This window comes from Immundisolibacter sp. (genome assembly GCF_014359565.1).
Taxonomy (GTDB): Bacteria; Pseudomonadota; Gammaproteobacteria; order Immundisolibacterales; family Immundisolibacteraceae; genus Immundisolibacter.
This window is the reverse complement of record NZ_JACIZD010000004.1, coordinates 113,255-170,133: the sequence shown is the minus strand read 5'-3', so window position 1 is coordinate 170,133 and position 56,879 is coordinate 113,255. Positions and strand designations below refer to the sequence as shown.

Here is a 56,879-nt window from a genome sequence, read left to right as displayed (position 1 = left end):
CTACGGCGCCGGCGGCAACGGCACCGACGGCGCGACCGTGCCAGCGACCCCGAACGTCAAGCGCGTCGGCCAGAACGTGGTGGACCAGCTGTTGGCGGACGACGATGTCACCAACGGCGCGAGTGAAGTCTTCATGTTCGATTTCGATGGCCCGACGGGCAACGGCGTGTGGGGCGCCGGAAGCCTGGGCGCGAACCTCGAGGCCGGTTTTGCAGGCGGTGATTCCGGTGCGCCGGTGTTCGTGCAGCGCGACGGCACCTGGCTGCTGGCGGGCATAGGTGCCTTCAACGGCAGCACCGGTGGCAGCAATGTCGCCTTCGGCGCCGCCGGTGGCGGCACCGTGATCGCGCCCTACCAGGACTGGATACAGTTGCAGATCAGCGCCGTGCCGGAAGGCGACACCTGGGCGCTGCTGTTGGCCGGGCTGGCGTGCGCCGGATTCGCCACATCGGGCCGCCGGCGGATCAGCGTCTGACACGGCCGGGGCAAGCCCGGCGCCTGCTCCTGCGGGTACCTGGCGCCGCAGCGCGCCATGGCGCAAGCATCGGCCTGACCGCTCGACCGGCAGGAGCCTGAAAGCCTGATCTGATTGCGGGACCCACTCGGTCATGGGCACCCGTGGCCGGTACGGCAGGGGCTAATTCCGGATAATGCCGGCCCTGCCGCCGCTTCCCTGTGTCCCCATGAACCGCAGCAACCGCCGTGTGCGCCCTCCGGTCGCGCAGCCCCTGCCTGAGCCGATGCTGATCGAGCGCATGGCCGATGGCGGCCAGGGCGTCGCCCACATCGACGGCAAGCTGTGCTTTGTCGAAGGTGCGCTGGCGGGCGAGACCGTACGGGCAGCGCTGGTACACCGGCACAGCAACTACGACGAGGCCACGGTCACCGAAGTGTTGGAGGCCTCGCCGCAGCGGGTGACCCCGGCCTGTGCGGCCTATGCGCGCTGCGGCGGCTGCATGCTGCAGCACCAGGACCACGCCGCGCAGGTGCAGGACAAACAGGCGCAACTGGCGGAAAAGCTGACGCGCATCGGCGGCGTGCAGTCGGCGCGCTGGCTGGACCCGATCGTCGGGCCGGCCTGGCATTACCGGCGCCGCGCGCGTCTGGGCGTGCGGCGGGTGTCCAGGCGCGGCGGCGTGCTGGTGGGGTTTCGCGAGCGGCGGTCGTCGTTCCTGACCGACATGCACGACTGCCCGGTGCTGCACGCGCGCCTGTCGGCGCTGATCGACCCGCTGCGCACGCTGATCGGTGACCTGTCGGTCGCGGAGCAGGTGCCGCAACTGGAGGTCACGGCCACCGACGATGAGGTGCTGCTGGTCATGCGCCACCTCGCGCCGCTGTCCGACGCCGACCGCACGGCCCTGGCCGCCTTCGCCGCGGTGCAGGGCGTGCGCTGGTTCCTGCAGCCGGCGGGGCCGGACACCGTCCACCCGCTGCCGCCGGGCGGCGATCGTCTGCCCACGTACCGGCTGGACGCCTTCGGTCTGGAACTCGAATTCGGGCCGCTCGATTTCACGCAGGTCAACTTCGCCATCAACCAGCGCCTGGTGCCGGCGGCGGTGGACCTGCTGGCGCCGCAAGCCGGCGAGCGGGTGGCCGATCTTTTCTGCGGCGTCGGCAACTTCAGCCTGGCGCTGGCAACGCGCGGCGCCCGCGTGCTGGGCCTGGAAGGCGAGGCGGCGCTGGTGGCGCGCGCCCGCGCCAATGCCAAACGGGCCGGCCTGGCCGAGAACTGCAGCTTCGAGCAGGCCAATCTCTACGACGACGCCCCGGCCGCGCTGACGCGCATCGGCCGCTGCGATGCCTGGCTGCTGGACCCGCCCCGATCGGGCGCGCAGGCCCTGTGCGGCGCAGTGCCAAAATCGGGCCCGGCGCGCATCGTGTACGTATCCTGCAACCCGGCCACGCTGGCGCGCGACGCCGGCCTGCTGGTCGGCCACGGCTACCGGCTGGCGCGGGCCGGCATCGTCGACATGTTTCCCCACACTGCGCATGTGGAGTCGATCGCCCTGTTTCAGCGGACCTGAGCCATGACCGACCTTGCCCGGCAACACTGCGCGCCCCTGCCGGCCGGCACGCCGCCCCTGGCGCCACCGGACTGGCAGGCGTTGCAGGCGCAGATCGACGCCGCCTGGCAGGTGGTGGACGGCCATCACCTGTGGCGCCTGTACCGCCTGCCCGACTTCGCGAGCGGTCTGGCGCTGGTCAACCGCATCGGCGCGCTGGCCGAGGTGCAGGACCACCACCCCGAGCTGCTGCTGGCCTGGGGCCGGGTCGAAATCACCCTGTGGACGCACTCGGTGGGGGGGCTCAGCTGCAACGATTTCATTCTGGCGGCGCACATCGACCGGCTGGCACCGTGACCGACGCCCTCATCGCCAAGGCAGTGGCACTGCTGCGCGCCGGGCAGGTGGTGGCCCTGCCCACCGAGACCGTCTACGGCCTGGGCGCCGATGCGCTGAACCCGGCCGCCGTGGCGCGCATCTTCGCCCTCAAGGGCCGACCGGCCGAGCATCCGCTGATCGTGCACCTGCCGCCCGACGAGCCGCTCGAAAACTGGGCGGCCAGCGTGCCGGAGGCCGCGCGGGCGCTGGCGCGGGCCTTCTGGCCGGGTCCGCTGACGATGATCCTGGCCCGCGGCGCGCGTGTGCCCAAAGCAGTCACCGGCGGGCAGGACACGGTGGCCCTGCGCGTGCCGGACCACCCCGTGGCGCTGGCCCTGCTGCGGGCCTTCGGCAGCGGCATCGCGGCGCCGTCGGCCAATCGCTTCGGGCACATCAGCCCCACCACCGCCGCGCACGTACGGGCCGAGTTCGGCGATGCCGTGCCGCTGATCCTGGACGGCGGGCCGTGCCGGGTCGGTCTTGAATCGACCATCGTCGATCTGAGCCGCGGCGCGCCGGTGGTGCTGCGGCCCGGCGCCATCGGCGCGGCGGACATCGCCCGCGTGATCGGCAGCGCGGCCATGACCGATGGCGCGACAGCGGCGGGACCTGCCCCGCGTGTCTCGGGTTTGCTGGCCCGGCACTACGCGCCGCGCACGCCAGCCGAACTGGTCGAAAGCGCCGCCCTGCCGGGACGCCTGGCCGAGCTGGCGGCGCTCGGGCAGTCCGTGGGCGTGCTGGCACTCGGGCGCACCGTCGGACAGAACTGCATCGCCCTTCCCGACGATCCGGCTGCCTACGGCCAGGGCCTATATGCCGCGCTGCGCGAACTCGACGGCCGCGGCTTTTCATGCCTGCTGGTCGAGGCCCCGCCACGGGACGAATCCTGGCGAGCGGTCAACGATCGGCTGCAGCGGGCCGTGGCATAGGCCCGGATCGGCAACGCTCGTGCGGGAGCGGCGCCCCTGTGGGAGCGGCGCCCCCGCCGCGAATCTTCCAATCACAGATTCGGCCCGGGGCGGGCCTCCCACAAGCCCGGGCCAGGCATTCGGCCCGGGGCGGGCCGCGTTTCTCAGGCAAGTCCGGCGCCGTCCAGGCGCTCCAGCTTGACCACCTCGCTGACCGGCTTGCGGTAGCCGCGCGGGGTGGCCGGCGGGGTGCCGCGACCCATCACGATCAGCATGGCCGGGATGTAGTTGTCGGTCAGGCCGGCGACTTCGGCCACCTGCTGCGGGTTGAAGCCGATCATGGCGCCGGTGTCGAAGCCGCGGGCCTTGGCGGCATACATCAACGTCATGGCGGCCAGACTGGCGCCGCGGATGGCCTCGTCCCGCGCGAACTGCGCATTGCCGCCATACATCTGGGCGGTCATGCCGATCATGCGCTCGCGTATCGGTTCCGGCGCCTGGGCAAAGACGGTCGGCGCGTCGAGGTGGGCGTCCAGCTTGGCGCACACCACGATGGCGGCACCGCAGTTCTCGACCTGCGCCTGGTCCATGGACGCGGCGCGCAGGCGTTTTTTCTGTTCCGCCTCGCGCACCACCACGAAGGCCCATTGCTGCAGGTTGAAGGCGCTGGGGCTCAGGATCACCTCCTCGAAGATCGCCTGCAGATCGGCGTCGGTGACCGGCTGCGAGAGGTCGTAGTCGCGCACGCTGCGCCGGGCGCGGACCAGTTCGGAAAAGTTCATTGTTCAGCTCCTTGCGAGTGGTTTCGGAAAACGGGACGAGGCTGCGCCGGCGGGCTCAGTCCGCCGGCGGGGAGGGCGGGCGGGCCAGCATATACAGGCCGGCCGAACCGACGTAACCGGCGGCGACCAGGCCATAGATGGCAGCATAGGAATGCGAAACATCGTACACGGCGGACGCGATCACCGGCCCCAGGCCCAGCCCTACCAGCTGGAAGCTGGCCATCAGGCCGGCGATGCGTCCGAACGCGAAGCGGCCGAAGTAGTTGGACAGGATAAGCCCGGTCAGTGAGCCCTCGCCGCGCACCAGAAGGCCCAGCACCGCCGACAGCACCAGTGCGCCGATGGCCGTGTCCACGCCCAGCATCAGCAGGATGCCGCCGGCCGCCAGCAGTTGCGAGACGATGGCCAGGCGCCGCTCGGAAAAGAACTCCGACAAGTAGCCCCAGACCACGTTGGCCAGCGCGCCGGTGAGTGCCAGGACGCTGACCGCGGTCACCGCCTGCACCTGCGACACGCCGCGGCTGGCCAGATACGTGACGTGGTAGAAGACGACCGTGCCGTTGGCGGCGATGGCCGTCACCGCAGCCGCCATCAGCAGGCGCAGCGTCCAGGTGCGCAGCGCCTGTGGCAGGGTCCACGGGTATTCGTTGCCGATTGGTCGCGCGCGGCGCCAGCCGGTGGCAACGCGCGCCGCCACCGGCCCACCGTCCGGCACCAGGCCGAGCGCCTCCGGACTCCTGCGCAGCAGCACCAGTGCCGGTGGCACGACCGCCAGCACGCTCAATGCGGCCATGGCCACGAAGATCTCGCGCCAGTCCCAGCCGTGCCGCTGCGCGTAGGCACCGGCAAAGGCCATGGCCGCCCCGCCCAGCGGCACCGACATGGAGGCGATGCCCAGCGCCCGGCCGCGGTAGTGCAGGAACCAGTGCACGGCGATGGCCCGCTGCGCCGCGCCGCCGAGCGCTCCTTGCGCGGCGCCACGGGCCAGCATGTAGCCCAGATAGAACACCAGCAGACTCGGGCTCCAGCCCATCAAGGCGAAGCCGCCGGCCATCGCCAGCGCCGCCAGGCTCATCAGTGCCCGCGGTCCGTGGCGATCCACCCAGGCGCCGGCCAGCGGCGAGATCAGCCCGCCGACCAGCGTGCCGGCCAGCAGCGCCCCGGAGATGGCGGTGTGCGTCCAGCCGGTGTCCTGCGTGATGGCCAGCAGCACCGAGCCGATGTACATCTGGCTGCTGCCGGCGGAGATGAAGCCGCCCAGCGCGGCCACCGCCAGCACCACCCAGCCGTAGTAAAAGCGCGCGCCCAGGCGGGCCACCAGACGATCGGACACGCTCTCCCCCTGCGCCGGCCGCGGGTCTCAGAAGCCGTCGGCGGTGGCCGACTCGGGCGCCGACAGTTCCGCCTGCGCCTGGTCCAGCAACGCCGCCGGCAGGGACTTGGAGGCCTCCACGCCCAGCGCCTTCAGGTCCTCGGCCCGCTTGACCAGGTTGCCGCGGCCGCTGACCAGCTTGTTGCGGGCCGCATCGAAGGCATTGCGCGTGCTGGCAAGGCGGCTGTCGACGGCGTCCAGGTCCTGCACGAAGCCGACGAACTTGTCGTAAAGATCACCGGCCCGACGGGCGATTTCCTGCGCGTTGCGGCTCTGGTGCTCGAAGCGCCACACGTTCTGGATCATGCGCAGCGTGGTCAGCAGCGTGGTCGGGTTCACCAGGCCGATGTTGCGCTCCAGCGCCTCGCTGAACAGCGCCGGCTCGGCGCGCAGGGCTTCCATGTAGGCCGGCTCGATCGGCACGAACAGCAGCACGAAATCGAGCGAGCGCACGCCCGGCAGCAGTTGATAGTTGCGCTCGCCAAGGCCGCGGATGTGCGCGCGCAGGGAGGCCACGTGCTCGCGCAGTGCCTGGGCGCGGGTCAGATCGTCCGCGGCACTGGCGTAGCGCTCGTAGGCGGTCAGCGATACCTTGGCGTCGATCACCACGTCCTTGCCGTCCGGCAGGTGCACGATGGCGTCCGGCCGCTGGCGGCCGGTCTCGCTGCTGACGCTGACCTGCAGCTCGTACTCGCGGTCTTTCTGTAGGCCAGACTGTTCCAGTACGCGCTCGAGCACCATCTCGCCCCACACGCCCTGGGTGCGGGTCTGGCCCTTGAGGGCGTTGGTCAGATTCACGGCGTCCACGGCAATGGTCTGGTTCAGATCGCGCAGGGTGTGGATTTCCTTCAAAAGCGACACCCGGTCGCGCGATTCCTTGTCGTAGACGTCCTCCACGCGCTTCTGGAAGCCCCCGATCTGCTCGCGCAAAGGATTCAGCAGCGCTTCCAGATTGGTCTTGTTCTGGTCGGTGAAACGGCGGCTTTTGTCTTCCAGGATTTCCTGTGCCAGGTTCTTGAACTGCTCGGTCAACTGCCCGCGCGCTTCCTGCAGCACGGCCAGCTTGTCCTCGCTGCGGCGGCGTTCCTCCGACAGCTCGGTCATGGCGCGTTCCAGACGCACGGCCAGCGCCTGCGCCTGGTCGGACTTTTCGCGCAGCTGCGCCTCCAGCGGAGCAAGCCGGGCGCAGTCGGCCTGCAGCCGGGCGCGCTCCTCGGCCAGCGACTGGCGCTGGGCGCGCAGGCTGTCGAGCTCGGTCGTGAGCTCCGCGGCCTGCCGCTGGTTCGCATTGAGACGGCCGCGCGTCTGGATCAGAAAAATCGCCAGCACGAGGGCCAGCAGCCCGGCCGCCACGGCGACCGCGGCAAGGACGGAAAACGTCATGCCCGGAAACAGTCCAAGAGTCTGGTACAAGGTTTGCACGATAACCGAATCGGAAACCCATCGGATGCTCTGACCGTGGCCGCTGCCGCGCCACGGCATCGTCCCCAAGCGAAGAGTCCGTCATGAACATAGGCATCCCGACCGAGATCAAGGACAACGAAAGCCGCGTGGCCCTCACGCCGATCGGCGCGGCGGCCCTGACCGGCGCCGGCCACGTCGTGCGGTTGCAGCGCGGCGCGGGCGTCGGTTCCGGCTTTGCCGATGCCGAGTACGTCGCCGCCGGGGCGGTGCTGACCGACGCCGCCGGTGCCTGGGACTGCGATCTGGTGGTCAAGGTCAAGGAACCGCTGCCGGCCGAGTACGGCTACCTGCGCGGCCAGATGCTGTTCACCTACCTGCACCTGGCCGGCGTCGATCCGGCCCTGACCGAGGCCCTGCTGGCCAGTCGCACCACCGGCATCGGCTACGAGACCGTGCGCGACGCCGCCGGCCACCTGCCGCTGCTGGCGCCGATGAGCGCCATCGCCGGCAACATGGCAGCGGCCGTCGGTGCCTGGTACCTGGCCAGACCACACGGCGGCATCGGCGTGCAGCTCGGCCGCGTACTGGGCGAGCCGCACGGGCGGGTGTTGGTGGTCGGCGATGGCGTGGTCGGCCAGCACGCCGCGGCCAGCGCGGCGGCACTGGGCGCCGAGGTCATCGTCTACGGCATCGACGCCGATCACGGCGCGGCGCTGTTGAAGCACCTGCCCGCGAACGTGAGCTGGCGGCTGTCGACGCCGGAGGCGATCACCGCCGAACTGGCGCAGGCGGATCTGCTGATCGGCGCCGTGCTGCTGCCCGGCGCCCGCGCGCCGCACGTCGTCAGCGCCGACATGGTCCGCCGCATGCGGCCCGGCACGGTGATCGTGGATGTCAGCATCGATCAGGGCGGCTGCGTGGAAACCGCCCACCCGACCAGCCACTCCGACCCCGTGTACCCGGTGCACGGCGTCATCCACTACTGCGTCACCAACATGCCGGGCGCCTACCCACGCACCGCCACCGTGGCCCTGACGCAGGCGACGCTGCCGTATCTGAAAACACTGGCCGCCGGTGGCCGCGCGGCGCTGCTCAGCGACCCGGCGCTGGGGGCGGGCGTCAACACCCTGGATGGCTATGTCACGTACCGGGCCGCGGCCGAGGCACTGGGTCTTTTGGAACGGCACCGGCCCTTGGCGCAGATTGCGCCCTGACGGGCAAGCGACAGCCGGGGTGGAGCGGTCCAGGTTGATGGGTTGATGGCACCGCGCCGGCTTTGCCCCCGTCGTTGCGAGGAGCGCGCCGCGGGACGCGGCAACCTTGCTTTGGGTTCCGTGTCGCGATGCCTGGCAAGACCACGGCCCCTAGTCGAGTCCCGCTGTTCAGTCCCTATCGTCGTCCCGTACCAGCAGGCAGGCACCGATCACCGCCGCCGGCATCAGCAGCAGATTCACGATCGGCACCGCGCCCAGCAGCAGCACGCTGCCGCCAAAGCCCAGCACCCGCAGCGGCATGGCAGCGGCCGTCTGGCGCACGGCACCAAAATCAAGGCCCCGGTTGCCCAGCGGGTAGTCGAGGTACTCGAGCGCCAGCAGCCACGCCCCCAGCAGCAGCCACAGCGGTCCGGCGACCAGGTTCAGGCCCGGCACCCACAGCAGCAGACCCAGCGGCACGGCCCGCACCAGGAAGTAGCCCAGCTTGCGCAGTTCGCTCAGCATCGCCTGTGCGGCCTCACCCAGCCAGCCGCCGGCCGGCGGCGCGACATCGCCACTCACGCGGCGCGCCAGGATCACATTGAACGGCGCCCCGATCAGGTTCGCCAGCGCCGTGAAGGCATACACGAACACCAGCAGCAGGGCCAGACCGAACAGCGGCCAGGCCAGAAACGCAAGCCAGTCCAGCCAGCCCGGCAGCGCATCCTGCAGCCAGCGCACGGCCGCCGCCACGCGCCCGGCAGCCCACACGCTGCCGGCTCCGAACAGCAGCGCGTTGATGGCCAGCGGCGCCAGCACCAGACTGCGCCAGCGGCGATCGAACAGGCACCGGAATCCCCGCCACAGACAGGCGGGGCCGGACAGGGGATGGTCGAGTATCGGCATGGCTATGGCGGATATTTCGGGTCAGAACATCACATCTTGGCAAACGGTAGCAGTTCGGCCCGAGGGCGGGCCTCCCACACGGTGCCCCCGTTGTGGGAACGGCGCCCTCATTGTGGGAGCGGCGCCCGCGCCGCGAACCAACCAGCACCACGCCGGCCCCGTCTGATTGACATCACAGCCGCCGGCCCCCGGCCCATGCCAACATGCCACGCAGCCCGCAACGTGGTCCAAGCCCCGGGACGGTCGCCCTTGCGCACCGCCGCACCGACCCCATCTTGCAACACACAGTGCCGATCCCGGCGCGTCCGGACACCCCATGTCTCATCCCGAAAATCGCCTGCGCGTTCTGACCTACAACATCCAGGTCGGCATCGACACCGGCCGCTACCGCCAGTATCTGACGCGCGGCTGGCGGCATGTGCTGCCGTTCGGCGGGCGTCAGGAGAACCTCGACCAGATCGCCACCGTGCTGCGCGACCACGACATCGTGGCGCTGCAGGAAATCGATGCCGGTTCCTACCGCGGCGCCTTTCTGAACCAGGCCCAGTACCTGGCCGAGCGGGCCGGCTTTCCAAACTGGCACCTGCAGGTGAACCGCAACTACGGGGCGCTGGCCCGCCACGGCATTGCCGTGCTCAGCCGTCTGCCGCCGACCGGCATCCGCGAATGCCGCCTGCCCGGTTTCCTGCCCGGACGCGGCGCGCTGCTGGTGAGCTTCGGCAGCGAGGCCCGGCCGCTGCACGTGCTGGCGGTGCACCTGTCGCTGGGCCAGCGCTCGCGCCAGCGCCAGCTGCGCTATCTGGCGCGCCTGTCGGCGCACTGCAAGGACTTGATTCTGCTGGGCGACATGAACTGCCCGGCCTGGCAGCTGCAGCGCCACTCCAGTCTGATCAATGCCGGGCTGCACGTGGCCGACACCGAGGGTCACAGTTACCCGTCCTGGCGGCCGCGGCGTAACCTCGACCACGTGCTGCTGTCGCCGAGCCTGAAGGTGCGCCACGCGCGGGTGCTGGACCATCCGATGTCCGACCACCTGCCGGTGGCGGTGGAACTGGACCTGCCGCCGGCGCTGGCCGCCAGTCTGGCCCACGGCCGGGTCGGCACGCTGCCGGCCTGCGCCTGAACACTGCACGGAGGATCGCCATGCCATCGCGTGATCTGGAACGCTGGATGTGGGCCGAGGCCTGCTCGATGCTCGACCAGGCCGAACGCCTGCAGCGACAGTTTTTCGACCCGCCGGGCCGGCGCGGCGCGGCGCGCGCCTGGCAGCCGCCGGTGGACATCTACGCCACCGGCAACGAGCTGGTGATCATGGCCGCGCTGCCCGGCGTCACCGCCGAGCGGCTGGAGGTCGGCATCGACGGCGCCATGCTGGTGATCGCCGGCGAGCGGCGCCTGCCGGACGCCCTGCGCGGCCATCAGGTACAGCGCCTGGAAATTCCGCGCGGGCGCTTCGAGCGGCGCCTGCGCCTGCCGCCGGGCGTCTATCAGATCGACCGCCTGGAACTGAACCACGGCTGCCTGGTGCTGGTGCTGCACCGGGTCGACTCGCTGACCGGAGAATGAACATGAACGCGAACAACCCCGAAGTCACCGCCGCGGCCGTGAGCACGGTCGGCGACGACGTGCTGCTGATCCTGCCGGTGCGCAACCTGGTGCTGTTTCCGGGCGTGGTGATGCCGCTCACGGTCGGCCGCAAGGGCTCGGTGGAAGCCGCGCAGGAAGCCGCGCGCAGCGACCGGCCGCTGGGTCTTTTGCTGCAGAAGGACGCCAGCATCGACGACCCCGGCCCGGACGACCTGTACCGCGTCGGCACCGTGGCCAGCGTGCTGCGCTTCGTGTCCGCCCAGGACGGTGCGCACCACCTGGTGTGCCAGGGCGAGGAGCGGTTCCGGGTGCTGGACTTCATCCCCGGTCACCCGTATCTGCTGGCGCGGGTGGAGCGCCTGCCGGCCGCGCCGGAAACCGGAGTCGACGCCGAGGCGCGCGTACTGAGCCTGCGCCAGCAGGCGCTGCAGGCGCTCGAACTGCTGCCGCAGACGCCGGCCGAGCTGGTGCACGCCATCCAGTCGACGCCGACCGGCTCGGCGCTGGCCGACCTGATCATCAGCTACATGGACCTGAAGCCCGAGGAGAAACAGCAAATCCTCGAACTGATGGACCTGCCGCAGCGCCTGATGCGCGTGTCGGAACTGCTGGCGCGGCGCATCGAGGTGCTGCGGATCTCGCGCGACATCTCCCAGCAGACCCGCGAGAAGCTGGACGAGCGCCAGCGCGAGTTCGTGCTGCGCGAGCAGCTCAAAACCATCCAGAAAGAGCTGGGTGAAGCCGACGATCAGGCGGCCGAGGTGCAGGAAATCGCCGAGGCCATCGCCAAGGCCGGCATGCCGGAAGAGGTCGAACAGCACGCGCGCAAGGAACTCAAGCGCCTGGAGCGCATGCCCGAGGCCTCCGGCGAGTACCCGATGCTGCGCACGTACCTGGACTGGCTGACCGAGCTGCCGTGGAGCGTCGCCAGCACCGACAGCCTGGACATCCCGGCCGCGCGCAAGGTGCTGGACGAGGACCACTGGGGCCTGGACAAGATCAAGCGGCGCATCCTGGAGCACCTGGCCGTGCGCAAGCTCAGCCCCGAGGGCAAGAGCCCGATCCTGTGCTTCGTCGGGCCGCCGGGCGTGGGCAAGACCTCGCTCGGGCAGAGCATCGCCCGTGCCATGGGCCGCAAGTTCCTGCGCGTGTCACTCGGCGGCGTGCACGACGAGGCGGAAATCCGCGGCCACCGGCGCACCTATGTGGGCGCGTTGCCGGGCAACATCATCCAGGCCATCCGCCGGGCCGGCACGCGCAATCCGGTGCTGATGCTCGACGAGATGGACAAGCTCGGGCAGGGCTTTCACGGCGACCCGTCGTCGGCGCTGCTGGAAGTGCTCGACCCGGAGCAGAACAATTCCTTCCGCGACAATTACCTGGCGGTGCCGTTCGATCTTTCGCAGGTGATGTTCATCGCCACCGCGAACGTGCTCGACAACATCCCAGGTCCGCTGCGCGACCGCATGGAGGTGATCGAACTGCCCGGCTACACGCAGGAGGACAAGCTGCAGATCGCCCGTCGCTACCTGATCGACCGGCAACTGAAAGCCTGCGGCCTGAGCGCCGAACAGGTGGAACTGACCGACGCCGCCATCGGCGTGATCATCGACGGCTACACGCGCGAGGCCGGCTGCCGCAACCTGGAGCGCGAAATCGGCGCCGTGCTGCGGCATGTCGCGGTGCGCGTGGCCGAGGGCCAGACGGGCTTGCAGCGCATCGATGCGGACGACGTGCCGGCCATTCTGGGTGCGCGCAAGTTCGACTCGGAACTGGCCATGCGCACTGCCATGCCGGGCGTCGCCACGGGTCTTGCCTGGACCCCGGTCGGCGGCGACATCCTGTTCATCGAGGCCAGCCGCGTGCCGGGCAACGGCAAGCTGATCCTGACCGGCCAGCTGGGCGACGTAATGAAGGAAAGCGTGCAGGCGGCCCTGAGCCTGCTCAAGGCCCGCGCCGACACGCTGGGCCTGGCAGCGGATTCCTTCGACAAGCACGACATCCACGTGCACGTGCCGGCCGGCGCCATCCCCAAGGACGGACCCAGCGCCGGCGTGGCGATGTTCGTGGCCCTGCACTCGCTGCACAGTGGCCGCTGCGTGCGCGCGGATACCGCCATGACCGGCGAAATCAGCCTGCGCGGCCTGGTGCTGCCGGTCGGCGGCATCAAGGAAAAGATCGTCGCCGCGCACCGCGCCGGCATCCGCCGGGTGATGCTGCCGGCGCGCAACAAGAAGGACTACGACGACATCCCGGCCAGCGCCCGCGAACACCTGGAGTTCGTGTGGCTGGAAAACGTCGACCAGGCGCTGGGGGCCGTGTTCGACTGTGCCGAACAGGCCGATGCGCTGGCCGCCGATGGCGGCTGAGGCCGGCGTCAGAAACGCGCGGTGACTGTTGTCAGCGCAGGTCGGCGGGCAGGCGGCCGCGGCCCGGGCGCGCCAGTTCCGGCGGCAGGCGGAAGATGGCTTCTTCGGCCACGCCGACCTGGGTGTCGATGGCGTCCAGGCCCAAGCCTTTCAGGCGTTCGATGACGGCATCCACCAGCCGTTGCGGCGTGGAGGCGCCGGCCGTGATGCCGATGCGCGTGTCCGGCCCGAACCAGGCCGGATCCAGATCGGCGGCATCGCCTAGCAGGTAGGCCGCCTTGCCGGCACGCTCGCCGACCTCGCGCAGGCGGTTCGAGTTGGAACTGTTGTGGGCGCCGACCACCAGCAGCACGTCGATGTCGGCAAGCAGCGCCTTGACGGCGTTCTGGCGGTTTTGCGTGGCGTAGCAGATGTCGTTGGTGTCCGGGCCGCGGGCGGCCGGAAAACGCGCCTTGAGCGCGTCGATCACGTCGCGCGTGTCGTCCATGGACAGCGTGGTCTGCGTCACATAGGCGACCCGCGCCGGGTCGGCCACGACCAGCGTGTCGACCTCGGCCGGTTCGCCCACCACATGCACCCGCCCGCGCACGCTGCCGCGGGTGCCTTCCACTTCCGGATGGCCAGCGTGGCCGACGATGACGACGTCGTAGTCCTGATTCGCATAGCGCTGGGCCTGGCCATGCACCTTGGTGACCAGCGGGCAGGTGGCGTCGATGCTGCGCAGGCCGCGCGCGGCGGCGGCCTCGACCACGCTGTCGGCCACGCCGTGGGCGCTGAAGATGGCGCGCGCGCCGGGCGGGATTTCGTCCACGGTTTCGACGAAGATCGCACCGCGGCTGCGCAGATCATCGACCACGTGCGGGTTGTGGACGATCTCGTGCAGCACGTAGACGGGCGGGCCGTACAGTTCGAGGGCGCGCTCGACGATGTCGATGGCGCGCACCACGCCGGCACAAAAGCCGCGCGGTTCGGCGAGGATGGCTTGCATGGCGGATTTTCGCTGGGGAGTCCCGCTTACCATACCGCACGCAGGCCGCTTGTGGCGCGCCCGGGCCGGGCTGCAACCGTCCCGGCCGCCTGCGGCAAGCAATTCAGAACAAATCCAGGGAGCCGCCCGTGATCAGCCTCGCCCCGGTCCTGCAACAGGCGCTGCTGCCGGTCGGCACCATCATGGGCTTGGGGTATGTGTGGCGGCGCCTGCGCCCGGCGGGTCTGGATGCACCGACGGTGCGGCGGGTGATCGGCGGGCTGGTGATGTATCTGTTCTACCCGGCGCTGGCGTTTCACACCGTGATCCGCGCGCAGGTGAATGCCGACCTGATTCTGGCGCCGGCGCTGACCATGTTCGCCATCGTGCTGGGGATGGGTCTGGCCTGGGCGCTGTTCCGGCAGCGCATGTTCGCCCTGCAGGGGCCGGCGCAGCTGGGCGCGCTGGTCATTGCCAGCGGCCTGCCGAACATCATCTCGCTGGGCATTCCGGTGCTGCAGGCACTGTTCGGGCCGGACGCTGCACGCTACGCGATCTATGCCGACATTCTGGGCATCAACCCGCTGTTCTGGTCGCTGGCGCTGTGGGTGGCGGTGCGCTGCGGCACCCACGGCGAGCACCTGCAAAGGCCGGGGCAGTTCCTGCGCGTGCTGGCCACGCTGCCGCCGATCTGGGCCTTTGTGGTCGGTTTCGCGATGAACCTGCTGGGCGTGCCCGTCGCGCCGGGCATCGACAAGGCTGCCGGCATGCTCGGTTACGCGACCATGCCGTGCATGCTGCTGACGGTCGGCATGTCGCTGTCGTTCGGGCATTTCAGCACCTTCTGGCGGCAGATTGCCGGCGTCGCGCTCATCAAGCTGGCGCTGGTGCCGGTGGCGGTCTATGGCCTGGCCCGGCTGGCGGCCGGAGCGGGCGAAACCACAGTCGCCACCACCTTGCTGATGGGTATGCCGACCATGATGGCGAGCATGATCCTGAGCGAGCGCTTCGGTCTGGATACGGAGCTGTTGGCGGCGGTGATGGTCGGCTCGACGCTGCTGTACTTCGTCACCCTGCCGATCGGCATGGCGCTGTTGCTGTGAAGGCCAATGTGAAGGCCGACGGCTTGCCAGCGGTGGCTAACATTCATTAAGGTTTGCGGCTTCGTTGCGGTGCAGAAAAGCAGCAACAGGATTTGGGGGGCGCGCAGGTGACGCTGGACACGACGATCAGGCAGGTGGCGGTGCTGGGCGCCGGCAACATGGGCGCCGGCATTGCCGCGCAGGTGGCAAACGCCGGTGTGCCGGTGCTGCTGCTGGACCTGACGCGCGAGGCGGCCGAGCGCGGCAAGCAGGATCTGTTCAAGCGCAAGCCGGCGCCGCTGATGAACCGCGCGGCGGCCGACCTGATCCGCACCGGCGGCTTCGACGAGGATCTCGGGTGGCTGTCCGAGGTCGACTGGATCGTCGAGGTGGTGGTCGAGCGCCTACCGATCAAGCAGGCGCTGTTCGAGCGGGTTGAGCGCGTGCGCCGACCCGGCTCGATCGTCAGTTCCAACACCTCCGGCATCCGCCTTTCGGAAATCACCGCCGGCCTGCCGCCAAGCTTCGCGGCCGATTTCCTGATCACCCATTTCTTCAACCCGCCGCGCTACATGGGCCTGCTGGAGCTGGTGGCTGGTCCGGCCACTCGGCCACAGGCGACCGAAGCGCTGCGCGAGTTCTGCACCGTGCAGCTGGGCAAGGAAGTGGTCGATGCCCGCGACACGCCGTCGTTCATCGGCAACCGTATCGGCGTGCTGGCCATGCTGGCCGGGGTGCGCGCGGCGCTGCAGCTGGGCCTGACGGTCGAGCAGGCCGACGCCGTCGCCGGCAAGCCGATCGGCCTGCCGGGCACCGGCGTGTTCGGCCTGATCGACCTGGTGGGCCTGGACGTGCTGGCCGACATCGCGCGCAACATGCAGGGCCAGTTGCCGGCCAGCGATCCGGCCATGGCGCTGCTCGACCTGCCGCCGCTGCTCAAGACCCTGCTGGAGCGCGGCTGGATCGGTCGCAAGGCCGGCGGCGGTTTTTATCGCCTGCACGGACCGGACAAGCAGCGGCAGGTGCTTGACCTGGGCACACTCGATTATCGGCCGCAGCAGAAGGTGGACCTTGCCAGCGCCAGGGCGCGTACGCCGGTCGAGCTGCTCGCGGGCGACGATGCGGGGGCTGCTTTCGCGCGCAGCCTGCTGGGCTACGCCCTGACCTACACGGCCACCGTGGCGCCGGAAATCGCCGGCGACGTGCTCGCCATCGACACCGCCATGCGCGAGGGCTATTCATGGCGCTGGGGGCCGTTCGAGCTGCTGGATCAGATCGGCCTGGCCGGGTTTGTGCAGCGCCTCGAGGTCGACGGCCAGCCGGTGCCGGCGCTGCTGCAAACGGCACTGGCCAGCGGCGATGGACGGTTCTATCGCGAGGAATCCGACGGCCCGCAATACCTCGGCTTCGATGGCGTGTATCGGCCGCTGCCGCGTTCGGCCGACACGCTGGCCGTGGCCGACCTGCGCCGCACCGGCAAGCCGGTGCTGGGCAACGCCTCGGCCAGCCTGTGGGACATGGGCGACGGCGTGGCACTGCTCGAGTTCCACACCAAGATGAACGCGCTCGACGAGCACAGCGTCGAGGCCATGCAGCTGACGCTGGACCGGGTCGGGCAGGATTTTCAGGCGCTGGTCATCGGCAGCGATGCGCCGCATTTTTGCGCCGGCGCGAACCTGAAACGCATGCTGGACGCGGCCCGCGGCGGCGACTGGGCGTTCCTGGACGGCTTCATCGACGGCCTGCAGCGCGCCCTGATGGGCTTCAAGTACGCGCCGTTCCCGGTGGTCGGCGCGCCGCGCGGGCTGGCGCTGGGCGGTGGCTGCGAGGTGCTGCTGCACTGCAACGCGCTGCAGGCGCACGCCGAACTGAACGCCGGGCTGGTGGAACTGCGCGTCGGCCTGCTGCCGGCCGGCGGTGGTACCAAGGAAATGACGCTGCGCTATCTGGACGCCGGTGTCGAGCGCGGCTTCGACCTGCTCGTCGGTGCCGTGGTGTCGCAGTCGGCCGCCGAGGCGCGTGACATGCGCGTGCTGACCGACCGCTGCGCCATCACCATGCACCGCAGGCGCGTGCTGGCCGATGCCAAGGCGCTGGCCCGGCGCATGGTCGGGGCCTATGCGCCGGCCAAGCCGGCGGTGGTGAATTTGCCCGGTCCGGCTGGCCGGGCGGCGCTCGAAGCGCGCATCGCGGCGCAGGTCGAGGCCGGTAAAATGACCGCCCACGACGCGGTGGTGGCCGGCCACATGGCCGCCGTGATGAGCGGCGGGGCAGGGGGGCAGGTGACCGAACACGACCTGCTGCGCCTGGAGCGCGAGCATTTCCTGGAACTGCTGCGCTTGCCCCTGTCCCAGGCGCGCATGGAACACATGCTGGCGACCGGCAAGCCGCTGCGTAATTGAAAAAGCTTGTGCGTGCGGGCGCGGCCATGGCGTTTTTGCAGGAGCGGCTTATGCCCGCGACCCCGGTCCGCTGGTGGACAATCCGGCAATGAAAATGAATAACTGGCTGACCAAGGGGATCAGGCGGCGATGAGCGAGCGCGACGTGATCGAATTCGACGTGCTGGTGGTCGGTGCCGGCCCCTCCGGCCTGGCTACCGCCATCCGCCTCAAGCAGCTCAGCCCCGGCATGAGCGTGTGCCTGATCGACAAGGCCTCGCAGGTCGGCGCGCAGATCTTGTCGGGCGCGGTCATCGAGCCGCAGCCGCTCGACGAGCTGTTGCCCGGCTGGCGCGACACTCCGCCGCCGGTGTGCGTGCCGGTGCGTCACGACGAGTTCGCGTTCCTGACCAAGACCCGCCGCCTGCGCTCGCCGGTGATCCCGCCGCAGATGCGCAATCACGGCAATTTCATCGTCTCGCTGGGGGCGCTGTGTGCCTGGCTGGCGCCGCAAGCGGAGGCCTTGGGCGTCGAGGTGTTTCCGGGTTTTGCCGCCGCCGAGCCGCTGTTCGACGAGGGCGGCCAGCGTGTGATCGGCGTGCGCATCGGCGACATGGGTCTGGACAAGCAGGGTCGACCGAAGGACAGCTTCACCCCCGGCATCGATATCCACGCCAAGACCACCGTGCTGGCCGAGGGTTGCCGCGGCAGCCTTGCCAAGCAGCTGATCCGCCATTTCGGGCTCGACGCCGGCATCGATCCGCAGACCTACGGCATCGGCATGAAGGAGCTGTGGCAATTGCCGGCCGGCCGCGGCGATCCGGGCCTGGTGCAGCACACCATCGGCTGGCCGCTGGATTCGGCCACTTACGGCGGCAGCTTCATCTATCACCTGACTGACGATCGGGTGGCGGTGGGTTTCGTGGTCGGGCTCGATTACAGCGATCCGAACTTCTCGCCCTTCGAGGCCTTCCAGCAGTTCAAGCACCACCCGACCGTCAAGCCGCTGCTGGAAGGCGGCAGCATCATCTCGGCCGGCGCCCGGGCACTGGTGGAAGGCGGGCTGCAGTCGCTGCCGCGCCTTGGCATGCCCGGCGCGCTGCTGGTGGGTGACGCCGCCGGCATGATCAACGTGCCCAAGATCAAGGGCACGCACATGGCGCTGCGCGCCGGCATGCTGGCGGCCGAGCATCTGGTGGCTGAAGCGGGCGACCGCTTCGATGCCGGCTGGCGGGCCTCGCCGTCGGCGGCGGAACTGAGGCGCGTGCGCAACATCCGCCCTGGCTTCCACCACGGCCTGTGGGCCGGCCTGGCCAATGCGGCGCTCGAAACGGTGACCCTCGGTCACACGCCCTGGACGCTGCGCAACCATGCCGACCACAGCGCGCTGCATCCTCTGTCGGCCGGCGCGCCGCCGCCCGATTACGTGGAACGCACGCTCGAGCCGCGCGACCGGCTGGCCTCCGTGTACTTCGCCGCCACCGAGCACGACGAGGACCAGCCGGTGCACCTGCACGTGGCCGACACCAACATCTGCGTCACCCGCTGCCGGCAGGAATACGGCAATCCGTGCACGCGCTTCTGCCCGGCCAATGTGTATGAGATGGTCGAGGAGGAAGGCGCCCTGCGCCTGCAGATCAACGCCGCCAACTGCGTGCACTGCAAGACCTGCGACATCAAGGATCCGTACCAGATCATCACCTGGGTGCCGCCGGAAGGCGGCGCCGGTCCCAATTACGTCAATCTGTAAGACGACCGCCCGGCGGTCATTTCCCGAGGAGAAACCATGAAAGTCCTGGTGGGCGTCAAGCGCGTGGTCGACTACAACGTCCGCATCCGCGTCAAACCCGACGGCAGCGGTGTGCTCACCGACGGCGTCAAGATGAGCATGAATCCGTTCGACGAAATCGCCGTCGAGGAAGCCATCCGCCTGCGCGAGCGCGGCCACGCCACCGAACTGGTCGCCGTCAGCATCGGCCCGCAGGCGGTGCAGGAACAGCTGCGCACGGCGCTGGCCATGGGCATGGACCGCGCCATCCACGTGGAATCGGCCACCGCCCTGCAGCCACTGGAAGCCGCGCAGGTGTTCTGTGCCCTGGCGCAGCAGGAGCAGGCCGACATCGTGCTGCTGGGCAAGCAGGCCATCGACGACGACTCCGGTCAGACCGGGCAGATGACGGCCGCCCTGTGGGGCCGGCCGCAGGCGACCTTCGCATCGGCCATCGAGATCAACGGCGGCACCGCCCGCGTCACGCGGGAGGTGGACGCCGGCCTCGAGGTCATCGAGGTCGACCTGCCGGCCGTGTTCACCACCGACCTGCGCCTGAACGAGCCGCGCTACGTCAAGCTGCCGGAGATGATGAAGGCCAAGAAAAAGCCGCTGGATGTCAAGCCGGTCGCCGAACTGCTGGGTGGCAATGTGCCGCGCCTGGAGCTGGGCGCGGTGCGCCCGCCACCGGCGCGCGGTGCCGGCATCAAGGTAAAGAGCGTTGAAGAACTGGTAACGGAATTGCAGGGGCGGGGGCTGATCTGATGGCCAAGGTATTGCTGGTTGCCGAACACGACGGCACCAAACTGAACGCCGGCACCGCCAAGGTGCTGGCCTGCTGCGCGGACCTGGGCGCCGAAAGCATCGACGTGCTGGTGTCCGGCGCCGACGGCGCCGGGCTGGATGGCGTGTGCGCGCAGGCGGCGGCGCTGGCCGGCGTGAGCCGGGTGCTGAAGAACGCCGATGCCCGCAACGCCGCGCCGCTGGCGGCAATCCTGGCACCGCAAATCGCCGAGCTGGCGGCCGGTTACGGCTACGTGCTCGGGCCATCCACCACCTTCGGCAAGGATCTGCTGCCGCGCGTGGCGGCGCTGCTGGGCGCCCCGGCGGTATCCGACATCATGAAGGTGCTCGGCCCGCGCAGCTTCGAGCGGCCGATCTATGCCGGCAACGCCATCCTGACCGTGAGCGTGCCGGACGGCGCGCCGGTGGTCGGCACCGTGCGCGTGGCCTCCTACAAGGCGGTCGGCGAACAGGCGTCGGCGCCGGTGGAGATCGTCAGCAGCAGCGCCGAGCTGCCGACGCACACCCGCTTCGTCGAGCTGCGTGCCGGCTCCAGGGACCGACCGGACCTGCAATCCGCCAACAAGGTGGTTTCGGGTGGCCGCGGCGTTGGCAGCAGCGAGAACTTCCGGCTGATTTTCGAGCTGGCCGACAAGCTGGGGGCCGCGGCCGGTGCCTCGCGGGCGGCAGTCGACGCCGGCTTCGTGCCCAACGACATGCAGGTCGGCCAGACCGGCAAGGTGGTGGCGCCGGAGCTGTACATCGCGGTCGGCATCTCGGGCGCCATCCAGCACCTGGCCGGCATCAAGGACGCCGGCACCATCGTCGCCATCAACAAGGACGCCGACGCGCCGATCTTCGAGGTGGCCGACATCGGTCTGGTGGCCGACCTGTTCGAGGCGGTGCCGGCGCTGGTCAAAGCGCTGCCTTAAATCCCTCGCGCCGCACCGGCGCGAGGCTGGGCCTCACTCGGCCATGGCGGCGGGGTCAAGCTCGATACGCGCCGGGCGGCGCAGCAGGAACACCAGCGGCGCCGCCAGGGCGGTGGCGATCATCATCACGTGAAAATCGTTGGTGTAGGCAATCATGCTGGCCTGGCGATTGACCTCGGCGTCCAGCAGCGGCAGGTTGTTTTGCAGCATCGCCGGCAGCTCGTGCAGGCGAAACGGCGTCAGGTGTTCGCCGATCTGCGCATGGTTGATCTGGATGTTGCGTGCCAGCAGCGTGGTGACCAGGGAAATACCGACGCTCGACCCAAGGTTGCGTATCAGGTTCATCAGGCTGGCAGCCTCGCCGCGCCGGGACGCCGGCAGGGTGGCAAACGCCAGTGTGCTCAGCGGCACCCAGATCAGGCCCACGCCCACGCCCTGCACGATGCCGGTCATCAGGATGTCGCGCGTCCCGACATCCAGGCTGAAGCCGGACATCTGCCACTGCGCAATCGCGGCGATGACGAAACCCAGGCCGACCAGGAGGCGTGGATCGATGCGATTGATGATGCGGCCGATCAACAGCATGGCGACCATGCTGCCCAGGCCGCGCGGCGCCAGCAGCAGGCCGGATAGCACCACTGGGTAACCGAGCAGGCCTTGCATCAGCGGCGGCAGCAGCGCCAGGGTGGCGAACAGCACGATGCCGACCACGAAGGTCAGCATGCACGCGGCGCTGAAATTGCGGTCCCGCAGCAAGGCCGGGTCGACGAACGGGTGCCGGCGCGTGGTGGCCGTGTGCACGATCAGGAAATACAGGAACAGCCCCGCCAGCACGGATTCGACCACGATCTCGGTGGAGCCGAACCAGTCCTTCTGCTGGCCGCGGTCCAGCATCAGCTGAAAGGCGGCGACGGCGACGCTGAGCATCACGAAACCGGCCCAGTCGAAGGGCTTGTCGGTGCGCGGCGAGCGTCTGGGCAGCTGACCGGCAAGCAGCAGATACGCCAGCACGCCCAGCGGCACGTTGATATAGAACACCCAGCGCCAGTTGTAGTTGTCGGTCAGCCAGCCGCCCAGGGTCGGTCCAAGAATCGGCGCCACTGTCACGCCAAGCCCCCAGATGGCCATGGCCGAGCCGTGCCGCTCGCGCGGGTAGGCGTCCAGCAGCGCCGCCTGTGACAGCGGTGCCAGCGAGGCGCCAAAGCTGCCCTGCAGGATGCGGAACAGCACCATCTGCGGCAAGGTGGCGGCCATGCCGCACAGCACCGAGGCAGTTGTGAAGCCGGCCACCGACGCCAGAAACACCCGGCGGATGCCAAAGCGCGACGCCAGCCAGCCGGTCGGCGCAGTCAGGATAGCCGCCGCGACGATATAGGACGTCAGTACCCAGGTGATCTGGTCGGCCGTGGTCGCCATGCTGCCCTGCATGTGCGGCAGGGCCACGTTGGCGATGGTCGAATCCAGCGACATCATGGCCGTCGCCAGCATGGTGCCAAGCGTGATCAGGCGCCGGCTGCCGGCGTCGACAACGGTCACGGCTCAGCCCGTCAGCCAGCTGGCATAGCGGCCGGTGTCGATGCGCACGTTCACGCTCAGGCCCGCGCGCAGGGGCTCCTCGTGCTCGTGCGGGTCCAGGCTCAGGCGCACTTTCACCCGCTGCACCACCTTTACCCAGTTGCCGCTGGCGTTCTCCGGCGGCAACATAGAAAACTCGCTGCCGGTGGCCGGACTGATGCTTTCGACGGTGGCGTGCCAGACCTGATCCGGATAGCTGTCCACGCGCACCTGCGCCGGCTGGCCGACGTGCACGTAGGTCAGGTCGGTTTCCTTCAAGTTGGCCTCGATCCATGGGTGCTCGACGTCGACCAGGCTGAACAGCGCCTGTCCGACATTGACGACGTCACCCGGGCCGATTTCCTGGACCCGCGCCACCACGCCGTCCATCGGCGCCTTGAGCGTCGTGCGGTCCAGGTTCAGCTGCGCCTGATCCACCTGCGCGCGGGACTGCAGGTACATCGGGATGTGGTCCAGCGGCGTGGCCGGGTCGCCGCTCAGGATCGCCGAGACCTGATGCATGGACTGCACGACCGCATCGGCGCCCTTGCGTGCCGCGGCCAGCTTGTGCTGCGCCTCTTCGTAGGCAGTACGCGACGTGAAGCCGCGCACCACCAGGTCCTGCTGGCGAGTGAACTCGCGCTGGTAGTAATTGATGTCGACCTCGGCCTGCGACAGGTCGGCCCGGCGCTGGCCGTGGGTGGCGCGCAGCGCCTCGATCTGCCGGGCCGTGTTATCCATGCTGGCCGTGGCCTGCGCCAGGGCGATCTGGTACGGCTGCTGGCGCAACTGCACCAGCACCTCGCCGGCCTTCACCGCCTGGTTTTCATGCACCGCAATCTGAACCACCTTGCCCGTCACTTCCGGGCTGATCTTGACCACGGTGGCCTTGATGTAGGCATCGTCAGTGCTCGCGTAGCGCTGGCCGCGCAGATAGAAATATCCGCTGCCGACAGCGACCACGACAGCGCCGAGCGCAAACAGTGGCCGGCGCAGGCGGCGACGCAGATCGGATGGTTCGGGCGTGGCTGGGGGCGGGGTGTCAGCGGTGTCGTTCATGGCGTGGAAAGAGTGTGATGGGGGCGTTGACCGGGGCAAGCCATAAGGCACGTTCGAGCCCGTTATCCGGGACAGGCCCACGGTATTGAAGGTACGTGTTTTATGGAGTACGGCCGCATGCGGTGTTCAGCCCACACGGCGGCAGACCGACCGGTCGGTCAAACTACTGCCTCGCCAGAGTCTCGGCGCAGACACAGCGCAGGTGTGCGCTGACCGGCGGGAGAGGGTAGCGGGACGAGCGTAGTGTAACGGACCAGAAAACGGTGGCGACCCGAACGCGCAGTACGCAGGCTAGGGCGCCTGATCCTGTTCAAGCGCGTGGCCTGCACCCAATCCGCAATCTTGAGCCCCGAACACATCGCCGTTGGCGCAATGTGGTCGCAGCTGTTTCACTGAAGGGAAATGCCCGGCAGATCGAAGCCGTCCAGGATGTTGACCAGCTAGCACAGGCCCACGACCTGCCACTGCAGGCGTCTGCACGGCTGTGCGTCGACCTGCGCCTGCAGCGACCGGGAAGTTTCGGTCATCGTTGTCCTTGGTCTGTCGGCCGCGATCAGCACGCGCGATCAGCACGTCTGCCGATGCTCGACACAGTCGAGAAAAGGCGCCGCGGATCGTGCCGCGTTTCGTTCAGGCTGGTCGCCGTGAAGCCACGCCCATGCGCGCCGAGAACGCCCTTGCGAACGGTCGCGGGCGATACTGGACCCACGACTCCCGCCGGGATGGCCCGACATGAACCTTGCTGCCGAATTCGACCTTGCTCCCGACCTGATCTACCTGAACCACGCCGCGGTCGCGCCGTGGCCGCGCCGCACGGCGGACGCCGTGGCGCGCTTTGCGGCCGAGAATGCCCGCGATGGGGCGCGCCACTACCCGCGCTGGTTGCAGGTCGAGCGGCTGCTGCGCGAGCGCCTGGCGCGGCTGATCGGTGCGCAGGCGCCGGATGTTGCGCTGCTGAAGAACACCTCGGAGGCGATCTCGGTGGTGGCCTTCGGGTTCCCCTGGCAGGCCGGCGACAACCTGGTGCTGGCAGCCGAGGAGTTCCCGTCGAATCGGATTGCCTGGCAGGCGCTGGCGCGGCTTGGCGTGCAGTGCCGGGTGGCACAGCTGACCGGCGCCAGCGATCCCGAGCAGACCTTGCTGGACCTGATCGACAGCCGCACGCGCCTGCTCACGGTGTCGTCCGTGCAGTACGGCAACGGCCTGCGCATGGACCTGGAGCGCCTGGGCGCGGCCTGCCGCAGGCGCGGCGTGGCGCTGTGCGTGGACGCCATCCAGAGCCTGGGTGCGCTGGCCTTCGATGTCGACGCGGTCCAGGCCGACTTCGTGATGGCGGACGGTCACAAGTGGATGCTGGGGCCGGAGGGCCTGGCGCTGCTGTGGGTGCGGCCAGCCTGGCGCGAGCGCCTGACGCTGTACCAGTATGGCTGGCACATGACGCGCCAGGCCGGCGATTTCGACGCAACCGAATGGCAGCCGGCCGACGACGCGCGGCGCTTCGAGTGCGGCAGCCCGAACCTGCTGGGTGCCCACGGGCTGGATGCCAGCCTGTCGCTGCTGGAGGAATACGGCATGCAAGGCGTGCAGGCAGACCTGCTGGAACGCAGCGCGCACCTGATCGAACGCATCAGCGCCGCGCCCGGCCTGGAGCTGCTCAGTGACCCGCGCGCCGAGCGTCGCAGCGGCATCGTCACCTTTCGCCATCGCGGCATCGACAACGCCGCGCTGCACCGCCGCTTGAGTGAAGCGGGCGTGGTGTGCGCGCCGCGCGGCGGCGGGGTGCGCTTCTCGCCGCACTTCCACACGCCGCTGCAGCAACTCGACGCGGCGCTGGCGGTCGTACCAGACTGAGACGGCGCAGGCGGCGGGTAGAATCGCCGGTTCATCGAAACAACGACGGAAACCGCATGGAAGCCTTTCACGGCACGACCATCCTGTCCGTCCGGCGCAACGGCCGGGTGGTGCTCGGCGGCGACGGCCAGGTCACGCTCGGCAACATGGTCATGAAGCGCGGCGCGCGCAAGGTGCGCCGCCTGCACCACGGCAGGGTACTGGCCGGCTTTGCCGGCGCCACGGCGGATGCCTTCACGCTGTTCGAGCTGTTCGACGCCAAGCTCGAAAAACACTCCGGTCAACTCGCCCGCGCGGCGGTGGAGCTGGCCAAGGACTGGCGCACCGACCGGCTGCTGCGGCGGCTGGAGGCCATGCTGGCGGTGGCCGACGCGGAAACCTCGCTCATCATCTCCGGCAACGGTGACGTGCTGGAGCCCGAGGATGGCCTGATGGCCATCGGCTCCGGCGGCGCCTTCGCCCAGTCCGCGGCGCGCGCGCTGCTGGATCACTCGCAGCTCGATGCGCGGCAGATCGTGGAGGCGGCGCTGGGCATCGCCGCCGACATCTGCATCTACACCAACCGTGAATTCACCTTCGAGGAACTGGGCGCCTGACGCCCGTATCGGCCCATGTCCATGACCCCGCGCGAAATCGTCCAGGAACTGGACAAGCACATCATTGGCCAGGACGCCGCCAAGCGTGCCGTGGCCATCGCCCTGCGCAACCGCTGGCGCCGTCAGCAGGTGGCCGAGCCGCTGCGGCACGAGATCACGCCCAAGAACATCCTGATGATCGGCCCGACCGGCGTCGGCAAGACCGAGATCGCGCGCCGCCTGGCGCGCCTGGCCGGGGCGCCGTTCCTGAAAATCGAGGCGACCAAGTTCACCGAGGTCGGCTACGTCGGCCGTGACGTGGAGTCCATCATCCGCGACCTGATGGACGTGGCCGTCAAGCAGACCCGCGAGCAGGAACTGGCCAAGGTGCGCCACCGCGCCCAGGATGCCGCCGAGGAGCGCGTGCTGGACCTGCTGCTGCCCGGTTCGCGCAGCGAGGACAGCTGGTCGACCGCCGACGCCGCCGCCGACACGCGCCAGAAGCTGCGCAAGCGCCTGCGCGAAGGCCAGCTCGACGACAAGCTGGTGGAGGTCGAAGTCAGCCTGCCGCAGGTCGGGGTCGAGATCATGGCCCCGCCGGGCATGGAAGAACTGACCCAGCAGCTGCAGGGCATGTTCCAGAACCTGGGCGGGCGGCGCACGCGCCGGCGTCAGGTGCGGGTGCAGGAGGCGCTGCGCCTGCTGACCGACGAGGAAGCCGCCAAGTTCGTCAACGACGACGACATCAAGCGCAGCGCCATCGCCAATGCCGAGCAGAACGGCATCGTGTTCATCGACGAGATCGACAAGATCACCCAGCGCGGCGGCGGCCAAGGTGGCAGCGGCGGCGAGGTGTCGCGCGAGGGCGTGCAGCGCGACCTGCTGCCGCTGATCGAGGGCAGCACCGTCACCACCAAGTACGGCCAGGTGCGCACGGATCACATCCTGTTCATCGCGTCCGGTGCGTTTCACCTGAGCAAGCCATCGGATCTGATCCCGGAGCTGCAGGGCCGGCTGCCGATCCGCGTCGAGCTCGAATCGCTGCGGGTCGAGGATTTCGTGCGCATTTTGACCGACACCGACGCGGCGCTCACCGAGCAGGCCACGGCGCTGCTGGCCACCGAAGGCGTCACGCTGCAATTCGTGCCGGAGGGTGTGCAGCGGCTGGCGCAGATTGCGTTCGAGGTCAACGAGCGCACCGAGAACATCGGCGCCCGCCGCCTGCATACGGTCATGGAGCGCCTGCTGGAAGACCTGTCCTTTGCGGCGCCCGACCGCAGCGGCCACCAGGTGACGGTGGATGCCGCCTATGTCGACCAGCGCCTCAAGGATCTGGCCGGCGATCAGGACCTGAGCCGCTACATTCTTTAGGGCCCGGGCACGGACATCCAACGCAGGAATCGCGCAGGCGATTGAAACTGCGGGTTTATGTTCAGACCTCGGCCCACATGCGCAGCAGGTTGTGGTAACACCCGGTCAGGCGCACCACGGCCGGGCTGTCGCCGGTGTCGGTGCGCAGGGCCAGGATGGCCATGTCGAGCTCGTACAGCAGGCGGCGGCGTTCGGTCTCCCGCACCATGCTCTCGATCCACATGAAGCACGCCAGGCGGGCGCCGCGGGTGACCGGCTCGACGCGATGCACGCTGGAGGCCGGATACAGCACCAGGTCGCCGGCCGCCAGCTTGACCCGCTGGCTGCCGAAGCTGTCCTCGATCACCAGCTCGCCGCCGTCGTAACTGTCCGGGTCCGAGAGGAACAGCGTGGCCGACAGGTCGCTGCGCACGTGGCGGGCGGTGGCCGGATGAGTACGGATGGCGTTGTCGATGTGACTGCCGAAGGCGTTTCGGGCGCCCTCGTAGCGGTTGAACAGCGGCGGGTAGATGCGCTTGGGCAATGCGGCGGTGAAGAACAGCGCGTTCGTGCTCAATGCCTGCAGCACCAGGGCGCGCGCCTGCGCCGCCGCCGGTGCGTCTTCCGGCAGTTGCTGGTTGTTCTTAACCAGATTCGACTGTGTGCCGGCGGTGACGCCGCCGTCGATCCAGTCGGCGCCGGTCAGCAGGCGGCGGCACTCCGCAAGGGTGCCGGCATCCACGACCTGCGGAATCTGTAGCAGCACGGCGCCTCCCGCGAGCGATTAGGGCGCGCCGGGCCGCCCCTGGCAAGGGCGCTCGGCACGCTCAGGGTCAGAACTTCAACTCGGTTACCAGCTGCACTGCCCGGCCGGTGCCCGGCACCACATGACCGCCGTTTTCATACAGCGACTCGTAGTAACGCTTGTCGAACACGTTCATCAGGTTCAGCTTCACCTCATAGCGGCGCTGTTCGTAGGCCACCATGGCGTCCCAGCGCCGGTAGGCGGGCGCCACGTTGGGCGTGATCGCTGCCGTGCCGCCGCCGATGCCGTAAGCCAGACGCTTCGCCTTGGCTTCGACGCCGCCGCCCACTTTCCAGCCGTGGTCCAGCTTGTAGGTAGTCCACAGATTGTAGGTATAGGTGGGTGCGTTGCGTGGGCGCATGCCCTCGACATTCGGATTGCCGCCCGGGCGGGCGGTGTCGATGCGCGGGTCCATCAGCGCCGTGCCGGCGAATACCTCCCAGCGCGGCGTGATGCGCCCGGCGGCTTCCAGCTCGATGCCATCGGTGTGGCGCTTTTTGGTGAGCAGCGGATTGGCGCCGGCTGTTTCGATATCGGTATTGCGTTCCCAAGTCTTTTCGGTGCGGTAGATAGATGTGCGCAGTGACAGATCGCCCTCGAACAGCTCCCATTTCGCGCCCAGCTCATACGTGCGGCTGCGCTCGGCCGGCCACACGACGCTGGTCGGCGTGAACTGGTAGAGGTCGGCGGTCGGATTGAACGAGTCGCTCCAGGCGGCGTAGTAGTGCTGGAAATCGGTCGGCTGGTGCGACAGACCGGCCCGGTAGCTCCACTCGCCGTACTTCACCTTGGCACCGGTGCTGTAGTCGGCGTCCAGATCGTCCCAGCGGGCACCGCCAAAGACCTTCCAGCCGGGCAGGAATTCGATCATGTCCTGCAGGTATGGCGCCCAGGTGCGGCCCTCGTAGGTGGTGATGCCGTTCTTGACGCGGTTGCCGTAGGTTGCCGGCAGCAGTGGCGAGGCGTTCGGGTTGCCCACCGTGGTGGGGGGTGCGACGGCGCTGGCGATGGCGTTGTAAGACCAGCGGCCGGCCTCCTCGTCGAGCAACTCCAGGCCAAACAGTACCTCGTGCTTGAGCCAACCGGTGTCGAACTTGGTGGTCAGGTCGGTCTGGCTGGTCCAGGTTTTCTCCTCGCCGCCGCGCGCCTGGCGGCCACGGTTCAGGATGGCCGTGCCGTTGGCAATCGATGCTTCCGTTGCACCCGCCGCCAGGCGCGGCACCACGCCCCACAGGTCGCGCGTGTAGTCGGCGTGGCGCAGCACCGTGCGCAAGGTGGTATTGGTCGAATAGCTGTACTTGTAAGTGGCGGTGGTGATGTTCGTGCGGTTGTCTTCGTAGTCGTCCGTAGTGCCGAAAAAACGGTCCTTGGGCACATCGAGCGGCCGCTGCTGGAAGAACGGTACGCCGTAGTCGGGCGTGTTGTGCGTCTTCAGGTACATGTGACTGAGCGTCAGTTCGTGGGCCGTGCCCAGGCCCAGCGCAATGCTCGGTGCGACGCCTTCACGCTCGGAGTTGACGTAGTCGCGGGTGCTGCCGGCGTCGGTTTTCATCACGTTAAGGCGCACCGCCGTGTGATCGGCCAGCACATAGTTCAGATCGGCCGTGCCGCGGCGGTAGGTGTCGGTGCCGCCGGTCAGCGCCACTTCGTTGCGGTTCTGCAGCATCGGCAGTTTGCTGGCCTGGTTGATGACACCGCCGGCCTGACCGCGGCCAAACAGCATGGCCGCCGAGCCGCGCAGCACGTCCACCTGTTCCAGGTTGAAGGTTTCGCGGTTGTACTGGGCCACGTCGCGGACACCGTCCAGGTACAGGTCCCCAAACGAATAGAAGCCGCGCAACATCATGTTGTCGCCGATGCGGCCGCCCTCGCCGGCGTTGAACGTCAGCCCGCTGACGTGGCGCAGGGCTTCCTTCAGCGTGTTGGCGTTGGTCTCCTGCATCAGCTGCTGCGATACGACAGTCAGCGCCTGCGGGACGTCCTTGGCCAGCTGGTCGATCTTGCCGACGCGCGTGGTGCCGCCCTGGTAGCCCTCGGGCGTGTCGTCGAGGCGATCGTCCTGTACGTTCACCTGCGGCAGGGTGGTTTCGTCGGCGGCCAGTGCGCCCAGTGGCGCCAGCAGCATGCCGGTGACCAGGGCGCCCAGCGGCAGGGAAATTCTTGAGGCGGGAGTCGGGGTTGCAGCCGGCGTGGTCCGGTGGGGCTTCGCGCATTGCATGGAGTGCTCCGGGATGGATTCGGACGGTGGAGCTGGCTGGCATGCACGGGCTGGCTGGCTGGATTTGGTGATCGACAGGCGGAACGGGTCAGGTCATGGCGTTTCCCCCTTCGGGGTCGTGACAAAACCGATGCGCTCGAGTCCAGCGCTGGCCGCGGCGGCCATTACCAGCGCCACCTTGCGATAGGCCACGGCGCCGTCGGCGCGCAGGCGCAGTTCCGGCTGCGGGTGGCGTTGCGCGGTGGCGGCCAGGCGTGCGGCGAGTTCCTCTTCAGTCACCGGTTCGGCGTTCCAGAAGGTCTGGCCCTGGGCGTCGATGCTGACCTCGATCGCCTGCGGATCGGCCGGCGCCGGCGCGCTGCTGGCCTGCGGCAGGTCGACGCGCACGGCGTGGGTGAGCAGCGGCGCGGTGACGATGAAGATCACCAGCAGCACCAGCATTACGTCGATCAGCGGGATCATGTTGATCTCCGCCGTCGGCCGTTGCTGGCCCTGGTCGCCGAATCCTCCGAAGGCCATCAGGCGGACTCCTCGATCAATCGGCTCACCGGCGGCGCAGGGTGTGCCGGGGTGGGCTCCCGGCGTGCCGGAGTGGAGCGGATGCCGGTCGACATGAAGGCGAACAGGTCGTGCGCGAAGCCATCGAGCTCGGCAAGCAACAGGCGGTTGCTGCGGGCGACGGCGTTGTAGGCCAGCACGGCAGGAATGGCGACGGCAAGACCCAAGGCGGTCATGATCAGCGCCTCGCCAACCGGGCCGGCTACCTTGTCGAGGCTGGCCTGGCCGCTCATGCCAATCGCGAGCAGGGCGTGGTAAATGCCCCACACGGTGCCGAACAGGCCAACGAATGGCGCTGCCGAGGCCACCGAAGCCAGCAGCGTCTGGCCGTACTCGAGGCGGGCGGTGTCCTGCTCGATGGCGCGGCGCAAGGCGCGCGTCAGGAACTCATCGGGCGGCACGGATTCGATCAACCGCTGGCCGGTGCGTGCGGCGTACTGCTGCGCCGCCGCCAGTCCCTGGGCGGTCAAGTTCGAGAACGGCTCGTCGGCACCCCGCGCCCGTACGAAATCACCCAGTTCCTCCAGCCCCTGGGCCTGCTGGAATACGGCCATGAACTGCCGGCGCTGACGCGCCATGCGCCAGCTGGACAGGGTCTTGGTGGCGATCAGGTACCAGGTGGCCAGCGACATCGCCAGCAGGATCACCAGCAAGAACCGGCCGACGCCGTCGACGTGCGACAGAAAGTGGGCAATGCCAAGCGTCTGCTCCATCAGGAATTCCTCAGATTGAATGAAATAGGCACCAGAACCCAGGCGCCCACCGCCTCGCTCCCGCGCCGGGCAGGGACGAAGCGCCAGCGCCGCACGGCCGTCTGGGCGGCGGTGTCAAGTCGCTGTGAGCCGCTTGATTGGCGCAACTCGACCTGGGTCGGTGTTCCGTTGGGATCGACATAGACCCGCATCAGGACGCGTCCCTGTTCACCCAGACGACGCGAAAGGGGCGGATAGGGCGGCGCCGGATTGTTCAGATACGCGGCGTCGAAGCGCGGTTGGGTCACTTCCACGGGCGCCGTCGTGGCAGCGGGTGCCGCGACCGCCGGGGCGTCCGAAATGCTGGCGGATACGACTGTCGGGGCCGGTGCCGAGGGGACGGATTGGGTCGGCGCCGGGGCTAAGGGCATCGGTTTCGCCGCCACCGGCCTGGGTGCCGGGCGGCGCTGCGGTCGCGGCTGTGGGCTGGGAATCGGTGGCGCCTTCGCCGCTTGTGCCGCTGCCGGCTGCGGGGCTGGGGATTGCGGCGCCGGGCGTGGTTCCGGTTGAGGTTCAGCGATCAGACTCATCTGGATGATCTGCGGCGGCGTCAGCGGCAGGGTCGGAACCTGACGCAGCAGCAGGAAGGCCGCGAGTGCGTGCAGGACAACCGCGCAGCCGGCGCCGGCGATGCCCTCGTGCACAGGCTGCGCACGGCCTACCCGATCGGTCATGGGCATGGCTCAGGCCGTCAGAATGAGCTTGTTGGCGGCCGTCAGGCGCAGGCTGTACTCGCGCGTGCCATGCACGATCACCACATGGCGCATCCCGACAAACAATTGCTCGCTGGTGTAGCGGGGCGGTGCGCCTTCCGCCTCGTCGGTCGGTCCTTTGCGCGGCGGTGCGTTGCTGTCAGTCATGGTCGTGAGTGCCGGACAGGGGTGAAAACTGACGTTCTTGGTAATGTTAATGCGAGTCAGTCGCAATAATATATCAGCATTGCGTCAAGAACCAATCGTTAAGGTGGGTCTGGGCGAGCCTGGCGAGCGGGTCCTATCCTCACCGGCTCGGCGCACGCCGCTTCATCCTTTCGCGGCGGCTCACTGCGCTTGAGCGATGCCGTCCTTAATCGAGGGCTGGTTGTCCGCAAAGATTTCCAAGATGAAGGTTGGCGACAGCAAGCCCTCGAGCCTGCTCGTCGACATCGCCCGTGCCGTCCGCCATCGTCCTTGCGAAGCGCCTGGCCGATCTCGCAGGCTTTTCTCGTCCGTGTCGGTTCGCGGTCGTTCGGCGGCTGTAACGTCGCGAAGCGGGGTGGTAAACAATCGATCGGCCGGGGTTTTGGTGGGTGCCCCCGTCGATTGCCGTGCTTGGCCACGGCCGGGCAGTGCCGGTAGAATGCCGGCCTTACCAGCACCTGTGTCGACGGGCGGCGGCAACGCCCTCCGTCGCTTTTGCTGCGCCCGATCCCAAGCCGCGGAGCCCGTCTTGCCCGAGCCAGCCCTTCTCGCCCTCGCCGACGGCACGCTGCTGCACGGCGCCGCCATCGGCGCCAGCGGTCACAGTGTCGGCGAGGTGGTGTTCAACACCGCCCTGACCGGCTATCAGGAAATCCTCACCGATCCGTCGTACTGCCGGCAGATCGTGACGCTCACCTATCCGCACATCGGCAATGTCGGCTGCAACCCGGACGACGCGGAGTCGCCGCAGGTGTACGCCGCCGGGCTGGTGATCCGCGATCTGCCGCGCGCCTACAGCAGCTGGCGCGGGCGCGAATCCCTGGACACCTACCTGCGTGCGCGCAATGTGGTGGCCATTGCCGGCCTTGACACGCGCGCCCTGACTGGCCGCCTGCGCCGTGGCGGGGCGCAGGCCGGTTGCATCGTTGCCGGAGCGGACATCGACGCCGATTTCGCGGTGGCGCAAGCCCGCGCGTTCGGCGGCCTGGCTGGCGCGGATCTGGCCAAGGTCGTCAGCAGCGAAAGCCGCTATGAATGGACCGGCGGCGCGTGGACGCTGGATGGCTTTGCGGCGCCGCCCGCGCCGCGCTTTCGGGTGGTGGCTTACGACTTCGGCATCAAGCGCAACATCCTGCGCTGTCTGGTGCAGGCCGGCTGCGCAGTGACCGTGGTGCCGGCTACCACACCGGCAGCACAGGTGCTGGCGCTGAATCCGGACGGCGTGTTCCTGTCGAATGGACCGGGCGATCCGGAGCCCTGCGATTACGCCATCGCCGCCATCCGGGAGTTTCTGGACCGCGGCATCCCGCTGTTTGGCATCTGTCTTGGCCACCAGCTGCTGGCTCTGGCGGCCGGTGCGCGCACGGTCAAGATGAAATTCGGCCACCACGGCGCCAACCACCCAGTGCTGGAAACGGCCACCGGCCGGGTGCTGATCACCAGCCAGAACCACGGCTTCGCGGTCGACGAGGCAAGCCTGCCGGCCTGTCTGTCGGCCACCCATCGGTCGCTGTTCGACGGCTCGCTGCAGGGCATTGCCCACTCCGGCCAGCCGGCCATCGGTTTCCAGGGCCACCCGGAAGCCAGCCCCGGGCCGCACGACGCCGCCCATCTGTTCAACCGCTTCGCCGACCTGATGGCGGCCCACCGCGGCGCCTGAGGAATCCCGTGCCCAAACGTACCGACATCCAGACCATCCTGATCATCGGCGCCGGGCCGATCGTGATCGGCCAGGCCTGCGAGTTCGACTACTCCGGCGCGCAGGCCTGCAAGGCGCTGCGCGAGGAAGGCTACCGGGTGGTGCTGGTCAACTCGAACCCGGCCACCATCATGACCGACCCGGACATGGCGGATGCCATCTACATCGAGCCGGTCACCTGGCAGGTGGTGGAGAAGATCATCGAGCGCGAGCGCCCGCAGGCGCTGCTGCCGACCATGGGCGGCCAGACGGCCCTGAACTGTGCGCTCGACCTGGCCCGTGAGGGCGTGCTCGAAAAATTCGGCGTGCAGATGATCGGCGCCACTCGCGACGCCATCGACAAGGCCGAGGACCGCGAGCGCTTTCGCGAGGCCATGCGCCGCATCGGCCTGGGCACGCCGCGCTCGGCGCTGGCCCACAGCATGGAAGAAGCCATTCAGGTGCAGGCACAGATCGGCTTTCCGACCATTATCCGGCCGTCGTTCACGATGGGCGGCAGCGGTGGCGGCGTGGCCTGGAACCGCGAGGAATTCGTCGCCATCTGCGAGCGTGGCCTGGATCTGTCGCCGACCGGCGAGCTGCTGATCGAGGAGTCGATCATCGGCTGGAAAGAGTTCGAGATGGAGGTGGTGCGCGACCGCAACGACAACTGCATCATCGTCTGCTCGATCGAGAATTTCGACGCCATGGGCGTGCACACCGGTGACTCGATCACCGTCGCGCCGGCGCAGACTCTGACCGACCGCGAATACCAGCTCATGCGCGACGCCTCGATCGCCGTGCTGCGCGAGATCGGTGTCGAGACCGGGGGCTCGAACGTGCAGTTCGCCGTCAACCCGAAGGATGGCAAGCTGGTGGTGATCGAGATGAACCCGCGCGTGTCGCGCTCGTCGGCGCTGGCCTCCAAGGCGACCGGCTTTCCGATCGCCAAGGTGGCCGCCAAGCTGGCGGTCGGCTACACGCTCGACGAACTCAAGAACGACATCACCGGCGGCGCCACGCCGGCCTCGTTCGAGCCGACCATCGATTACGTGGTCACCAAGGTGCCGCGGTTCAACTTCGAGAAGTTTCCGCAGGCCGATGCCACGCTGACCACGCAGATGAAGTCCGTGGGCGAGGTCATGGCCATCGGCCGGACCTTTCAGGAGTCGCTGCAAAAGGCGCTGCGCGGACTGGAAACCGGCATCGACGGCCTGACACCGCTGCTGGACTGCGCAGCGCCGGACGCCATGGACCGGCTGCGCCAGCGCCTGCGCGTGCCCGGCGCCGACCGCATCCGCTACATCGGCGACGCGTTCCGCTGCGGACTGACGCTGGACGAAGTTCAGACCCTGACCGGCATCGACCCGTGGTTTCTGGATCAACTGGCCGAGCTGGTGCAGACCGAGGCGGTCATCGCCGACGCGAGTCTTGCGGCCACGGCGGCCGTCACGCTGCGCGCCTGGAAGCGCATGGGTTTTGCCGACAGTCGCCTCGCGAGCCTGCTCGGGGCCAGCGAGGATGCCGTGCGCCAGCGCCGCCGGCAGCTGGGCGTGCTGCCGGTCTACAAGCGGGTCGATTCCTGCGCCGCCGAGTTCCCGGCCGCCACCGCGTATCTGTATTCCACCTACGAGCAGGAGTGCGAGGCGCAGCCGACCGATCGGCGCAAGGTGATGATTCTGGGCGGCGGCCCGAACCGCATCGGCCAGGGCATCGAGTTCGACTACTGCTGCGTGCACGCGGCGCTGGCGCTGCGCGAGGCCGGTTACGAGACCATCATGGTCAACTGCAACCCGGAGACGGTGTCCACCGACTACGACACCGCCGACCGGCTGTATTTCGAGCCCCTCACGCTGGAGGACGTGCTCGAAGTCGTGCGCGTCGAGCAGCCGGTCGGGGTCATCGTGCAGTTTGGCGGCCAGACGCCGCTGAAGCTCGCCCGGGCGCTGCTGGCCGCCGGTGCGCCGATCATCGGCACCACGCCGGACGCCATCGACCGCGCCGAGGACCGCGAACGCTTCCAGCAGGTGGTCGACAAGCTTGGCCTGCTGCAGCCGGACAACCGCATGGCCGCCAGCCTGGAACAGGCACTCGCCGCCGCCGGGCAGATCGGCTACCCACTGGTGATGCGCCCGTCCTACGTGCTGGGCGGGCGGGCGATGGAAATCGTCTACGACGAGGACGGCCTGCGCGCCTACATGCGCAACGCCGAGCACGTGTCGGCCGCCTCACCGGTGTTGCTGGACCGTTTTCTGGATGACGCGCTGGAAGTCGACGTCGACGCCGTGTGCGACGGCAAGGATGTCGTCATCGGCGGCGTGATGGAACACATCGAACAGGCCGGCGTGCATTCCGGCGATTCGGCCTGCTGCCTGCCGCCCTACAGCCTGGCGCCCGAGGTGGTGGACCAGATGCGCCGCCAGACCGTGCTGCTGGCGCACGAATTGGGCGTGGTCGGTCTGATGAACATCCAGTTCGCGGTCAAGAACGGCGATGTGTACCTGCTGGAGGTGAACCCGCGCGCGTCGCGCACGGTGCCGTTCGTGTCCAAGGCCACCGCAGTGCCGCTGGCCAAGGTGGCGGCGCGCTGCATGGTCGGCATCGGTCTGGCCGAGCAGGGCCATGATCACGAGGTGCTGCCACCGTATTACTCGGTCAAGGAAGCGGTGTTCCCGTTTGCCAAGTTCCCCGGTGTGGACATCATCCTGGGGCCGGAGATGAAATCCACCGGCGAGGTGATGGGCATCGGCCGCAGTTTTGGCGAGGCCTATGGCAAGGCGCAGCTGGCCTCCAGCAACCCGCTGCCGACCGGCGGGCGTGCCTTCATCAGCGTGCGTCAGGCCGACAAGACGCCGCTGCTGGTTCAGGTGGCGGCGGACCTGCGACAGTTCGGCTTCGAACTGGTGGCCACGCGCGGTACGGCCGAGCTGCTGATCGACGCCGGCATTCCCTGCGGCGTGGTCAACAAGGTCAAGGAAGGCCGACCACACATCGTGGACATGATCACCAACGGCGAGATTGCGTTCATCCTGAACACGACCGAGGGCAAGCAGGCAATCGCCGATTCGTTCGCCATTCGCGCCGCGGCGCTGCGTTTCAAGGTGCCGCACACCACCACGCTGGCCGGCGCGCGCGCCACCTGCCTTGCGCTGCAAAGCGGGCGCGAGATTCGCGTCGAGAGCCTGCGCCAACTGCATATCGAACTGAGACCAACATGACCCGTGAACCCATTACCGCCCGCGGCGCCGAGCAGCTGCGGCGCGAACTCGAAGACCTCAAATCCGTGCAGCGCCCACGCGTTATCGCCGCCATCGCCGAGGCGCGCGCCCACGGCGACCTGAAGGAAAACGCCGAGTACCACGCGGCCAAGGACCAGCAGGGTTTCATCGAGGGCCGCATCAGCGAAATCGAGGATCGCCTGGGCCGCGCCGAGGTGATCGACCCGGCGAAGCTGGCGGCCGGCGGCAAGGTGGTGTTCGGCGCAACGGTTACGCTGGTCAACGTCGACACCGACGAGGAAGTCACCTACCAGGTGGTCGGCATGGACGAGGCCGATATCAAACAGGGCCGGCTGTCGTTCCGGGCGCCCCTGGCGCGCGCCATGATCGGCCGCGAGGTGGGCGATCAGGTACTGGTACCGGCACCGGGCGGCGAGCAGGTCTATGAAATCCTGGCCGTCGAGTATCGCTAGCGCCGCGCCCGCGGTGATCCGGCCTTGAGCGGGCGCGGCTCCAGCCGCCGCTGGCTGCAGCAGCACGTTGCCGATCCCTACGTGCGCCAGGCGCAGGCGCAGGGCTACCGCTCGCGGGCCAGCTTCAAGCTGCTGGAGATCAACCGGCGCGATCGCCTGCTGCAGCCGGGCGCGACGGTGGTCGATCTGGGCGCGGCGCCGGGTGGCTGGTCGCAGGTGGCGAGCACCATCGTCGGGCCGCGCGGCCGGGTGCTGGCGGTCGACCTGCTGGACATGGCGCCGCTGCCGGGTGTTCAGTTCATCCTGGGCGATTTTGGGGACGCTGCGGTGCTGGAGCACATGCTCGGCCTGCTGCCGGACGGCGCCGACCTTGTAATGTCCGACATGGCGCCCAATCTGAGTGGTGTGCGCGATGTCGATCAGCCGGCGGCGCTGCACCTGGCCGAGCTGGCGCTGGACTTTGCCGGTCGGGTGCTGAAACCGCGCGGAGCACTGCTGGTCAAATGCTTCGAGGGCGCGGGCAGCCAGGGGCTTCGGGCGGTATTTGCCGAGCATTTCGAGCAGGTACTGGTGCGCAAGCCCGACGCCTCGCGCGACCGCAGCCGCGAGCACTACCTGATCGGCCGCGGTATGCTGCCGATAACCCCGCAATAACCGCCGCGACCGGAGATTCGCTACGTGAATTCAATGTCCCGCAACGTCATCCTCTGGGTCGTGGTGGCGCTGGTGCTGATGGCCGTGTTCAACAGCTTCGGTCCGCAACGGGCCACCGAGCGCACGCTGGATTACTCGCAGTTCATCGCCGAGGTGAAGGGCAATCAGGTGGACCGCGTGGTCATCGAGCAGGGCGCCGTGCGGGGCGTGACCAAGGGCGGCGAGAAATTCGTCGTCTACACGCCCGAAGACCCGCACATGATCGACGACCTGCTGGCCAACAATGTCGGCATCGAGGTGGCGGCGCCGGACCGCCAGTCGCTGCTGATGCAGGTGTTCATCTCGTGGTTCCCGATGCTGCTGCTGATCGGCGTGTGGGTGTTCTTCATGCGCCAGATGCAGGGCGGTCCCGGCGGCAAGGGCGGCGTGATGCCATTCGGCAAGAGCCGGGCGCGCATGCTGACGGAGGATCAGGTGCGGGTCACGTTTGCCGACGTGGCCGGTGTCGACGAGGCCAAGGAAGAGGTCCACGAACTGGTCGAGTTCCTGCGCGACCCGTCCAAGTTCCAGCGCCTGGGTGGCCGCATTCCGCGCGGCGTGCTGATGGTCGGCTCACCCGGCACCGGCAAGACCCTGCTGGCGCGGGCGATTGCCGGCGAGGCCAAGGTGCCGTTCTTCACCATCTCGGGCTCGGACTTCGTGGAGCTGTTCGTAGGCGTCGGTGCATCCCGCGTGCGGGACATGTTCGAGCAGGCCAAAAAGCACGCGCCGTGCATCATCTTCATCGACGAGATCGACGCCGTCGGCCGGCACCGCGGTGCGGGCCTGGGCGGTGGGCATGACGAGCGCGAGCAGACCCTGAACCAGTTGCTGGTCGAGATGGACGGCTTCGAGGGCAACGAAGGCGTCATCGTCATTGCGGCCACCAACCGTCCGGACGTGCTCGACCCGGCCCTGTTGCGGCCCGGCCGCTTCGACCGGCAGGTCGTCGTGCCGCTGCCGGACATCGTCGGCCGCACGCAGATTCTGAAAGTCCACATGAAGAAGGTACCGCTGGCCAGCGACGTGGATCCCGAGGTAGTGGCCCGTGGCACGCCCGGTTTCTCGGGCGCCGATCTGGCCAATCTGGTCAACGAGGCGGCCCTGTTCGCGGCGCGTTTCAACAAGCGGGTCGTGGACCAGGACGACTTCGACCGTGCCAAGGACAAGATCATGATGGGTGTCGAGCGCCGCTCGATGGTCATGAACGAGGACGAGAAGCGCTTGACCGCCTACCACGAGGCTGGCCATGCCATCGTCGGCCTGTCGGTGCCCTCGCACGACCCGGTCTACAAGGTCAGCATCATCCCGCGCGGCCGGGCGCTGGGCGTGACCATGTTCCTGCCCGAGGAAGACCGCTACAGCCTCAGCCGCGAGCGCCTGGAGAGCCAGATCTGCAGCCTGTACGGCGGGCGCATCGCCGAGGAGCTGATCTTCGGGCCGCAGGCGGTGACCACCGGCGCGTCCAACGACATCAAGCGCACCACCGAGATCGCCCGCAACATGGTGACTCGCTGGGGCATGTCGGCGCGCCTGGGGCCGATGACCTTCGAGGAGGACGAGGGCGAGGTGTTCCTGGGCCGCAGCGTGACCCAGCACAAGAACGTGTCGGACGAGACGGCCGCGGCCATCGACGAGGAAATCCGCGCCATCCTGGAGCGCAACTACGCCAGGGCCAAGGAAATCCTGACCGCGCGTCTGGATACCCTGCACGCGATGGCGGATGCGCTGATACGTTTCGAGACCATCGACAAGGACCAGATCGACGACATAATGGCCGGCCGCCCGCCGCGCGTGGTCGTTCCGCAGGCCAGCGATCGGCCGGCGCCGCCGCCGGCACCGGCCGCGGAACCCGGCGCGGACGGCGCCCCGAGCCTGCCTTAGCGCCCACCGGCGCCGGCCGCGGTTGGCTTGCGTGCCTGCCTGAATCGCATGCTCTTGGATTGCGCTGGCAAGCCGCTGGACCTGTCACGTCCGGCGGTGATGGGTGTGCTGAACCTGACGCCCGACTCGTTCTCGGGCGATGGTCTGGGGAGCAATGTCCAGGCCGCCTGCGCGCGGGCGATTGCCCTGCAGGCGGCCGGCGCGGCGCTGATCGACATCGGCGGGGAATCGACACGCCCCGGTGCGGCCCGGGTGTCGGTCGATGAGCAACTGCAGCGGGTGCTGCCGGTCATCGAGTGCCTGGCACCGCAGCTTCGGGTGCCCATTTCGATCGACACCCGCCATGCGCAGGTGATGCGCGCGGCGGTCGCCGCTGGCGCCGGCCTGATCAACGATGTGGCGGCGCTGCGCGAGCCAGGCGCCCTGCAAGCCGCGGCCGATCTTGGCGTGCCGGTCGTGCTCATGCACATGCAGGGCGAGCCCGGCACGATGCAGCAGGCGCCGCGGTATGTGGACGTGGTGGCCGAGGTGGCCGAATTTCTGGAGGAGCGGGTGGCCGCCTGCGAGCGGGCCGGTATCGCACGGCGGCAGTTGCTGCTCGATCCCGGATTCGGTTTCGGCAAGACCGCCCAACACAACCTGGCTCTGTTGCGCGGCCTGCCGCGGCTGGCGCAGGCGGGCTTGCCAATGGTGGTCGGCCTGTCGCGCAAGTCATTGATCGGGGCCCTGACCGGCGCGGCGGTGACGAACCGGCTGGGCGGCAGCATCGCGCTGGCCCTTTTGGCAGCCGAGCGCGGCGCCCGGTTGCTGCGCGTGCACGATGTCGAACCTACCGTGCAGGCGCTGGCCATGCTGGAGGCCGTACAAGGAGGGGATCATGGCTGAACGACGCTATTTCGGCACCGACGGGGTGCGCGGCACGGTCGGGAAAGGGTTCTTCACGCCGGATTTCGTGCTCCGTCTGGGCTGGGCGGTCGGCGCGGTGCTGCGCCGGGAAGGCCGTGGCACGGTGGTGGTGGGCAAGGACACGCGCGTGTCCGGGTACATGCTCGAATCGGCTCTGGAAGCCGGCCTGTCGGCGGCAGGCATGGACTGTCTGCTGCTGGGGCCGATGCCGACGCCGGCCGTGGCCTACCTGACTCGCACCTTCCATGCGCGGGCCGGCGTCGTCATCAGCGCCTCGCACAACCCCTACGCCGACAATGGCATCAAGTTGTTCTCGGCCAGTGGCGAGAAGCTTCCGGATACGCTGGAGGCCCAGATCGAGGCCTGCCTGGAGCAGCCCCTGGAAATGGTGCCGCCGACCCAGATCGGCAAGGCGCGTCGGGCGGTGGATGCGGGGGGGCGCTATATCGAGTTCTGCAAGCGGGCCCTGCCGGATCACACCGATCTGCGGGGACTGAAAATCGTCGTGGATGCCGCCCACGGCGCCGCGTACCAGGTCGCGCCGGCGGTGTTCCGGGAGCTGGGTGCCAGCGTGACGGCCATCGGCGTCAGTCCGGATGGCTTCAACATCAATTGCGATTGCGGTACCACGGCGCCGGCCGCGCTGCAGCGCGAAGTGCTGGCGCAGGGCGCGGACCTGGGCGTGGCGCTCGACGGCGATGCCGATCGGCTGCTGATGGTGGATGCCACCGGTGAGCTGGTGGACGGCGACGAGATTCTGGGGCTGCTGGCGCTGGCCCGTCAGGCGGCAGGTACGCTCGGTGGCGGTGTGGTCGGCACGCAGATGAGCAATTTCGGCCTGGAGCGTGCGCTGCTGGACGCCGGCATTGCCTTCGATCGGGCGCAGGTCGGTGACCGCTATGTCATGGAGCAGTTGCGGGCGCGCGGCTGGCTGCTCGGTGGCGAAACCTCCGGTCACCTGATTTGTCTGGACCGCACCAGCACCGGCGATGGCCTGGTAACCGCCTTGCAGGTATTGTCGGTGCTGCGCGCCACCGGCCGACCACTGGCGGAGCTGAAGCGCTTCATGACCAAGTACCCGCAGCGGCTGGTGAACGTGCCGCTGGTGGCCGGCTTCGATCCGGACCGCTCGCAGCGGGTGCAGCAGGCCATCGAGGAAGCCCGGGCGAGCCTCGATGGGCGAGGACGGGTGCTGCTTCGCAAGTCTGGCACCGAGCCGTTGGTGCGGGTGATGGTGGAGAGCCAGGACGCAGTGCAGGTGGAGGCGCTGAGCGAGCATATCGCGGCGCAGTTGCGGGCGGCCATGGCACAGGCCAACTGACCCGTCAAAGCCGCGTGCCGGTTTGATTCGGGGCTGGCGCGCCAGTACCATGCGCGCCTTTTCCGCAGCCGGATTGCCGAGCATCGATGTCCCGTTCACTGGTGGTCGGTAACTGGAAAATGCACGCCAGTCGGGCGCAGGTGAACGAGCTGCTGGGCGCGCTGAAAGCGGGCATGCCGGCGTTGGCCCGGATTGATGTGGCAGTTTGCCCACCTTATCCGTACCTCATGCAGGCCGCACACTTGTTGGCCGGAAGCGGGATTTTCCTGGGCGCGCAGAACCTGGCGGTGGAGGCGTCCGGCGCCTACACCGGCGAAGTGTCCGGGCCGATGCTGGGCGATGTCGGTTGTCGGTATGTCATCGTCGGACACTCCGAGCGGCGCAGTCTTTATGGCGAGGACAACGCCCTGGTGGCGCAAAAATTCCGCGCCGCGGTCAGTCACGGACTGGTGCCGATCCTGTGCGTGGGTGAGCATCTGGCCGAGCGCGAGGCGAATGCGACCGAGGCCGTGCTGGCCGCCCAGATCGACGCGGTGCTCGAGCTGTGCGGTGATGAGGCGCTCGCCGGCGCGGTAATTGCCTACGAGCCCGTGTGGGCCATTGGCACCGGGCGGGTGGCGACGCCCGAGCAGGCGCAGGCGTCGCACCGCTTCATCCGCGATCGGGTCAGTCGCGGCGGGCGGACACCCACGCTGCTTTATGGCGGCAGCGTGAAGCCGGATAATGCGGCTGGGCTGTTCGCGCAGCCGGACGTGGACGGCGGTCTCATTGGCGGTGCCAGTCTGGTGGCCGACCAGTTTCTTTCCATTTGCAAGGCGGCACTTCCCCGATGATGATGGTTCTGCTCGTGGTTCATGTGGCGATCTGCCTGGCGCTGGTCGGACTGGTGCTGATCCAGCAGGGGCAGGGCGCCGAGGCGGGCGCGGCCTTCGGCAGCGGTGCCTCGCAGACGGTGTTTGGCAGTCGCGGCGCCGGTTCGTTCCTGACCCGCCTGACCGGCTGGCTGGCAACGGCCCTGTTTCTGACCAGTCTGGTGCTGGCCTATCTGGGCGCGCACGCCAGCGGACCGGCGAGCGTTACTGATAAACTGGCGCCCGCGCCGGTGAGCCAGCCGGCCGTGCCGACAGCACCGGCACCGGCTGGCGACGGGGCTGCTCCGGCACAGGCGCCTTCGACGCCCGCCAAGTGATTCGGCCGATGTGGTGGAATTGGTAGACACGCCATCTTGAGGGGGTGGTGACGCAAGTCGTGTCGGTTCGAGTCCGACCATCGGCACCAGATGTTTGACGCGTCCCGCCAGCGGGGCGCCAGCAGAATTCCGAACAACAACCACTGTCGCGAGCCAAGGATCAGGATTCCTCACGCATGTTGCTGCAATACCTGCCCATCGCCCTGCTGCTGGCAGTCGGCGTGGCCATCGGGGCCATCGCCATCCTGGCCGGGCGCTTCATTGGCCCCAACCGGCCCGACAAGCAAAAGAACGCGCCCTACGAGTGCGGCTTCGAGGCTTTCGAAGACGCTCGCATGAAGTTCGACGTGCGCTACTACCTGGTGGCCATCCTGTTCATCATCTTCGATCTGGAAGTGGCCTTCCTGTTTCCGTGGGCGGTGGGCCTCAAGCAGGGCCTGGTCGGCGGCTTCGGTTTTCTGGCCATGATGCTGTTCCTGGGCCTGTTGGTGGTCGGCTTCATCTACGAGTGGAAGAAAGGGGCGCTCGAATGGGAGTAGAGGCACTCGGCGAGCGGGGCTTTCTGACCACCACCGTCGATCAGGTGGTCAACTGGAGCAAGACCGGCTCCCTGTGGCCGGTGACCTTCGGACTGGCCTGCTGCGCCGTGGAGATGATGCAGGCCGGTGCGTCGCGCTATGACCTCGACCGCTTCGGCATCATCTTTCGCCCCAGTCCGCGCCAGTCGGACCTGATGATTGTGGCCGGCACGCTGGTCAACAAGATGGCCCCCGCGCTGCGCAAGGTGTACGACCAGATGGCCGAGCCGCGCTGGGTGCTGTCGATGGGGTCCTGCGCCAACGGCGGCGGGTACTACCACTACTCCTACGCCGTGGTGCGCGGCTGCGACCGGATCGTGCCGGTAGACGTCTACGTGCCAGGCTGTCCGCCGACGGCGGAGGCGTTGCTGTTCGGGCTGATCCAGCTGCAGAACAAGATTCGCCGCACTCACACCATCGCCCGCTGAGCCATGAGCATCCGGGCCGACAATCTGCTGGTGCGCCTGCGCGAAACCCTGGGTGAGGCTTGCGGTCAGGCCAGTGTCGGCGCCGCCGACCAGATCACGCTGAAGATCCCCGCCGAGGCGGTGGAGGCCGTCTGCCGGACGCTGCGCGACACGCCCGATCTGGCCTTCGATCAGCTGATCGACGTCTGCGGCGTGGACTACAGCGACTTTCCGCAGGAACCGGATGCCACACGGCCCAGGTTCGCGGTCGTCTACCACCTGCTGTCCACCACGCAAAACGCCCGGCTGCGCGTGCGCGCCTATCTGGACGACGAATTCCCGCTGGTCGCTTCGGTCATCGACGTGTGGCCGGCGGCCAACTGGTTCGAGCGCGAGGCCTTCGATCTGTTGGGCATCGTCTTCGACGGCCATCCGGACCTGCGGCGCATCCTCACCGACTATGGCTTCGTCGGTCATCCGCTGCGCAAGGATTTTCCGCTCAACGGCGAGGTCGAGATGCGCTACGACGCGCAGCAGGGCCGCGTGGTGTACGAGCCGGTGAGCATCGAGAATCGCATCAGCGTGCCGCGCGTGCGGCGCGACGATTTCCGCTACGAACACCCGGCCGGGTAGGGCGACATGGCCGAGATCCGCAACTACACGATGAACTTCGGGCCGCAGCATCCGGCCGCCCACGGCGTGCTGCGCCTGGTGCTGGAAATGGACGGCGAGGTGGTGCAGCGCGCCGACCCGCACATCGGCCTGCTGCATCGGGGCACCGAAAAGCTGGCCGAGAGCAAGCCGTACAACCATTCCATCGGCTACATGGACCGGCTCGATTACGTGTCCATGATGTGCAACGAGCACGCCTACGTGCTGGCTATCGAGAAGCTGCTGGGCATCGAGCCGCCGATACGCGCGCAGTACATCCGCGTGCTGTTCGACGAGATCACGCGCGTCCTGAATCACCTGATGTGGTTGGGCGCCCATGCGCTCGACATGGGCGCCATGACGGTGTTCCTGTACTGCTTTCGCGAGCGCGAGGACCTGATGGACTGCTACGAGGCGGTCTCCGGCGCGCGCATGCACGCGACCTACTACCGCCCCGGCGGCGTGTACCGCGACCTGCCGGACAGCATGGCGAAGTACGAAACCTCCAAATGGCGCGACGAGAAAGCCATCAAGGCCATCAATCGCGACCGCGAGGGCAGCCTGCTGGATTTCATCGAGGCCTTCACCGAGCGCTTCCCCGGCTGCGTCGACGACTACGAGTCCCTGCTCACCAACAACCGCATCTGGAAGCAGCGCACGGTCGGCATCGGCGTGGTCAGTCCCGAGCGGGCGCGGCAACTGGGCTTCACCGGCCCCATGCTGCGCGGCTCCGGTGTGGCCTGGGATCTGCGGCGCAAGCAGCCGTACGAGGTCTACAACGAGCTGGACTTTCAGGTCCCGGTGGGCGTCAACGGCGACTGCTACGATCGGTATCTGGTGCGCGTGGCCGAGATGCGCCAGTCCAACCGCATCATCCGCCAGTGCGTGGACTGGCTGCGCGCCAATCCCGGGCCGGTGATGCTCGCCGATCACAAGATCACGCCGCCGTCGCGCACCGAAATGAAGGCCGACATGGAGGCCCTGATCCACCACTTCAAGCTTTTCACCGAGGGCTACGCCGTGCCGCAGGGCGAGGTATATGCCGCGGTGGAGGCGCCCAAGGGCGAGTTTGGCGTGTACATGATTGCCGACGGCTCGAACAAGCCCTATCGGGTCAAGCTGCGCGCGCCGGGTTTCCCGCACCTGGCGGCCATCGACGAGATGGTGCGCGGCCACATGCTGGCGGACCTGGTGGCCATCATCGCCACCCTGGACATCGTGTTTGGCGAGATCGACCGATGACACAGCCGTATCAGGGCATTCTTTCGGAACACGCCCGCCACGAAATCGATCACTGGGTGGCGAAGTTCCCGGCCGATCAGAAACGCTCGGCGGTGCTGGCGGCGTTGCGCGAGGTGCAGCACGAGAACGGCGGTTACCTCACCGTCGAGCTGATGGATGCGGTGGCCGGGTACCTGCAACTGGAAGCCATGGACGTGTACGAGGTGGCGAGCTTCTACTCGATGTTCGAGACCAAGCCGGTCGGCCGCCATTCGATTTCGGTCTGCACCAACATCTCGTGCATGCTGCGCGGCGCCGACGACATCGTGGCGCATGTCGAGCGCAGGCTCGGCGTGAAGCTCGGTCAGAGCACGCCGGACGGCAAGTTCTATCTGAAGCCGGAGGAAGAGTGCCTGGCCGGCTGCTGCGGCGCGCCGATGATGCAGGTGGATCACGTCTACCACGAGCATCTGACGCCGCAGCGGGTCGATCAAATCCTGGACGCGCTGGACTGACACCATGACGGCGGAAGTCAAAGTCTGTTTCGAGACCCTGGGCGAGCCCGAGCCATGGTCGTTCGACACCTACGTGCGCCTGGGCGGCTACAGCGCCTGGCGGCGCATCCTGGCCGGGGAACTCACTCCCGAGCAGGTGATCGAGGAAGTCAAGGCCTCGGGCCTGCGCGGCCGCGGCGGCGCGGGATTCCCGACGGGTCTGAAGTGGTCGTTCATGCCGCGCAATGCGCCCGGCCAGAAATACCTGGTCTGCAACGCCGACGAATCCGAGCCGGGCACCTGCAAGGACCGGGACATCATTCGCTTCAACCCGCATGCGCTGATCGAGGGCATGGCCATCGGTGCGTATGCCATGGGCGCGACGGTCGGCTACTGCTACCTGCGTGGCGAGTGGATGGACGAGGTTTTCCACCGCTTCGAGACGGCGCTCGGGGAAGCCTACGCGGCCGGTTTGCTGGGACGCGGTATCCAGGGCTCGGGCGTGGACTGCGACCTGTACGGCACGCTCGGCGCCGGCGCCTACATCTGCGGTGAGGAAACAGCGCTGCTGGAGTCGCTGGAGGGCAAGAAGGGCCAGCCGCGCTTCAAGCCGCCGTTTCCTGCGGCGGTTGGCCTGTACGGCCGGCCGACCACCATCAACAACGTGGAATCCCTGGCTTCGGTGCCGGCCATCCTGCGCAAGGGCGCAGCCTGGTTCGCGGGTCTGGGCGTCGAGAAGGCCGGCGGCAGCAAGATTTTCTCGGTCTCCGGGCATGTCGAGAAACCCGGCAACTACGAGATTCGCCTCGGCACCCCGTTCAAGGATCTGCTGGCGCTGGCCGGCGGTGTCTGGCAGGGGCGGGAACTGAAGGCCGTCATCCCGGGCGGCTCGTCGGTGCCGGTGTTGCCGGCGGCGACGATGCTGGAAGCGAACATGGATTACGACTCCATCGCCAAGGCCGGCTCGCTGCTGGGCTCCGGCGCGGTGGTGGTGATGGACGAGACCACCGACATGGTGCGCATGCTGCAGCGCATCTCGCGCTTTTACTTCGCCGAATCCTGCGGCCAGTGCACGCCGTGCCGCGAGGGCACCGGCTGGCTGTACCGGGTGGTGACGCGCATCGTCGAGGGCAATGGCCGGCCGGAGGACCTGGAGCTGCTGGAAAGCGTGGCCGGTAACATCGCCGGACGCACCATCTGTGCCCTGGGCGACGCCGCCGCCATGCCGGTGCAGGGCATGCTGCGGCACTTCCGGCACGAATTTGCCTACTACATCGAACACAAGCGCAGCCTGGTCGCGGACCGGCTGGGCGTGGCCGCCTGAGTCGGCGCACAGAAGAAAGCCCCATGAGCGACGATCTGCTGAATATCGAGATCAACGGCGTTGCGCTGCAGGCGCGCAAGGGCCAGATGATCATCCAGGCCGCCGACGCGGCCGGCATCACCGTGCCGCGCTTCTGCTACCACGACAAGCTCAGCGTGGCGGCCAACTGCCGCATGTGCCTGGTCGAAGTCGAGAAAATGCCAAAGCCGGTGCCGGCCTGCGCCACGCCGCTGACCGAAGGCATGAAGGTGTTCACCAAGTCGCCCAAGGCGCTGCAGTCGCAGCGGGCGGTGATGGAATTCCTGCTGATCAACCACCCCTTGGATTGCCCGATCTGCGACGAGGGCGGCGAGTGCCAGCTGCAGGACACGGCGCTGGGCTTCGGCAAGGTGGAATCCCGTTACACGGAAGCCAAGCGCGTGGTCGACGACAAGGATGTCGGGCCGCTGATCCAGACCGAGATGACGCGCTGCATCCACTGCACGCGCTGCGTGCGCTTCGGCGAGGAGATCGCCGGCGTGAAGGAGCTGGGTGCCACCGGGCGCGGCGAGTTCATGCGCATCGGTACCTACATCCAGCGCGCGGTGGAGTCGGAGCTGTCCGGCAACGTGGTCGACCTGTGCCCGGTGGGCGCGCTCACCAACAAGCCGTACCGCTTCACGGCCCGCGCCTGGGAGCTGGAGCGCCGGCCGGGCGTGAGCCCGCACGATTGCGTCGGCAGCAACCTCGAAATCAACGTCGCCAATGGCGTCGTGAAGCGCTTCTTGCCGCGCGCCAACGAGGCGGTCAATGAAATCTGGCTGTCGGACCGCGATCGCTATTCCTACCTTGGCCTCGGCAGTCCCGACCGATTGCGCCAGCCGTTGCTGCGCAAGGGCGACGCCTGGCAGGAAGTGAGCTGGCAGGAGGCGCTCGCCGCCGCCGCGGAAGGCCTGCAGGCTGTGCTCAAGGAATATGGGCCCGGGCATCTGGGCGCCCTGCTGGCGCCGACCCTGACCACCGAAGAGCTGTATCTGGCCCAGAAGCTGATGCGGGCACTCGGCTCCAATAACGTGGATCATCGCCTGCGGCAATCGGATTTCAGCGCCGATGCCGCGCTGCCCCGCCACCCGGCGCTGCCGCCGATAGCCAGCCTGGAACAGGTACCAGCGTTCCTGCTGGTCGGCAGCAACCTGCGCAAGGACCAGCCGCTGCTGAACACGCGCCTGCGCAAGGCCGTGGTCAAGCGCGGCGCCGCCGGCTTTGCGATCAGCAGCTACGACTACGACTTCAACTACCCGCTGCGCGGCGTGGCGGTGTGCGATCCGGCCGCGATGGTGGCCGAACTGGCCGGCATCGCAGTGGCGCTGCTGGACGGGGCGGGTATTCCTGCCAGCTGGAGCGGGCGCCTCGCCGGCATGGTCGCCACGCCTTGGCAGCGCGAGCTTGTCAGCGCTCTCAAGCAGCAGCCGGGCGCTCTGATCCTCCTTGGAGATCAAGCGCTTGCAAGCCCTTTCTACGGCGCATTGCGCGCCCTGGCGGCCCTCATCGCGGAACTCGCCCGCGGCACGCTGGCGGAAACCAGCCCCGGTGGCAACGGCGCGGGTGCCTGGCTGGCCGGTGCGGTTCCGCATCGGCGCGTCGGCGGCGCTCACCTGCAACAGGGTGGGTTGAATGCCCGCGCCATGCTGGAACAGCACCTGCGTGCCTACCTGCTGGCCGGCTTCGAGCCGGAGTTCGATTGCGCCGACGGCGGCGCCGCGCTGGCGGCACTCGACGCGGCCCAATGCGTGGTGGTGCTTAGCCCGTTCGTGACCGATGCCATGCGCGGCTATGCCGACGTCATCCTGCCGCTGGCGGCCTTCACCGAAACCGGTGGCAGCTTCGTCAACGGCGAGGGACGCTGGCAGTCCTTCGAGGGCGCGCTAAAGCCGCCGGGTGAGGCGCGCCCTGGCTGGAAGATCCTGCGTGTGCTGGCCAATCTGCTGGACCTGCCGGGCTTCGAACACGACGATGTGGCCGCCGTGCGCGCCGAAGTACAGGCAGCGGTTGAGGCGGTCGACTTCCCGGCAGCAACGGCTGATCCTGCAGCCGTCGCGTGGCCTGCCGGTGGCGGTGGCCTGACCCGCATCGGTGACTGGCCTTGTTACCGCAGCGATGCACTGGTGCGCCGGGCCGGCGCCCTGCAGCAGCGCGCGGACCTGCCGGCCGCGGCGGTGTATCTGAACGAGCCCGAATGCCGGCGCCTGGGCTTTGCCGCCGGGGACCGGCTGCGCGTGCGCCAGGGCGAAGCGGTGCTCGAACTGCCGCTGGCCGTGGATGCGCGGGTCGCGGACGGTACGGCATACATCCCGTCCGGGCTCGCAGGCACGCAGGGTCTGGGTACGGCCTACGGGCCGCTCACGCTGGAGCGGGTGTGATGGTGGAACAGCTGACGCTGCTGTGGCAGGCGGTGCCCGAACCGCTGCAACTGCTGCTGTGGAACCTGCTCAAGATCGGCGTGGTGCTGGTACCGGTGCTGGTATCGGTGGCCTGGCTGACCTTCGCCGAACGCAAGGTGATCGGCTACATGCAGCTGCGCATCGGGCCCAACCGGGTCGGGCCGCGCGGCTGGCTGCAGCCGATCGCCGACGCGCTCAAGCTCCTGACCAAGGAAGTGATTGTGCCGATGCGGGCCAATCCGTTCCTGTTCTACCTGGCACCGGTGCTGGTCATCGGCCCGGCGCTGGGCGCCTGGGCGGTGGTGCCCTTCGGTGAGGGCCTGGTCATCGCCGATATCGACGTCGGCCTGTTGTACGTGCTGGCCATCACGTCCATGGGCGTGTACGGGGTGATCCTGGCCGGCTGGGCGTCCAATTCCCGCTACGCCTTCCTCGGCGCCATGCGCTCGGCGGCGCAGATCGTGGCGTATGAAATCGCCATGGGCTTTGCCATCGTGGTGGTGCTGATCGCCGCCGGCAGCCTGAACCTGCAAAAGATCGTGCTGGCCCAGAACGGCAACCTGCTGACCTGGTTCTGGCTGCCGCTGCTGCCGATCGCCGTCATCTATTTCATATCGGCGGTGGCGGAGACCAACCGCGCGCCGTTCGATGTCGCCGAGGGCGAGTCGGAAATCGTCGCCGGCTTTCATGTCGAGTATTCCGGCATGAGCTTCGCGGTGTTCTTCCTGGCCGAATACGCCAACATGATCCTGGTCTCGACCCTGGCGGCCACCATGTTCCTGGGCGGCTGGCTGTCGCCGTTCCAGGGCATCCCGCTGCTAGAAGGCGCGTTTGCCTGGGTGCCGGGGCCGCTGTGGCTGATCGCCAAGGTCGCCTTCCTGCTGTTCTGCTTCCTGTGGTTCCGCGCCACCTTCCCGCGCTACCGCTATGACCAGATCATGCGTCTGGGCTGGAAAGTCTTCATTCCGATCACCATCGTCTGGCTGGTGGTGGTGTCGACGGCCGTGCTGTACCGCCTGCCGCCGTGGTTCAACTGAGGGCATGTCATGACCCGCGTTGCCCAGTACTTCAAGAGTCTGCTGCTGCTCGAACTGCTGTCCGGGCTTGGCGTGACCCTGCGTCACTTTTTCAAGCCGAAGATCACGGTGCAGTTTCCGGAGGAGAAAACCCCGCTGTCGCCGCGCTTTCGCGGCCTGCATGCGCTGCGCCGCTACCCGAATGGCGAGGAGCGCTGCATCGCCTGCAAGCTGTGCGAGGCGGTATGCCCGGCCCTGGCGATCACCATCGAGTCCGAACCGCGCGCGGACGGCACCCGCCGCACCACGCGCTACGACATCGACATGTTCAAGTGCATTTATTGCGGCTTTTGCGAGGAGGCGTGCCCAGTCGATTCCATCGTGCTGACGCGCTTCAATCATTTCCACATGGAAGAGAACGCCGAGCGGGTCTATGACAAATCGACCCTGTTGGCCATCGGCGACCGCATGGAAGCGCAGATCGCCGCCGACCGCGCGGCCGATGCCGCGTACCGCTGAGCACTTCATCCATTCGCGGCGGCTGTCATGGGTACTGAGAAGTTTGTTTTTTATCTTCTGTCGGCGATTCTGGTTTTCGCGGCCGGAATGGTGGTCAGCGTGCGCAATGCCGTGCGCGCGGTGCTGTTCCTGGTGCTGGCGTTTTTTACCTGCGCCGGCCTGTGGCTGATCCTGGAGGCGGAATTCCTGGCCATTGCCTTGGTGCTTGTCTACGTCGGCGCGGTGATGGTGCTGTGGCTGTTCGTGGTGATGATGCTGGATGTCGACCGGGCCGAGTTGCGCGAGGGCTTCGGCAGCCATCTGCCGCTGGGGCTGGCGGTGACGCTGCTGATCGTGTTCGAGATGGTGCTGGTCTACGGTACCGGCCAGCTCGACACGGCCCTGGCGCGGCCGCCATTGCCGGATGCCGCCGGTGTCAGCAATGTGCAGGCAATCGCCGCCGTGCTCTACACCGAATACGCCTATCCGTTCGAGATTGCCGCCGTGATTCTGCTGATTGGCATGGTGGCGGCCATTGGTCTGACCTTCCGCGGCGTGCGCGCCAGCAAATACATTTCGCCCTCGGCGCAGGTTCACATTACTCCACGCGGGCGCATGCACCTGCTGGACCTGCCCCGTGGTGAGGGTGGCGAAGACGACTCGGCAAAGGACAGGTAAGACTGCATGGTCACGCTCACCGACTATCTGGTGCTGGGCGCCATTTTGTTCGCGCTCGGCATGTTCGGCATTTTCATCAACCGCAAGAACATGATCATCCTGCTGATGTCGGTGGAACTGCTGCTGCTGGCGGTGAACATGAACTTCGTCGCCTTCTCGCATTTCCTGCACGACATTGCAGGTCAGGTCTTCGTGTTTTTCGTGCTCACCGTGGCGGCGGCGGAATCGGCCATCGGCCTTGCCATCATCGTGGTGCTGTTCCGCAACCGGGCGTCGATCAACGTCCAGGACCTCGACCACCTGAAGGGCTGAGCGATGGAAAAGCTGACCCTCATCTGTCTGGGCGTGGTGCTGGCGCCACTCGCCGGAGCGATCATCGCCGGTCTGGGTGGACGCCTGATCGGTCGCAGCGGCGCGCACATCGTCACCATCCTCGGGGTGGGAATCTCCTTTGCGCTGTCCTGCTATGTTTTCTCGTTGCTGATGGCCGGCAAGGCGACCGGCGGCGACTATGTGCTCAATGTCGATCTTTACACCTGGCTGCAAAGCGGCCCGCTGCAGGTTTCGATCGGTTTCCTGATCGACGAGCTGACCGCCACCATGATGCTGGTGGTGACCTTCGTGTCGCTGATGGTGCACATCTACACCATCGGCTACATGCACGACGATCCGGGTTATCAGCGCTTCTTCAGCTACATCAGCCTGTTCACCTTTGCCATGCTGATGCTGGTGACGGCAAACAACTTCCTGCAGCTTTTTTTCGGCTGGGAGGGCGTGGGACTGGTCTCGTATCTTTTGATCGGCTTTTGGTATCAGAAGGAGTCGGCCATCTTTGCCAACCTGAAGGCCTTCCTGGTCAATCGGGTCGGCGATCTGGGCATGATCCTGGGCATCGCGGCCGTGCTGTCGCTGTTCGGCAGCCTCGATTTCGCGACCATTTTCGCCAAGGCCCCCGAACTGACCGGCGAGACCCTGCAAATCTGGCCGGGCCGTGAATGGTCGGCGTTGACAGTGATCTGCGTGCTGCTGTTCATCGGCGCCATGGCCAAGTCGGCGCAGGTGCCGTTGCATGTCTGGTTGCCCGACTCGATGGAAGGCCCGACGCCGATCTCGGCGCTGATCCATGCCGCGACCATGGTCACGGCCGGCATCTTCCTGGTGGCACGCATGTCGCCGCTATTCGAGCTGTCAGAGGCGGCGCTCAACTTCGTGTTGTTCATTGGTGCCGTGACGGCCTTTTTCATGGGCCTGCTGGGCCTGGTGCAGACCGACATCAAGCGCGTGGTGGCGTACTCCACGCTCTCTCAGCTCGGCTACATGACCGTCGCACTGGGCGCTTCGGCCTACTCGGCGGCCATCTTTCATCTGGGTACGCACGCCTTCTTCAAGGCACTGCTGTTCCTGGCCGCCGGCTCGGTGATCATCGGCCTGCATCACGAGCAGGACATGCGCAAGATGGGCGGCCTGTGGAAACGCATGCCGATTACCGCGTTGACGGCGTGGATCGGCACGCTGGCGCTGGTCGGTTTCCCCGGCTTTGCGGGCTTTTATTCCAAGGACGCCATCATCGAGGCGGTGGCGGCATCCTCCCTGCCGGCAGCCGGCTTCGCGCACTTCTCGGTGCTGGGCGGCGTGTTCGTGACCTCGCTGTACAGCTTCCGGCTGCTGTTCCTGGTGTTCCACGGCCGCTCGCGGGTGGACCACCACGCCGCAGAGCACCTGCACGAGTCGCCGCTGGTGGTGACCGGCCCGCTGGTGCTGCTGGCAATACCGTCGGTGCTGATCGGCGCGCCGCTGATCGGGCCGATGCTGTTTGGCGATTACTTCGGCAAGGCGATCCAGATATTGCCGCAGCACGCCACGCTGGCGGAGTTTGGCGAGCATTTCCACGGCGCGTTGAACTTCGCCCTGCACGGCTTCACGGCCTTGCCGTTCTGGCTGATGCTGGCCGGGGCGGGCACAGCGGCGGTGTTCTATCTGGTCAAGCCCGACTGGCCGGCGGTGGTGCGCAGCCGCTTCTCGCTGGTCCAGTACATTCTTGAGCGCAAATACTTCTTTGACGACGTCAATCAGGCGGTGTTTGCCGGCGGCCTGCGTGGCCTCGGCGGCCTGCTGTGGCGGGTCGGTGATGTCGCGCTGATCGACGGCCTGGCCGTCAACGGCACCGCCCACAGCATCGGCCGGCTGGCCGGTGCGCTGCGGCACATCCAGACCGGTTACCTGTACCACTACGCGTTTGCCATGATCATCGGCCTGGCTGCGCTGCTGGGCATGATCTGGTACGTGAGCTTCTGAGCGCGCCATGAGCGAAACCTTGCCTCTGTTGAGTCTGGCCATATGGACGCCCATCGCCGGCGCGGTGCTGGTCTGGTTGCTGGGCGGCGACGGCCGCCCCGGGCGGGCACGGGGCCTCGCCCTGCTGGTGGCGCTGCTGGAGTTCGCCATCACGCTGCCGCTGTACACCGGGTTTGACACCGGCAATGGCGGCCTGCAGTTCGTCGAACGCGCGCCGTGGGTGGAGTCCTTCGCCATCTACTACCACCTTGGCATCGACGGCATCGCGCTGCCGTTCATCCTGCTGACCAGCTTCATCACGGTGCTGGTGGTGGCCATGGCGCGGGTGTCGGTTGAAAAGCAGCTCAGCCAGTACCTGGGCGCCTTCCTGGTCATGGAAGGGCTGATGATCGGCCTGTTCTGTGCCGTCGACGGCATGCTGTTCTATGTGTTCTGGGAAGCGATGCTGATCCCGATGTTCATCATCATCGGCGTCTGGGGCGGCCCCAATCGCGTGTACGCGACGCTCAAGTTTTTTCTCTACACCTTCCTCGGCTCCGTGCTGCTGCTGGTGGCGCTGATCTACCTGCATCTGAAGACGGGCAGCTTCAGCCTGCTCGACTTCCAGCGCGTCGGGCTCGATCTGCCGACCCAGAAGCTGCTGTTCCTGGCCTTCCTGGCCGCGTTCGCAGTCAAGATTCCGATGTGGCCGGTGCACACCTGGCTGCCTGATGCACATGTCGAGGCCCCGACCGGCGGCTCCGTGGTGCTGGCGGCCATCATGCTCAAGATGGGCGGATACGGCTTCCTGCGCCTGTCGCTGCCGATCACGCCGGACGCCAGCATGGCCTTCTCCGGCCTGATGATCACGCTGTCGCTGATCGCCGTGGTCTACATCGGCGCCGTGGCGCTGGTGCAGCAGGACATGAAAAAGCTGATTGCCTATTCGTCCATCTCGCACATGGGTTTCGTGACGCTCGGCACCTTCCTGTTCAGCGCGCAGGGCATCGAGGGCGGGCTGGTGCAGATGGTTTCGCACGGCTTCATCTCGGCCGCCATGTTCCTGTGCGTGGGCGTCATGTACGACCGCATGCACAGTCGCCAGATCGCCGATTACGGCGGCGTGGTCAACACCATGCCGATGTTCGCCGCCTTCATGATGCTGTTTGCGATGGCCAACTCCGGCCTGCCGGGCACGTCGGGTTTCGTCGGCGAGTTCATGGTCATCCTGGCAGCGTTCGAGAACGGCTTCTGGATCGCCCTGCTGGCCGGCACCAGCTTGGTGCTGGGCGCGGCGTACAACCTGTGGATGTACAAGCGGGTCATTTTCGGGGCCGTGACCAATGCAAAAGTGGCGGCGCTGAAGGATCTGAAGGCCGAGGAGTTCGTCGTGCTCGGCCTGTTGGCCCTGGCCGTGCTCGCCATGGGCGTGTGGCCCAATCCCATGCTGGACGTCACCCATGCCACGGTAGACACGCTGCTGGCGCACCTGCAGCGCGGCAAGCTCGGACTCTAGGC

At 67.9% G+C, this 56,879-nt stretch carries 51 protein-coding genes and 1 tRNA gene (1 of these 52 cut by a window edge); 39 read left to right on the top strand and 13 right to left on the bottom strand.

Annotated elements, in window-relative coordinates:
• The 4 genes from H5U26_RS08410 to H5U26_RS08395 all read left to right on the top strand — a co-directional run.
• Positions 1-475 carry the 3' portion of a trypsin-like serine protease gene (locus H5U26_RS08410; protein WP_290618589.1) on the top strand. Its footprint begins 434 nt before the window's first position, so only the last 475 of its 909 coding nucleotides appear in the window; its start codon lies off the left edge, out of view; its stop codon occupies positions 473-475.
• A gap of 208 nt (positions 476-683) precedes the next feature.
• Positions 684-2,027, top strand: a complete 1,344-nt coding sequence (gene rlmD, locus H5U26_RS08405) for a 23S rRNA (uracil(1939)-C(5))-methyltransferase RlmD (protein ID WP_290618587.1) — start codon at positions 684-686, stop codon at positions 2,025-2,027.
• A 3-nt stretch (positions 2,028-2,030) separates the two neighbouring features.
• On the top strand, positions 2,031-2,363 hold the full coding sequence (locus H5U26_RS08400) for a 4a-hydroxytetrahydrobiopterin dehydratase (RefSeq protein ID WP_290618585.1): 333 nt from the start codon (positions 2,031-2,033) through the stop codon (positions 2,361-2,363).
• Positions 2,360-3,313, top strand: coding sequence for an L-threonylcarbamoyladenylate synthase (locus tag H5U26_RS08395; protein ID WP_290618583.1), 954 nt, complete (start codon positions 2,360-2,362; stop codon positions 3,311-3,313). Before H5U26_RS08400 ends, H5U26_RS08395 begins: the two co-directional genes overlap by 4 nt.
• Positions 3,314-3,456: 143 nt before the next feature.
• Here the strand turns inward: H5U26_RS08395 and H5U26_RS08390 are convergent, their stop codons facing one another.
• From H5U26_RS08390 to rmuC, 3 genes are read right to left on the bottom strand one after another with little or no spacing between them, the layout of a single operon-like run.
• Positions 3,457-4,074, bottom strand: a complete 618-nt coding sequence (locus H5U26_RS08390) for a nitroreductase family protein (protein ID WP_290618581.1) — start codon at positions 4,072-4,074, stop codon at positions 3,457-3,459.
• Positions 4,075-4,129: 55 nt separating this feature from the next.
• Positions 4,130-5,407 carry an MFS transporter gene (locus tag H5U26_RS08385; RefSeq protein ID WP_290618579.1) on the bottom strand — a complete coding sequence of 426 codons (1,278 nt, stop codon included), beginning with the start codon at positions 5,405-5,407 and terminating at the stop codon, positions 4,130-4,132.
• Positions 5,408-5,434: 27 nt separating this feature from the next.
• Complete coding sequence (rmuC, locus tag H5U26_RS08380; protein ID WP_290618577.1) at positions 5,435-6,829, bottom strand: DNA recombination protein RmuC; 1,395 nt, start codon at positions 6,827-6,829, stop codon at positions 5,435-5,437.
• Between the two features lie 122 nt (positions 6,830-6,951).
• Between rmuC and ald the strand changes: the two genes are divergently transcribed.
• Positions 6,952-8,064, top strand: coding sequence for an alanine dehydrogenase (ald, locus tag H5U26_RS08375; RefSeq protein WP_290618575.1), 1,113 nt, complete (start codon positions 6,952-6,954; stop codon positions 8,062-8,064).
• Between the two features lie 168 nt (positions 8,065-8,232).
• Here ald and cysZ read toward each other — a convergent pair whose 3' ends face one another.
• Positions 8,233-8,949: a sulfate transporter CysZ gene (cysZ, locus tag H5U26_RS08370; protein ID WP_290618573.1), complete on the bottom strand. Its 717-nt coding sequence runs from the start codon at positions 8,947-8,949 to the stop codon at positions 8,233-8,235.
• A 316-nt stretch (positions 8,950-9,265) separates the two neighbouring features.
• Between cysZ and H5U26_RS08365 the strand changes: the two genes are divergently transcribed.
• Genes H5U26_RS08365 through lon form a run of 3 tightly spaced genes read left to right on the top strand, consistent with a single transcriptional unit; the run spans position 9,266 to position 12,905 of the window.
• On the top strand, positions 9,266-10,072 hold the full coding sequence (locus H5U26_RS08365; RefSeq protein WP_290618571.1) for an endonuclease/exonuclease/phosphatase family protein: 807 nt from the start codon (positions 9,266-9,268) through the stop codon (positions 10,070-10,072).
• Positions 10,073-10,092: 20 nt separating this feature from the next.
• Positions 10,093-10,515 (top strand): Hsp20/alpha crystallin family protein, encoded by a 423-nt coding sequence (locus H5U26_RS08360; RefSeq protein ID WP_290618569.1) that lies wholly within the window; start codon positions 10,093-10,095, stop codon positions 10,513-10,515.
• A gap of 2 nt (positions 10,516-10,517) precedes the next feature.
• Entirely contained in the window at positions 10,518-12,905 is a 2,388-nt protein-coding gene (gene lon / locus H5U26_RS08355; protein WP_290618567.1) for an endopeptidase La, read from the top strand.
• Between the two features lie 31 nt (positions 12,906-12,936).
• Here lon and ispH read toward each other — a convergent pair whose 3' ends face one another.
• Positions 12,937-13,893 carry a 4-hydroxy-3-methylbut-2-enyl diphosphate reductase gene (ispH, locus tag H5U26_RS08350; protein ID WP_290618565.1) on the bottom strand — a complete coding sequence of 319 codons (957 nt, stop codon included), beginning with the start codon at positions 13,891-13,893 and terminating at the stop codon, positions 12,937-12,939.
• A gap of 128 nt (positions 13,894-14,021) precedes the next feature.
• Between ispH and H5U26_RS08345 the strand changes: the two genes are divergently transcribed.
• The 5 genes from H5U26_RS08345 to H5U26_RS08325 all read left to right on the top strand — a co-directional run bounded on the left by H5U26_RS08345 (position 14,022) and on the right by H5U26_RS08325 (position 20,817).
• Complete coding sequence (locus H5U26_RS08345; RefSeq protein ID WP_290618564.1) at positions 14,022-14,975, top strand: AEC family transporter; 954 nt, start codon at positions 14,022-14,024, stop codon at positions 14,973-14,975.
• Between the two features lie 107 nt (positions 14,976-15,082).
• On the top strand, positions 15,083-17,356 hold the full coding sequence (locus H5U26_RS08340) for a 3-hydroxyacyl-CoA dehydrogenase/enoyl-CoA hydratase family protein (RefSeq protein ID WP_290618562.1): 2,274 nt from the start codon (positions 15,083-15,085) through the stop codon (positions 17,354-17,356).
• 129 nt (positions 17,357-17,485) lie between these two features.
• Entirely contained in the window at positions 17,486-19,084 is a 1,599-nt protein-coding gene (locus H5U26_RS08335; RefSeq protein ID WP_290618560.1) for an electron transfer flavoprotein-ubiquinone oxidoreductase, read from the top strand.
• Between the two features lie 36 nt (positions 19,085-19,120).
• Positions 19,121-19,867, top strand: coding sequence for an electron transfer flavoprotein subunit beta/FixA family protein (locus H5U26_RS08330; protein WP_290618558.1), 747 nt, complete (start codon positions 19,121-19,123; stop codon positions 19,865-19,867).
• On the top strand, positions 19,867-20,817 hold the full coding sequence (locus H5U26_RS08325; RefSeq protein ID WP_290618556.1) for an FAD-binding protein: 951 nt from the start codon (positions 19,867-19,869) through the stop codon (positions 20,815-20,817). Before H5U26_RS08330 ends, H5U26_RS08325 begins: the two co-directional genes overlap by 1 nt.
• Before the next feature lie 33 nt (positions 20,818-20,850).
• On the opposite strand, the gene H5U26_RS08320 is transcribed toward H5U26_RS08325, so the two are convergent.
• The gene (locus tag H5U26_RS08320; RefSeq protein ID WP_290618554.1) at positions 20,851-22,353 is read right to left on the bottom strand and encodes a DHA2 family efflux MFS transporter permease subunit; all 1,503 of its coding nucleotides are present in this window, start codon (positions 22,351-22,353) and stop codon (positions 20,851-20,853) included.
• Between the two features lie 3 nt (positions 22,354-22,356).
• Complete coding sequence (locus H5U26_RS08315) at positions 22,357-23,430, bottom strand: HlyD family secretion protein (protein ID WP_290618552.1); 1,074 nt, start codon at positions 23,428-23,430, stop codon at positions 22,357-22,359.
• A gap of 732 nt (positions 23,431-24,162) precedes the next feature.
• Between H5U26_RS08315 and H5U26_RS08310 the strand changes: the two genes are divergently transcribed.
• Genes H5U26_RS08310 through hslU form a run of 3 tightly spaced genes read left to right on the top strand, consistent with a single transcriptional unit; the run spans position 24,163 to position 27,227 of the window.
• Positions 24,163-25,281 (top strand): aminotransferase class V-fold PLP-dependent enzyme, encoded by a 1,119-nt coding sequence (locus H5U26_RS08310; protein WP_290618550.1) that lies wholly within the window; start codon positions 24,163-24,165, stop codon positions 25,279-25,281.
• A 56-nt stretch (positions 25,282-25,337) separates the two neighbouring features.
• Positions 25,338-25,877, top strand: coding sequence for an ATP-dependent protease subunit HslV (hslV, locus tag H5U26_RS08305; protein ID WP_290618548.1), 540 nt, complete (start codon positions 25,338-25,340; stop codon positions 25,875-25,877).
• Positions 25,878-25,892: 15 nt separating this feature from the next.
• A complete protein-coding gene (gene hslU / locus H5U26_RS08300) occupies positions 25,893-27,227 on the top strand; it encodes an ATP-dependent protease ATPase subunit HslU (RefSeq protein ID WP_290618546.1) in 1,335 nt (444 codons plus the stop codon).
• A gap of 61 nt (positions 27,228-27,288) precedes the next feature.
• Here hslU and H5U26_RS08295 read toward each other — a convergent pair whose 3' ends face one another.
• From H5U26_RS08295 to H5U26_RS08270, 6 genes are all read right to left on the bottom strand, one after another.
• On the bottom strand, positions 27,289-27,972 hold the full coding sequence (locus tag H5U26_RS08295; protein ID WP_290618544.1) for a Fe2+-dependent dioxygenase: 684 nt from the start codon (positions 27,970-27,972) through the stop codon (positions 27,289-27,291).
• Between the two features lie 67 nt (positions 27,973-28,039).
• Entirely contained in the window at positions 28,040-30,229 is a 2,190-nt protein-coding gene (locus tag H5U26_RS08290; protein WP_290618542.1) for a TonB-dependent siderophore receptor, read from the bottom strand.
• 93 nt (positions 30,230-30,322) lie between these two features.
• A complete protein-coding gene (locus H5U26_RS08285; RefSeq protein ID WP_290618540.1) occupies positions 30,323-30,748 on the bottom strand; it encodes a biopolymer transporter ExbD in 426 nt (141 codons plus the stop codon).
• Positions 30,748-31,500, bottom strand: coding sequence for a MotA/TolQ/ExbB proton channel family protein (locus tag H5U26_RS08280; protein WP_366055918.1), 753 nt, complete (start codon positions 31,498-31,500; stop codon positions 30,748-30,750). Before H5U26_RS08280 ends, H5U26_RS08285 begins: the two co-directional genes overlap by 1 nt.
• Complete coding sequence (locus H5U26_RS08275) at positions 31,500-32,213, bottom strand: energy transducer TonB (protein WP_290618538.1); 714 nt, start codon at positions 32,211-32,213, stop codon at positions 31,500-31,502. Before H5U26_RS08275 ends, H5U26_RS08280 begins: the two co-directional genes overlap by 1 nt.
• Before the next feature lie 9 nt (positions 32,214-32,222).
• On the bottom strand, positions 32,223-32,399 hold the full coding sequence (locus H5U26_RS08270) for a hemin uptake protein HemP (RefSeq protein WP_290618536.1): 177 nt from the start codon (positions 32,397-32,399) through the stop codon (positions 32,223-32,225).
• Positions 32,400-32,967: 568 nt separating this feature from the next.
• On the opposite strand from H5U26_RS08270, the gene carA reads away from it, so the two are divergent.
• From carA to H5U26_RS08155, 23 genes are all read left to right on the top strand, one after another.
• Positions 32,968-34,098, top strand: coding sequence for a glutamine-hydrolyzing carbamoyl-phosphate synthase small subunit (carA, locus tag H5U26_RS08265; RefSeq protein WP_290618534.1), 1,131 nt, complete (start codon positions 32,968-32,970; stop codon positions 34,096-34,098).
• 8 nt (positions 34,099-34,106) lie between these two features.
• Positions 34,107-37,334, top strand: coding sequence for a carbamoyl-phosphate synthase large subunit (gene carB / locus H5U26_RS08260; protein WP_290618532.1), 3,228 nt, complete (start codon positions 34,107-34,109; stop codon positions 37,332-37,334).
• Entirely contained in the window at positions 37,331-37,807 is a 477-nt protein-coding gene (greA, locus tag H5U26_RS08255; protein WP_290618530.1) for a transcription elongation factor GreA, read from the top strand. Before carB ends, greA begins: the two co-directional genes overlap by 4 nt.
• A gap of 24 nt (positions 37,808-37,831) precedes the next feature.
• Complete coding sequence (locus tag H5U26_RS08250) at positions 37,832-38,461, top strand: RlmE family RNA methyltransferase (RefSeq protein WP_290618529.1); 630 nt, start codon at positions 37,832-37,834, stop codon at positions 38,459-38,461.
• A 24-nt stretch (positions 38,462-38,485) separates the two neighbouring features.
• Positions 38,486-40,384: an ATP-dependent zinc metalloprotease FtsH gene (gene ftsH / locus H5U26_RS08245; RefSeq protein WP_366055917.1), complete on the top strand. Its 1,899-nt coding sequence runs from the start codon at positions 38,486-38,488 to the stop codon at positions 40,382-40,384.
• 48 nt (positions 40,385-40,432) lie between these two features.
• Positions 40,433-41,269, top strand: coding sequence for a dihydropteroate synthase (gene folP, locus H5U26_RS08240; RefSeq protein ID WP_290618527.1), 837 nt, complete (start codon positions 40,433-40,435; stop codon positions 41,267-41,269).
• A complete protein-coding gene (gene glmM / locus H5U26_RS08235) occupies positions 41,262-42,611 on the top strand; it encodes a phosphoglucosamine mutase (RefSeq protein ID WP_290618525.1) in 1,350 nt (449 codons plus the stop codon). The genes folP and glmM overlap by 8 nt, the downstream gene beginning before the upstream one ends.
• Before the next feature lie 86 nt (positions 42,612-42,697).
• Positions 42,698-43,444 carry a triose-phosphate isomerase gene (gene tpiA / locus H5U26_RS08230; protein ID WP_290618523.1) on the top strand — a complete coding sequence of 249 codons (747 nt, stop codon included), beginning with the start codon at positions 42,698-42,700 and terminating at the stop codon, positions 43,442-43,444.
• Positions 43,441-43,800, top strand: a complete 360-nt coding sequence (secG, locus tag H5U26_RS08225; protein WP_290618521.1) for a preprotein translocase subunit SecG — start codon at positions 43,441-43,443, stop codon at positions 43,798-43,800. Before tpiA ends, secG begins: the two co-directional genes overlap by 4 nt.
• A gap of 4 nt (positions 43,801-43,804) precedes the next feature.
• Positions 43,805-43,889 (top strand) — tRNA-Leu (locus H5U26_RS08220).
• An 87-nt stretch (positions 43,890-43,976) separates the two neighbouring features.
• Positions 43,977-44,339 carry an NADH-quinone oxidoreductase subunit A gene (locus H5U26_RS08215; RefSeq protein ID WP_068802820.1) on the top strand — a complete coding sequence of 121 codons (363 nt, stop codon included), beginning with the start codon at positions 43,977-43,979 and terminating at the stop codon, positions 44,337-44,339.
• The gene (locus H5U26_RS08210; RefSeq protein ID WP_290618518.1) at positions 44,330-44,806 is read left to right on the top strand and encodes an NADH-quinone oxidoreductase subunit B; all 477 of its coding nucleotides are present in this window, start codon (positions 44,330-44,332) and stop codon (positions 44,804-44,806) included. The genes H5U26_RS08215 and H5U26_RS08210 overlap by 10 nt, the downstream gene beginning before the upstream one ends.
• 3 nt (positions 44,807-44,809) lie before the next feature.
• Positions 44,810-45,418: an NADH-quinone oxidoreductase subunit C gene (locus H5U26_RS08205; protein ID WP_290618516.1), complete on the top strand. Its 609-nt coding sequence runs from the start codon at positions 44,810-44,812 to the stop codon at positions 45,416-45,418.
• 6 nt (positions 45,419-45,424) lie between these two features.
• The gene (locus H5U26_RS08200; RefSeq protein ID WP_290618515.1) at positions 45,425-46,678 is read left to right on the top strand and encodes an NADH-quinone oxidoreductase subunit D; all 1,254 of its coding nucleotides are present in this window, start codon (positions 45,425-45,427) and stop codon (positions 46,676-46,678) included.
• The gene (locus tag H5U26_RS08195; protein WP_290618513.1) at positions 46,675-47,172 is read left to right on the top strand and encodes an NAD(P)H-dependent oxidoreductase subunit E; all 498 of its coding nucleotides are present in this window, start codon (positions 46,675-46,677) and stop codon (positions 47,170-47,172) included. Before H5U26_RS08200 ends, H5U26_RS08195 begins: the two co-directional genes overlap by 4 nt.
• A 4-nt stretch (positions 47,173-47,176) precedes the next feature.
• Positions 47,177-48,475, top strand: a complete 1,299-nt coding sequence (gene nuoF, locus H5U26_RS08190) for an NADH-quinone oxidoreductase subunit NuoF (protein ID WP_290618511.1) — start codon at positions 47,177-47,179, stop codon at positions 48,473-48,475.
• Between the two features lie 23 nt (positions 48,476-48,498).
• Positions 48,499-50,874, top strand: a complete 2,376-nt coding sequence (gene nuoG, locus H5U26_RS08185) for an NADH-quinone oxidoreductase subunit NuoG (RefSeq protein ID WP_290618509.1) — start codon at positions 48,499-48,501, stop codon at positions 50,872-50,874.
• Positions 50,874-51,932, top strand: a complete 1,059-nt coding sequence (nuoH, locus tag H5U26_RS08180) for an NADH-quinone oxidoreductase subunit NuoH (RefSeq protein WP_290618507.1) — start codon at positions 50,874-50,876, stop codon at positions 51,930-51,932. The genes nuoG and nuoH overlap by 1 nt, the downstream gene beginning before the upstream one ends.
• Before the next feature lie 9 nt (positions 51,933-51,941).
• Positions 51,942-52,430: an NADH-quinone oxidoreductase subunit NuoI gene (nuoI, locus tag H5U26_RS08175; protein ID WP_290618505.1), complete on the top strand. Its 489-nt coding sequence runs from the start codon at positions 51,942-51,944 to the stop codon at positions 52,428-52,430.
• 27 nt (positions 52,431-52,457) lie between these two features.
• A complete protein-coding gene (locus tag H5U26_RS08170; RefSeq protein ID WP_290618503.1) occupies positions 52,458-53,087 on the top strand; it encodes an NADH-quinone oxidoreductase subunit J in 630 nt (209 codons plus the stop codon).
• A gap of 6 nt (positions 53,088-53,093) precedes the next feature.
• Entirely contained in the window at positions 53,094-53,399 is a 306-nt protein-coding gene (gene nuoK, locus H5U26_RS08165; protein WP_068802810.1) for an NADH-quinone oxidoreductase subunit NuoK, read from the top strand.
• Between the two features lie 3 nt (positions 53,400-53,402).
• On the top strand, positions 53,403-55,382 hold the full coding sequence (gene nuoL, locus H5U26_RS08160; protein WP_290618499.1) for an NADH-quinone oxidoreductase subunit L: 1,980 nt from the start codon (positions 53,403-53,405) through the stop codon (positions 55,380-55,382).
• 7 nt (positions 55,383-55,389) lie between these two features.
• Complete coding sequence (locus H5U26_RS08155) at positions 55,390-56,877, top strand: NADH-quinone oxidoreductase subunit M (protein WP_290618497.1); 1,488 nt, start codon at positions 55,390-55,392, stop codon at positions 56,875-56,877.
• Positions 56,878-56,879: the final 2 nt, after the last annotated feature.

What these genes read in the sequence shown, in the direction of transcription:
- rlmD (WP_290618587.1), top strand. Translation starts at nt 684, where the DNA reads ATGAACCGCAGCAACCGCCGTGTGCGCCCTCCGGTCGCGCAGCCCCTG.
- H5U26_RS08400 (WP_290618585.1), top strand. Translation starts at nt 2,031, where the DNA reads ATGACCGACCTTGCCCGGCAACACTGCGCGCCCCTGCCGGCCGGCACG.
- H5U26_RS08390 (WP_290618581.1), bottom strand. Translation starts at nt 4,074, where the DNA reads ATGAACTTTTCCGAACTGGTCCGCGCCCGGCGCAGCGTGCGCGACTAC.
- rmuC (WP_290618577.1), bottom strand. Translation starts at nt 6,829, where the DNA reads ATGACGTTTTCCGTCCTTGCCGCGGTCGCCGTGGCGGCCGGGCTGCTG.
- ald (WP_290618575.1), top strand. Translation starts at nt 6,952, where the DNA reads ATGAACATAGGCATCCCGACCGAGATCAAGGACAACGAAAGCCGCGTG.
- cysZ (WP_290618573.1), bottom strand. Translation starts at nt 8,949, where the DNA reads ATGCCGATACTCGACCATCCCCTGTCCGGCCCCGCCTGTCTGTGGCGG.
- H5U26_RS08365 (WP_290618571.1), top strand. Translation starts at nt 9,266, where the DNA reads ATGTCTCATCCCGAAAATCGCCTGCGCGTTCTGACCTACAACATCCAG.
- H5U26_RS08360 (WP_290618569.1), top strand. Translation starts at nt 10,093, where the DNA reads ATGCCATCGCGTGATCTGGAACGCTGGATGTGGGCCGAGGCCTGCTCG.
- lon (WP_290618567.1), top strand. Translation starts at nt 10,518, where the DNA reads ATGAACGCGAACAACCCCGAAGTCACCGCCGCGGCCGTGAGCACGGTC.
- ispH (WP_290618565.1), bottom strand. Translation starts at nt 13,893, where the DNA reads ATGCAAGCCATCCTCGCCGAACCGCGCGGCTTTTGTGCCGGCGTGGTG.
- H5U26_RS08335 (WP_290618560.1), top strand. Translation starts at nt 17,486, where the DNA reads ATGAGCGAGCGCGACGTGATCGAATTCGACGTGCTGGTGGTCGGTGCC.
- H5U26_RS08330 (WP_290618558.1), top strand. Translation starts at nt 19,121, where the DNA reads ATGAAAGTCCTGGTGGGCGTCAAGCGCGTGGTCGACTACAACGTCCGC.
- H5U26_RS08325 (WP_290618556.1), top strand. Translation starts at nt 19,867, where the DNA reads ATGGCCAAGGTATTGCTGGTTGCCGAACACGACGGCACCAAACTGAAC.
- H5U26_RS08315 (WP_290618552.1), bottom strand. Translation starts at nt 23,430, where the DNA reads ATGAACGACACCGCTGACACCCCGCCCCCAGCCACGCCCGAACCATCC.
- H5U26_RS08310 (WP_290618550.1), top strand. Translation starts at nt 24,163, where the DNA reads ATGAACCTTGCTGCCGAATTCGACCTTGCTCCCGACCTGATCTACCTG.
- hslV (WP_290618548.1), top strand. Translation starts at nt 25,338, where the DNA reads ATGGAAGCCTTTCACGGCACGACCATCCTGTCCGTCCGGCGCAACGGC.
- hslU (WP_290618546.1), top strand. Translation starts at nt 25,893, where the DNA reads ATGTCCATGACCCCGCGCGAAATCGTCCAGGAACTGGACAAGCACATC.
- H5U26_RS08290 (WP_290618542.1), bottom strand. Translation starts at nt 30,229, where the DNA reads ATGCAATGCGCGAAGCCCCACCGGACCACGCCGGCTGCAACCCCGACT.
- H5U26_RS08285 (WP_290618540.1), bottom strand. Translation starts at nt 30,748, where the DNA reads ATGGCCTTCGGAGGATTCGGCGACCAGGGCCAGCAACGGCCGACGGCG.
- H5U26_RS08280 (WP_366055918.1), bottom strand. Translation starts at nt 31,500, where the DNA reads ATGGAGCAGACGCTTGGCATTGCCCACTTTCTGTCGCACGTCGACGGC.
- H5U26_RS08275 (WP_290618538.1), bottom strand. Translation starts at nt 32,213, where the DNA reads ATGACCGATCGGGTAGGCCGTGCGCAGCCTGTGCACGAGGGCATCGCC.
- H5U26_RS08270 (WP_290618536.1), bottom strand. Translation starts at nt 32,399, where the DNA reads ATGACTGACAGCAACGCACCGCCGCGCAAAGGACCGACCGACGAGGCG.
- greA (WP_290618530.1), top strand. Translation starts at nt 37,331, where the DNA reads ATGACCCGTGAACCCATTACCGCCCGCGGCGCCGAGCAGCTGCGGCGC.
- folP (WP_290618527.1), top strand. Translation starts at nt 40,433, where the DNA reads ATGCTCTTGGATTGCGCTGGCAAGCCGCTGGACCTGTCACGTCCGGCG.
- glmM (WP_290618525.1), top strand. Translation starts at nt 41,262, where the DNA reads ATGGCTGAACGACGCTATTTCGGCACCGACGGGGTGCGCGGCACGGTC.
- tpiA (WP_290618523.1), top strand. Translation starts at nt 42,698, where the DNA reads ATGTCCCGTTCACTGGTGGTCGGTAACTGGAAAATGCACGCCAGTCGG.
- secG (WP_290618521.1), top strand. Translation starts at nt 43,441, where the DNA reads ATGATGATGGTTCTGCTCGTGGTTCATGTGGCGATCTGCCTGGCGCTG.
- H5U26_RS08215 (WP_068802820.1), top strand. Translation starts at nt 43,977, where the DNA reads ATGTTGCTGCAATACCTGCCCATCGCCCTGCTGCTGGCAGTCGGCGTG.
- H5U26_RS08210 (WP_290618518.1), top strand. Translation starts at nt 44,330, where the DNA reads ATGGGAGTAGAGGCACTCGGCGAGCGGGGCTTTCTGACCACCACCGTC.
- H5U26_RS08205 (WP_290618516.1), top strand. Translation starts at nt 44,810, where the DNA reads ATGAGCATCCGGGCCGACAATCTGCTGGTGCGCCTGCGCGAAACCCTG.
- H5U26_RS08200 (WP_290618515.1), top strand. Translation starts at nt 45,425, where the DNA reads ATGGCCGAGATCCGCAACTACACGATGAACTTCGGGCCGCAGCATCCG.
- H5U26_RS08195 (WP_290618513.1), top strand. Translation starts at nt 46,675, where the DNA reads ATGACACAGCCGTATCAGGGCATTCTTTCGGAACACGCCCGCCACGAA.
- nuoF (WP_290618511.1), top strand. Translation starts at nt 47,177, where the DNA reads ATGACGGCGGAAGTCAAAGTCTGTTTCGAGACCCTGGGCGAGCCCGAG.
- nuoG (WP_290618509.1), top strand. Translation starts at nt 48,499, where the DNA reads ATGAGCGACGATCTGCTGAATATCGAGATCAACGGCGTTGCGCTGCAG.
- nuoH (WP_290618507.1), top strand. Translation starts at nt 50,874, where the DNA reads ATGGTGGAACAGCTGACGCTGCTGTGGCAGGCGGTGCCCGAACCGCTG.
- nuoI (WP_290618505.1), top strand. Translation starts at nt 51,942, where the DNA reads ATGACCCGCGTTGCCCAGTACTTCAAGAGTCTGCTGCTGCTCGAACTG.
- H5U26_RS08170 (WP_290618503.1), top strand. Translation starts at nt 52,458, where the DNA reads ATGGGTACTGAGAAGTTTGTTTTTTATCTTCTGTCGGCGATTCTGGTT.
- nuoK (WP_068802810.1), top strand. Translation starts at nt 53,094, where the DNA reads ATGGTCACGCTCACCGACTATCTGGTGCTGGGCGCCATTTTGTTCGCG.
- nuoL (WP_290618499.1), top strand. Translation starts at nt 53,403, where the DNA reads ATGGAAAAGCTGACCCTCATCTGTCTGGGCGTGGTGCTGGCGCCACTC.
- H5U26_RS08155 (WP_290618497.1), top strand. Translation starts at nt 55,390, where the DNA reads ATGAGCGAAACCTTGCCTCTGTTGAGTCTGGCCATATGGACGCCCATC.